At 66.9% G+C, this 46,352-nt stretch carries 42 protein-coding genes and 2 tRNA genes (1 of these 44 cut by a window edge); 14 read left to right on the top strand and 30 right to left on the bottom strand.

The window, feature by feature from the left end:
- Positions 1-177 precede the first annotated feature (177 nt).
- The 11 genes from AUL34_RS07045 to AUL34_RS06995 all read right to left on the bottom strand — a co-directional run bounded on the left by AUL34_RS07045 (position 178) and on the right by AUL34_RS06995 (position 11,582).
- Entirely contained in the window at positions 178-828 is a 651-nt protein-coding gene (locus tag AUL34_RS07045) for an rRNA adenine N-6-methyltransferase family protein (protein WP_061932613.1), read from the bottom strand.
- A gap of 4 nt (positions 829-832) precedes the next feature.
- On the bottom strand, positions 833-1,594 hold the full coding sequence (gene surE, locus AUL34_RS07040; protein ID WP_061932611.1) for a 5'/3'-nucleotidase SurE: 762 nt from the start codon (positions 1,592-1,594) through the stop codon (positions 833-835).
- Between the two features lie 4 nt (positions 1,595-1,598).
- Positions 1,599-2,882: a serine--tRNA ligase gene (gene serS / locus AUL34_RS07035; RefSeq protein WP_061932609.1), complete on the bottom strand. Its 1,284-nt coding sequence runs from the start codon at positions 2,880-2,882 to the stop codon at positions 1,599-1,601.
- Between the two features lie 40 nt (positions 2,883-2,922).
- Complete coding sequence (tatC, locus tag AUL34_RS07030; RefSeq protein ID WP_061932607.1) at positions 2,923-3,735, bottom strand: twin-arginine translocase subunit TatC; 813 nt, start codon at positions 3,733-3,735, stop codon at positions 2,923-2,925.
- The gene (gene tatB, locus AUL34_RS23075; protein WP_370539030.1) at positions 3,732-4,193 is read right to left on the bottom strand and encodes a Sec-independent protein translocase protein TatB; all 462 of its coding nucleotides are present in this window, start codon (positions 4,191-4,193) and stop codon (positions 3,732-3,734) included. The genes tatC and tatB overlap by 4 nt, the downstream gene beginning before the upstream one ends.
- Positions 4,194-4,282: 89 nt before the next feature.
- A complete protein-coding gene (locus tag AUL34_RS07020; protein ID WP_061932605.1) occupies positions 4,283-4,513 on the bottom strand; it encodes a twin-arginine translocase TatA/TatE family subunit in 231 nt (76 codons plus the stop codon).
- Positions 4,514-4,551: 38 nt separating this feature from the next.
- A complete protein-coding gene (locus AUL34_RS07015; RefSeq protein ID WP_244492476.1) occupies positions 4,552-5,670 on the bottom strand; it encodes an ABC transporter ATP-binding protein in 1,119 nt (372 codons plus the stop codon).
- A gap of 71 nt (positions 5,671-5,741) precedes the next feature.
- The gene (gene nagZ, locus AUL34_RS07010; RefSeq protein ID WP_061932601.1) at positions 5,742-6,767 is read right to left on the bottom strand and encodes a beta-N-acetylhexosaminidase; all 1,026 of its coding nucleotides are present in this window, start codon (positions 6,765-6,767) and stop codon (positions 5,742-5,744) included.
- Between the two features lie 113 nt (positions 6,768-6,880).
- Positions 6,881-8,428, bottom strand: a complete 1,548-nt coding sequence (locus tag AUL34_RS07005) for an SPOR domain-containing protein (RefSeq protein ID WP_061932599.1) — start codon at positions 8,426-8,428, stop codon at positions 6,881-6,883.
- 97 nt (positions 8,429-8,525) lie between these two features.
- The gene (gene argS / locus AUL34_RS07000) at positions 8,526-10,277 is read right to left on the bottom strand and encodes an arginine--tRNA ligase (RefSeq protein ID WP_061932597.1); all 1,752 of its coding nucleotides are present in this window, start codon (positions 10,275-10,277) and stop codon (positions 8,526-8,528) included.
- Between the two features lie 90 nt (positions 10,278-10,367).
- Positions 10,368-11,582 (bottom strand): deoxyguanosinetriphosphate triphosphohydrolase, encoded by a 1,215-nt coding sequence (locus AUL34_RS06995; protein WP_061932595.1) that lies wholly within the window; start codon positions 11,580-11,582, stop codon positions 10,368-10,370.
- 137 nt (positions 11,583-11,719) lie between these two features.
- Here AUL34_RS06995 and erpA point away from each other — a divergent pair, with 137 nt between their 5' ends.
- Entirely contained in the window at positions 11,720-12,061 is a 342-nt protein-coding gene (erpA, locus tag AUL34_RS06990; protein WP_061932593.1) for an iron-sulfur cluster insertion protein ErpA, read from the top strand.
- A gap of 59 nt (positions 12,062-12,120) precedes the next feature.
- Entirely contained in the window at positions 12,121-12,915 is a 795-nt protein-coding gene (gene xth / locus AUL34_RS06985; protein WP_061932591.1) for an exodeoxyribonuclease III, read from the top strand.
- A gap of 4 nt (positions 12,916-12,919) precedes the next feature.
- Here the strand turns inward: xth and AUL34_RS06980 are convergent, their stop codons facing one another.
- The 7 genes from AUL34_RS06980 to AUL34_RS06950 all read right to left on the bottom strand — a co-directional run bounded on the left by AUL34_RS06980 (position 12,920) and on the right by AUL34_RS06950 (position 22,222).
- Positions 12,920-13,732 carry a tetratricopeptide repeat protein gene (locus AUL34_RS06980; RefSeq protein ID WP_061932589.1) on the bottom strand — a complete coding sequence of 271 codons (813 nt, stop codon included), beginning with the start codon at positions 13,730-13,732 and terminating at the stop codon, positions 12,920-12,922.
- A 347-nt stretch (positions 13,733-14,079) separates the two neighbouring features.
- On the bottom strand, positions 14,080-15,432 hold the full coding sequence (locus tag AUL34_RS06975) for a long-chain fatty acid transporter (RefSeq protein ID WP_061932588.1): 1,353 nt from the start codon (positions 15,430-15,432) through the stop codon (positions 14,080-14,082).
- Between the two features lie 327 nt (positions 15,433-15,759).
- Positions 15,760-18,531 (bottom strand): valine--tRNA ligase, encoded by a 2,772-nt coding sequence (locus AUL34_RS06970; RefSeq protein WP_061932587.1) that lies wholly within the window; start codon positions 18,529-18,531, stop codon positions 15,760-15,762.
- Positions 18,532-18,699: 168 nt separating this feature from the next.
- Positions 18,700-19,521, bottom strand: coding sequence for a DUF2497 domain-containing protein (locus AUL34_RS06965; protein ID WP_192845706.1), 822 nt, complete (start codon positions 19,519-19,521; stop codon positions 18,700-18,702).
- A gap of 191 nt (positions 19,522-19,712) precedes the next feature.
- A complete protein-coding gene (locus tag AUL34_RS06960; protein ID WP_061932585.1) occupies positions 19,713-21,128 on the bottom strand; it encodes a TolC family outer membrane protein in 1,416 nt (471 codons plus the stop codon).
- Between the two features lie 227 nt (positions 21,129-21,355).
- Entirely contained in the window at positions 21,356-22,006 is a 651-nt protein-coding gene (locus AUL34_RS06955; protein WP_061932584.1) for a protein-L-isoaspartate O-methyltransferase, read from the bottom strand.
- Positions 22,007-22,148: 142 nt separating this feature from the next.
- Positions 22,149-22,222 (bottom strand) — tRNA-Cys (locus tag AUL34_RS06950).
- 207 nt (positions 22,223-22,429) lie between these two features.
- Here AUL34_RS06950 and AUL34_RS06945 point away from each other — a divergent pair.
- A complete protein-coding gene (locus AUL34_RS06945) occupies positions 22,430-22,813 on the top strand; it encodes a response regulator (RefSeq protein WP_061932583.1) in 384 nt (127 codons plus the stop codon).
- A gap of 371 nt (positions 22,814-23,184) precedes the next feature.
- Complete coding sequence (locus tag AUL34_RS22185; protein WP_156420820.1) at positions 23,185-23,343, top strand: DUF3563 family protein; 159 nt, start codon at positions 23,185-23,187, stop codon at positions 23,341-23,343.
- A gap of 123 nt (positions 23,344-23,466) precedes the next feature.
- Here the strand turns inward: AUL34_RS22185 and AUL34_RS06940 are convergent.
- Positions 23,467-23,541: transfer RNA gene (locus tag AUL34_RS06940), tRNA-Asn, on the bottom strand.
- A 166-nt stretch (positions 23,542-23,707) separates the two neighbouring features.
- Here AUL34_RS06940 and AUL34_RS06935 point away from each other — a divergent pair.
- Positions 23,708-24,013, top strand: a complete 306-nt coding sequence (locus AUL34_RS06935) for a hypothetical protein (RefSeq protein ID WP_370539029.1) — start codon at positions 23,708-23,710, stop codon at positions 24,011-24,013.
- Positions 24,014-24,208: 195 nt separating this feature from the next.
- Entirely contained in the window at positions 24,209-26,008 is a 1,800-nt protein-coding gene (locus tag AUL34_RS06930) for a DEAD/DEAH box helicase (protein WP_061932581.1), read from the top strand.
- 52 nt (positions 26,009-26,060) lie between these two features.
- On the opposite strand, the gene AUL34_RS06925 is transcribed toward AUL34_RS06930, so the two are convergent.
- Positions 26,061-26,459: a hypothetical protein gene (locus tag AUL34_RS06925; protein ID WP_061932579.1), complete on the bottom strand. Its 399-nt coding sequence runs from the start codon at positions 26,457-26,459 to the stop codon at positions 26,061-26,063.
- Between the two features lie 76 nt (positions 26,460-26,535).
- The gene (locus AUL34_RS06920) at positions 26,536-27,432 is read right to left on the bottom strand and encodes a rhodanese-related sulfurtransferase (protein ID WP_061932577.1); all 897 of its coding nucleotides are present in this window, start codon (positions 27,430-27,432) and stop codon (positions 26,536-26,538) included.
- Between the two features lie 66 nt (positions 27,433-27,498).
- Here AUL34_RS06920 and AUL34_RS06915 point away from each other — a divergent pair, with 66 nt between their 5' ends.
- Complete coding sequence (locus AUL34_RS06915) at positions 27,499-28,404, top strand: MBL fold metallo-hydrolase (protein WP_061932575.1); 906 nt, start codon at positions 27,499-27,501, stop codon at positions 28,402-28,404.
- A gap of 10 nt (positions 28,405-28,414) precedes the next feature.
- Here AUL34_RS06915 and AUL34_RS06910 read toward each other — a convergent pair whose 3' ends face one another.
- The 6 genes from AUL34_RS06910 to AUL34_RS06885 form a co-directional block, all read right to left on the bottom strand.
- Positions 28,415-29,260 carry a DUF1499 domain-containing protein gene (locus tag AUL34_RS06910; protein ID WP_061932573.1) on the bottom strand — a complete coding sequence of 282 codons (846 nt, stop codon included), beginning with the start codon at positions 29,258-29,260 and terminating at the stop codon, positions 28,415-28,417.
- Between the two features lie 74 nt (positions 29,261-29,334).
- Entirely contained in the window at positions 29,335-32,013 is a 2,679-nt protein-coding gene (ppdK, locus tag AUL34_RS06905) for a pyruvate, phosphate dikinase (protein ID WP_061932571.1), read from the bottom strand.
- A 140-nt stretch (positions 32,014-32,153) separates the two neighbouring features.
- The gene (locus tag AUL34_RS06900) at positions 32,154-32,897 is read right to left on the bottom strand and encodes a DsbA family protein (protein WP_061932569.1); all 744 of its coding nucleotides are present in this window, start codon (positions 32,895-32,897) and stop codon (positions 32,154-32,156) included.
- 123 nt (positions 32,898-33,020) lie between these two features.
- Positions 33,021-33,548 (bottom strand): DUF721 domain-containing protein, encoded by a 528-nt coding sequence (locus AUL34_RS06895; protein ID WP_061932567.1) that lies wholly within the window; start codon positions 33,546-33,548, stop codon positions 33,021-33,023.
- The gene (locus AUL34_RS06890; protein WP_061932565.1) at positions 33,545-34,771 is read right to left on the bottom strand and encodes an O-antigen ligase; all 1,227 of its coding nucleotides are present in this window, start codon (positions 34,769-34,771) and stop codon (positions 33,545-33,547) included. The genes AUL34_RS06895 and AUL34_RS06890 overlap by 4 nt, the downstream gene beginning before the upstream one ends.
- The gene (locus tag AUL34_RS06885) at positions 34,768-35,517 is read right to left on the bottom strand and encodes a glycosyltransferase family 25 protein (RefSeq protein WP_061932563.1); all 750 of its coding nucleotides are present in this window, start codon (positions 35,515-35,517) and stop codon (positions 34,768-34,770) included. Before AUL34_RS06885 ends, AUL34_RS06890 begins: the two co-directional genes overlap by 4 nt.
- Positions 35,518-35,560: 43 nt before the next feature.
- Between AUL34_RS06885 and mutY the strand changes: the two genes are divergently transcribed.
- Complete coding sequence (gene mutY / locus AUL34_RS06880; protein WP_061932635.1) at positions 35,561-36,676, top strand: A/G-specific adenine glycosylase; 1,116 nt, start codon at positions 35,561-35,563, stop codon at positions 36,674-36,676.
- Here mutY and AUL34_RS06875 read toward each other — a convergent pair.
- Entirely contained in the window at positions 36,652-37,788 is a 1,137-nt protein-coding gene (locus AUL34_RS06875) for a site-specific DNA-methyltransferase (protein WP_061932561.1), read from the bottom strand. The genes mutY and AUL34_RS06875 overlap by 25 nt on opposite strands.
- 158 nt (positions 37,789-37,946) lie before the next feature.
- Between AUL34_RS06875 and AUL34_RS06870 the strand changes: the two genes are divergently transcribed.
- Complete coding sequence (locus AUL34_RS06870; RefSeq protein WP_061932633.1) at positions 37,947-38,630, top strand: HAD family phosphatase; 684 nt, start codon at positions 37,947-37,949, stop codon at positions 38,628-38,630.
- A 5-nt stretch (positions 38,631-38,635) separates the two neighbouring features.
- Here the strand turns inward: AUL34_RS06870 and AUL34_RS06865 are convergent, their stop codons facing one another.
- Positions 38,636-39,193, bottom strand: coding sequence for a hypothetical protein (locus tag AUL34_RS06865; protein WP_061932560.1), 558 nt, complete (start codon positions 39,191-39,193; stop codon positions 38,636-38,638).
- A 122-nt stretch (positions 39,194-39,315) separates the two neighbouring features.
- On the opposite strand from AUL34_RS06865, the gene thrC reads away from it, so the two are divergent.
- The 4 genes from thrC to AUL34_RS06845 are packed head-to-tail and all read left to right on the top strand — an operon-like array spanning position 39,316 to position 45,585.
- Positions 39,316-40,725, top strand: a complete 1,410-nt coding sequence (gene thrC / locus AUL34_RS06860; protein ID WP_061932632.1) for a threonine synthase — start codon at positions 39,316-39,318, stop codon at positions 40,723-40,725.
- Positions 40,722-42,029, top strand: a complete 1,308-nt coding sequence (locus AUL34_RS06855) for a pitrilysin family protein (RefSeq protein ID WP_061932558.1) — start codon at positions 40,722-40,724, stop codon at positions 42,027-42,029. The genes thrC and AUL34_RS06855 overlap by 4 nt, the downstream gene beginning before the upstream one ends.
- A 14-nt stretch (positions 42,030-42,043) precedes the next feature.
- Entirely contained in the window at positions 42,044-42,652 is a 609-nt protein-coding gene (locus tag AUL34_RS06850) for a GNAT family N-acetyltransferase (RefSeq protein ID WP_061932556.1), read from the top strand.
- Between the two features lie 41 nt (positions 42,653-42,693).
- Positions 42,694-45,585, top strand: a complete 2,892-nt coding sequence (locus AUL34_RS06845; protein ID WP_061932554.1) for an EAL domain-containing protein — start codon at positions 42,694-42,696, stop codon at positions 45,583-45,585.
- A gap of 24 nt (positions 45,586-45,609) precedes the next feature.
- Here the strand turns inward: AUL34_RS06845 and AUL34_RS06840 are convergent, their stop codons facing one another.
- Positions 45,610-46,206 carry a YqgE/AlgH family protein gene (locus tag AUL34_RS06840; RefSeq protein WP_061932630.1) on the bottom strand — a complete coding sequence of 199 codons (597 nt, stop codon included), beginning with the start codon at positions 46,204-46,206 and terminating at the stop codon, positions 45,610-45,612.
- Between the two features lie 99 nt (positions 46,207-46,305).
- Between AUL34_RS06840 and AUL34_RS06835 the strand changes: the two genes are divergently transcribed.
- Positions 46,306-46,352, top strand: the 5' portion of a protein-coding gene (locus AUL34_RS06835) for a protein-disulfide reductase DsbD domain-containing protein (RefSeq protein WP_192845705.1). Its footprint extends 727 nt past the window's final position; only the first 47 of its 774 coding nucleotides appear in the window; its start codon is at positions 46,306-46,308; its stop codon lies off the right edge, out of view.

Here is a 46,352-nt window from a genome sequence, read left to right as displayed (position 1 = left end):
CAGCCTGCCGTTATCGAGACCACCGAAACGAGTGCGGCAGACCGAACGAGCCTCTGCCGGAAGAGCCGCATAACTTGCGTGCGCATTTCAGTCCCCATGCCTTCGCCAACCTTGTCGCATTAGACCGCGTTAATGTTACTCGGCGGTTAAGCGAGACGGGAAAATCGAGGCATTCCTTTACAGGATGGAGGCCTTTCCGACTTCGAGGGGTTGGAGCCGGGCTGGGAAGAGAGGTGTCAGTTCGAAGCGGCTGCCCTGCTTGTGATGCCGCACCATCTGCTGCGGGCCGTCCCCTGGTCCGATCGCCGCCACGAGCATCGCGCCGGACGCCATCTGCTCGACGAAGCTTCTCGGCAGTTCCTCGAACGAGCCGTGCACCACGATCCGATCGTAGGGTGCGCCTTCCCCATAGCCGGTCCGACCGTCTTCCTGGACGACGGTCACGTTGCTGAGCGAGCACAGCCGCAGGCGCTCGCCCGCCGCGGTGGAAAGGGTCCGGTACCGCTCCAGCGTCACGACCTGCACCGCAAGCCGCGCCAGGAGCGCCGTCACGTAGCCGCTGCCGGTTCCGATCTCGAGAACCCGGTGCTCGGGCTGGATGCGCAGCGCTGCGGCGAGACGCACGGCGGTGCGCGCGCTCGGCATGGTCTGGCCGCACGGCAGCGGGAAGCTGTGCTCCCCATAGGGGTCCGCCGTTCCCTCCGGTACGAAGACACGCCGCGGTATCGCTTCGACGGCCTCCATGAGCCGGCCGGCCACGAAGTCCTCCGAGCGAACGCGCATCAAGAGCGCCGCAAGCCCTTCCCTGTCGCCGGCCGTGTCCGTCACGACGTCAGCCTTCCGCGAAGACGGAACGCATCTCCTCGCGCAGCGCATGGTGCGTGAGGTCGAGCTGCAGGGGCGTGACGGAGATGAAACCCTCGCGCAGTGCCGCAAGGTCCGAACCGTCCATCTCGGGACCAGACTGCCGGCCGAACTTCAACCAGAAGTACGGCAGCCCTCGTCCGTCCTGACGCTCCTCGATGCCGAGCGCATAGTCGAGCTTGCCCTGCCGGGTGACCTTTGTTCCCTTCACAGCGTCGGGCTCGACGGCGGGGAAGTTGACGTTGAAGAGCGTGCCTTCCGGTGCCGAGACGGCCAGCAGCTTGCGAATGACAGCGGCGCCGTGACGCTCGGCGGTCGACCACTGGAGTTCGCGCGAGCCATCCGACCGGAACGACTGGCTGAGGGCGATCGAGCGATAGCCCAGCATCATTCCCTCGATCGCGCCCGCCACCGTGCCGGAATAGCTGACGTCGTCGCAGACGTTCTGCCCGGCGTTGACGCCCGAAAGGACGAGATCGGGCTCGTCCGGCATCAGGTGCTTGGCAGCCATGATCACGCAGTCGGTCGGCGTGCCGGTCACGGCGAAGCGCTTGTCCCCTTCTTGCCGCACCCGCAACGGCGACGACAGGGTCAGCGAATGCGACAGGCCGCTCTGATCCGTCTCGGGCGCGACGGTCCAGACATCGTCGGACAGCTGACGGGCAATCGCCTCCAGCGTCTTCAGGCCGGGCGCATGGATGCCGTCGTCGTTGGTCAGCAGGATACGCATCTGGTCACTCCCGGCCGATGATCTCGAGCCCGCCCATGTAGGGCCGCAGCGCCTCGGGGACGCGGATCTCGCCGGTTTCCGTCTGATAGTTCTCCATCACCGCGATCAGCGCGCGGCCGACGGCGGTGCCCGACCCATTCAGCGTATGGACGAAACGCGGCGCGACCTTCTCGCCGGAGGGGCGGAAGCGCGCGTTCATGCGCCGCGCCTGGAAGTCGCCGCAGACCGAACAGCTGGAGATCTCGCGGAACGCGTCCTGCCCGGGAAGCCAGACCTCGATGTCGTAGGTCTTCTGCGACGAGAAGCCCATGTCGCCGGTGCAGAGCACCACCGTGCGGAAATGAAGGCCGAGCCGCTCCAACACCGTCTCAGCCGCACGCGTCATCCGCTCATGTTCGGCGAGCGACGTCTCCGGCGTCGTGACCGAGACGAGCTCGGCCTTGTAGAACTGGTGCTGGCGCAGCATGCCGCGCGTATCGCGACCGGCCGAACCCGCCTCGGAGCGGAACGAAGGGGTCAGCGCGGTGAAGCGCAGCGGAAGCTTCGCCTCGTCGACGATCTGCTCGCGCACCAGGTTGGTCAGCGACACCTCGGCCGTCGGGATCATCCAGCGGCCGTCGGTGGTACGGAACAGATCCTCGGCGAACTTCGGGAGCTGGCCGGTGCCGAACAGGGCGTCGTCGCGCACGAGGAGCGGCGGGGAAACTTCCTCGTAGCCGAACTCGCCGGTGTGGACGTCGAGCATGAACTGTCCGAGCGCGCGCTCCAGCCGGGCGAGCTTGCCGCGGAGAACCGTGAAACGCGAGCCGGACATGCGCGCGGCCGCGTCGAAGTCCATCTGGCCGAGCGCCTCGCCGAGTTCGAAATGTTCTTTCGGCTGGAAGGCAAAGGCGGGCTTCTCGCCGGAGCGGCGCACCTCGACGTTGCCCTTCTCGTCGGCCCCGCGCGGCACGTCGGGCAACGGAACGTTCGGAAGCGTCGCCAGAAAGCCGCTCAGTTCCTCGTCGAACCGACGCTCCTCGCGCTCGCCCTCCTGGATCTTGGCTTTCAGGTCCGCAACCTCGGCCATGACGGCATCGGCTCGCGCGGCATCTCCGGAGGCCTTGGCCTTGCCAATTTCCTTGGACGCTTCGTTTCGGCGGCTCTGCCAGTCCTGCAGGATCTTCAGATGCTCGCGCCGCGCCTCGTCCAGCCGGCGGACCTCGGGCGAGGCCGTCGCTGCGCCGCGACGCTCAAGCGCCTCGTCGAGGAGTTGCGGGTTTTCGCGGATCCATTTGAGGTCGAGCATGTCTCTCCAGTCCGCGCTGAGGCGGACCGGAGCCGGAGGATCACTCCGTGGGCGCTTCCGCTTCCGCCAGGCGCTCGGCTCGCTTCTTTTCGATCAACCGTGCCGTGATGATCGAGACCTCGTAGAGAATGATCGCCGGGATCGCAAGGCCGATCTGGGACAGCGGATCGGGAGGCGTCAGCACGGCGGCGACGATGAAGGACAGGACGATCGCCCACTTGCGCTTGTCCGCCAGCCCCGCGGCCGTGACCATGCCGGCGCGCACCAGAAGCGAGCAGACGACGGGCAACTGAAACACGAGGCCGAAGGCCACGATCAGCGTCATGATCAGGGACAGGTACTCCGACACACGCGGCAGGAGCGAGATCGCGGCGTGTTCCCCGTCGCCCGACTGCTGCATGGAGAGGAAGAACCACATCACCATCGGAGTGAAGAAGAAGTAGACAAGCAGCGCGCCGAGCAGGAACAGGAGAGGTGTCGCGACCAGGAACGGAATGAACGCCGACCGTTCGTCCCTGTAGAGGCCGGGAGCGACGAACTTGTAGATCTGGATCGCGATCACGGGGAAGGCGAGAAAGAAGCCGCCGAAGGCCGCGACCTTCACCTGCGTGAAGAAGAACTCCTGCGGTGCCGTGTAGATCAGCTGCACGGCCGCGGGGTCCAGGCCGGCCCAGGCGCTCGCGATCTGGTAGGGCACGATCAGGATGTTGAAGATCTGCTTGGCGAAGAAGAAGCAGATCAGGAACATGCCGAAGAACCCGGCGATCGCCCAGATCAGGCGACGGCGCAGCTCGATGAGGTGCTCGATCAGCGGCGCGGAAGAGGCTTCGATGTCTGCTTCCGAACGCTTCACGTCGTGTCTCCAGCGCGCACCGGCGCCTCGGGTCTGGTTGTTGCCGCGGCCGGCTCAGCAACGGCAGCGGCCACAGGCGCGATATCCACGTGCGCGGCGGCCGTCGACGCAGCACCCGCCGGGTTCGACGACATCACCACGGGCGGCTCGGCCGGCGTGGCGGGCTCCCCGGCTTCCGGCACACGCGGCGCGGGGGCGGCGGTCGCCGCGCGCAGGGACGAGCGGATCTCGTCGCCGACGGCACGGATGGGGTTGAGGTTCTTGGCGATGCTCTCGCGCGGATCGAGCGAGCGCAGATCGCCGGCCGTCTTGCGCAGTTCGTCGAGTTCGGCTTCCTGCAGCGCCTCGTCGAATTGCTTGCGGAAGTCGCCCGCCATGCGCCGCATCTGAGACGTAACGCGGCCGAACGTCCGAAGCATCTTTGGCAGATCCTTCGGGCCGACGACCACGATCAGCACGATCGCGATGACGAGGAGTTCAAGTCCACCGATGTCGAACATGGCAGTGTCGAATCAGGCGCAGCGGCACGAAAGTGCCGCCGACCGCCTCAGATCCGCGACTTCTCGACGGGCGTCTCGGTCGACAGCGGCTCGCCGTCGCGATTCTCGAGCGTGCGGCGTTCCTGGACGGTCTGCGTGTCCTCGTCCGCCATGCCCTTCTTGAAATTCTTGATGCCCTTCGCGACGTCGCCCATCAGTTCCGGGATCTTGCCGCGGCCGAAAAGGAGCAGCACCACCGCCAGAACGATGAGCCAGTGCCAGATGCTGAAGCTACCCATACTAGTCTCCTGTGAGCGCGGCGCGCCCGAGATCCGGTTCAAGCCGATCCGCTGGAGTCTTCAAACACGAAAGCTTCTTGCGGATCAACGGATACGAAGACCTCATGCACACCGTCGGGAAGGTCGCCCGGCCGGATCCGTGCCCGGATCGGACGCTCGACACCATCGACCGCGAGGGACAGGAGGTCCGACCTGCCGACGAACTGCCGCGAAAGAACGCGTGCCTGAACCGCCCCTTCGGTGGACGAAACGCGCACCCCTTCCAGGCGAAGTCCGACGGTGACCGGTGTGCCATCCGATCGTGGCGAGTCTGCGACGAACCCGATCGGCCCCATCACCCTTCCCGCTTTCACGATGCCGGGCAAGGTATTGATTTCCGAGAAGAACGACGCCGTGAAGAGGTCTGCCGGATCACGGTAGAGTTCACGGCTGGTACCGCTCTGGACGAGGCGTCCGTCGCGCAGAAGCGCGATGCGATCGCCGAGCCGCATGGCCTCTTCCGCGTCGTGCGTGACGACCACGGCCGTTGCCCGGGTCTCGCGCAGGATCGCGAGGGTCTCCGACCGCATCTCGTCGCGCAACCGGCTGTCGAGGCCCGAGAACGGCTCGTCCATCAAAAGAACTTGCGGTCGCGGCACCAGAGCCCGCACCATGGCGACGCGCTGCTGCTCGCCACCGGACAAGGTGTGGGGATAGCTGTCGGCGAGCCTTCCCAGGCCGACGCGGCGGAGCGCGGCCAGCGCGATCTCGCGCTGCGCGGCTTTCGGCAGAGTCCGCAGGCCGTAACGGACATTGTCGATCAGCGTCATGTTGGGGAAGAGAGCGAAGTCCTGGAACATCAGCCCGACACCACGCGCTTCCGGCGGCACAAAGCCTCCCGGCCCCGCCATCGTCTGTCCACCGATCAGGACCTCGCCCTCGGTCTGCCGCTCGACCCCGGAAGCGATGCGCAGGAGGCTTGTCTTTCCGGATCCTGAAGGCCCGAGCAGACACAGGATCTGGCCTGCCGCGACCTTCAGATCGATGCCCGCCAGGATCGCGCGTCCGCCGGCGCGAAAGCCGATCGAGCGAAATTCGAGGTCCGCAGCGAAGCTGACGCCCGTCTTTGCGGGGCTCGAACGTTCCGCCTCGTTCCCCGCACCCTCCTCCATTCGCATCGCAGCCATCCGTCCGTCCGGTGGGGCAGAGTGCCCTCCGGCGCCGGGCCTATCCGTTCGCGTCCATCGGCTCAAGCCGTGACGGCAAGAAGTTCGGAGAACTCGGCGCGCATCGCGTCCGTCGCAACCTCCATGACGCCGCCGCGAATGATGGCGCGCGCATGCTCGGCCCGCGCGAAGCTTTCGCCGCCGAGTTCCGGCACGGCCGACGCGACGGCGCGCATCTCGATCATGTCGCCGTTGCAGTGAAGGGCGAGGTCGCAGCCCGCGGCGATGGCGGCCCGCGTGAGATCGCCCATGTCGCCCTGAAGCGCCTTCATCGACATGTCGTCGCTCATCAGGAGCCCGTCGAAGCGCAATGTCCCCCGGATGATTTCCGATATCACGCGCGGAGAGAGCGTCGCGGGCCTTTCCGGATCGAGCGCCTCGAAACGGATGTGGGCCGTCATGCCGGCGGGAAGGTCGGCGAGTTCGGCGAAGGGCAGGAAATCGTGCGATTCGAGGTCGGCGCGGCTGGCACGTACGGTCGGCAGTTCGTGATGGCTGTCGGTCTCCGCCCGGCCATGGCCGGGAATGTGCTTCATCACCGGAAGCACGCCGCCGGCGGCAAGACCCGTCGCCGCGGCGCGACCGAGCGTCGCCACGATCTCCGGCCGGTCGCCGTAGGCGCGGTCGCCGATGATCGAGTGCGACCCGGGTGCCGGCAGGTCGAGGCAGGGGATGCAGTTGGCGTTGATGCCATATTCTGCCAGGAGATCGTCCGCGAGGAGCCGCCCCTGTAGCCACGCGGCGCGGCGACCGGCCGCCTCGTCGGCGAGGTACACGCGCCCCACCTCGATCGCAGGCGGAAAGCGCGGTGCGAACGGCGGGCGCAGCCGCTGGACCCGTCCCCCCTCCTGGTCGATCAGGATGGGCACGTCGTCTCCGCCGCGCACATCCTTCAGCTCGGCAACGAGATCGCGAACCTGCGAGGGCTCGCCGATATTACGTCCGAAGAGGATGAAGCCCCAGGGCCGCTCGTCCGCGAAGAACGCTCGTTCGTCCGCGTTCAGCCGCTGGCCGATGCAGCCCGCGATCCAGGCCTTCGATCCGCTCATCGCATTCTTCCTGCCGATAAGGGAAGCATCCCGCTCCCGAGGGGGGCCGAGCGTGGGGCTCGCGGTGCGGCGCTCCCCCGCCAGGGGAACGAGCGCCGCCGCGGCCGCGAGCGTCAGCGCGTCACGAAGCAGCTTCCGCCGGCCGACTTCAGGCTCTCGCACAGCGAGCTCGCTTCGCTCTTGGAACCGGTCGCCACACGCACCCGATAGAACGTGCCCTTGCCGGGAATTTCGGCCGACTTGATGCCGAGATTGCGCCCACCGATCACGCCGGAATAGCGCTTGCCGAGGTTCGACAACGATTCTTCGGCCGCGGCCTGCGACGGCTGCGAGGCGATCTGGACGAAGAACGCATCGGCGGGAACCGGAGCTTCCACGGCGGCCACCTGCTGCTGCGGCTCGGGCTGGGGTGCCGGCTCGGGCGCCGCGGCGACAGGCGCTGGGACTTCTTCCGGAACCGGAGCCTCCGTCGACGCCGTGGTCATGTTGGCTTCGTCGGTGCCGAACGGCAGCTGCGGCGCGATGCCGGCCACAGGATCGAGCGTCGCGGCGTGGGCCTGCATCGAGGACGCGGCGGTGAGCAGGGAGGCGCCTTCCGCGGGAGCTTCACTGGCCACCAACGTGCCGTCCGGACGAACCGAAAGCGTCCGCACCTTGCGGGGCTGCAGCGTACCGTCGGAACTGTCCTTCGGTGCTGCCGCATGCTGCACGGGCTCCTCGCCGGGAAGCGGAATCTGGTCGCCGACCTCGACCCCGGGCAGCGAATCAACCGGCGCGTCCTCTTCCTCGGCGATATCGATGGGCTCTTCCATTGCCGTCTCGAGCGAGGCCTGCTTGGGCGGCGTGGTCGCCGACGAGGCGCCGGCCACCTTCTGGTAGACGGCCTTGTTCTGATTGGGGATCGTCTTGCCGCCGGGATCCACCGGCGCGATCTTGTAGGGCTCGGCATCGGCCTTGATCAGCAGCGACCCGTCGTCGCCGACGCCGCCTGCGCCGCCGCCCAGAAGGATGGTCGAAGCGCCCGCGACAGCCACGATGGCGATCACGGCCACGCCGCCCATCATCATCAGGCTGCGAACGCGCGACCGGCTCTTTACGGGATAGTCGTCGTAGGCTTCGTACTCGGCCTCGGTCTCCGCTTCGTAGTCGAGCGCGTAGTCGTCGTCGTGCTGCTGGACGCTCTGGGCGGGCGTCCCCCGCATGGCCGCGAGTTCGCTGGTGATCAGTTCGTCGAAGTCGTCGAGCGTGATCGGCTGGCGCGGTTCGAGATGAAACTCGGCATCGCGAGCCGGAGCGAAGGACTGCGTCTCCGCCGGATTGGTGTTGCGCGGGCGCGCTGGACTGCTAAGGCCGAGAAGCGCCTCGTCGATCTGCCGGTCCGCATCGCCGCTGCCACGGATGCCGCGCGGCAGCGAACCCGGGGCGGCTGCGCGCGCGCCGGCTTGCCCCTCGGGCGACACGTGGATCTGCGGTGCTGCGCCCGTCGGCTGGTAGGTGAAGTTCTCCCACTCGTTCGACTGGACCTCGACCGGCTCGAACCCGCCATAGGCGGAAACGGCGGTGCGCGGGCTGGTCATCGGCGGATCGACATGACGGGCCGCGTCGGAAGACCGGCCACCCTCGCCCGCACCGCGACCGCCGAAACCCTTCGCGTCCTTCATGACCTGACCCTACTCCGCAAGACGATCCGCACGCCTGGACCGTGCTGTCGAACGAGGTTCGCCACTAGGCCGCGAACTTGTTCAAAGCGTGGTCCGTTCAGCGCATCTCTTCGGGTGCGTGAACCCCGACAAGTCCCAGACCGGAGGCGATCACGAAGGCGACAGCCTGCACGAGCCCGAGGCGCGCAAGGCTAGTTTTCGCATCGTTAGCCTTAACGAACCGTAACTCCGGATGGTCCTTGCCGCGATTGTACTGGCCGTGGAACGCCGAGGCGAGATCGTATAGATAGAAGGCCAGGCGGTGCGGCTCTTTCGCCTGCGACGCGGCCTGGATCAGTCGCGGGTACTCCGCGAGCTTGCGGATGAGGCCGAGTTCGCCCTCGTCCGTCAGGAGACCCAGGGTCGCAGCGTCCAGCGTACCGACGGCCGAGGTGTCGATCCCCTCGCCTTCGGCCTGGCGCATGATCGAGCGGGCTCGGGCGTGTGCGTACTGCACGTAGAAGACCGGGTTGTCCTTCGACTGCTCCGTCACCTTCTGGAAGTCGAAGTCCAGCGGGGCGTCGCTCTTGCGGAACAGCATCATGAAGCGGACGGGATCGCGCCCGACCTCCGCCACGACGTCGGCAAGCGTCACGAACTCGCCAGCGCGCTTCGACATGCGAACCGGCTCGCCGTTGCGGAACAGCTTCACCAACTGGCACAGCACCACGTCGACATGGGCGGCCTCGCCCGCCACCGCCTTGGCCACCGCCTCCAGTCGCTTGACGTAGCCGCCGTGGTCGGCCCCCAGCACATAGACCATCTCGTCGAAGCCGCGTGCGAACTTGTCGGCGAAGTAGGCGACGTCGGCGGCGAAGTAGGTGTAGGTGCCGTCCGACTTGACCAGCGGCCGGTCGACGTCGTCGCCGACGTCGGTGGAGCGCAGCAGCGTCTGTTCGCGGTCCTCCCAGTCCTCGGGCAGCTGGCCCTTGGGCGGCGGCAGGGTGCCCTGGTAGACGAAGCCCTTCTCGCGCAGATCTTCGACCGCTTGGGTGATGCGGCTCGGATCGCCCTCGTGCAGCGTCTTCTCCGAGAAGAACACGTCCTGCACGATGTCGAGCGCCTTCAGGTCGTCGCGGATCGACATCATCATCGCCGAAATCGCATAGGCCTTGACGGTCGGCAGCCACTCGGCCTCGTCCTTGCCCTCGAACTCGCGGCCGTAGCGGATCGCCAGCGCAGCGCCAACGGTCTTCAGATAGTCGCCGGGATAGAGCCCGGCCGGGATCTCCCCGATCGCCTCGCCGAGCGCCTCGCGGTAGCGAAGGAAGGTCGAGCGGGCGAGCACCTCGATCTGCGCACCCGCATCGTTGATGTAGTACTCCTTCGACACGGCGTTGCCGGCGAACGCCATCACGTTGGCGATCGCATCGCCCACGACCGCGCCGCGGCAATGGCCGACGTGCAGCGGGCCGGTCGGGTTCGCCGAGACGTATTCGACGTTGACCTTGTGTCCGGTCGCCTCGCCGCGTCCATAGTCGAGGCCGCGACGGAGAAGCCCGTGCAGGTGGTCCGTCCAGAAGGCGTTCCGCAGGCGCAGGTTGATGAAGCCCGGCCCCGCCACCTCGACCGACGCGACATCCGCGTCCTCGCGCAGGGCCTCGGCGAACGCGTCGGCCAACTCGCGCGGCTTGGCGCCGAGAGGCTTTGCCAACACCATGGCGGCATTGGTGGACAGATCGCCGTGCGACGCGTCGCGCGGCGGCTCGACCCCGATGCGCGACAGGTCCGCGCCCGGCGTTCCGCGAGCCTGCAGAACCGCTTCGACCCGTTCCCGAATGCGCTGCTCGAAGTCGGCGAAGATGTTCATGGATGGATCCGAGTTGGCGCGTGTCCCGACGTGGGGGCGATGCGGCGCGCGCTGGAATGGGTGGCCCCGGGGGCCCTGCAAGCGGCGGCGCTAGCGCAAATCCGGCGTATCGTCAAACAAACGGCGATGTTCCGCGAGCGCGAAACTGTCGGTCATTCCCGAGAGGTAGTCGCCGACGTGGCGGACCAGCCGCTCGGGCGGCAGTTCGGCCGCCTTTTCCGCCCAACCGTCCGGAAGGAGGTCCGGTCGCTCGACGAAGCGATCGAACATCTGCTCGACGACGCGCTCGGCGCGCTCCATCGTTCCGAAGACAGCGGGGTTGCGGTAGACGCGTTTGAAGAGAAACGCGCGCGTCTGCGCCACCTGGCTGCGCATGCGGGGCGAGAAGTCCACCACCGTCCGCGCGGCCATGCGCACGTCCTCGACGCTGCCGATGCCGTCTTCCGCAAGACGCTCGAGCGTCGAGGCGATGACGTCCTCAACCAGTCGCGTGATGTGCCGCCGCATGATCTCGTGCCCGGTGCGCACCGGATCGAGGCCGGGATGCCGCGCACGAACCTCGCGAAGGATGTCGCCGGCGAGATCCAGCTGTTCGAGATCCTCCAGCGCGATCAGGCCCGCCCGCAGACCGTCGTCGAGATCGTGGGTGTTGTAGGCGATGTCGTCGGAGATCGCGGCGGCCTGCGCCTCGAGGCTGGCGAACCGGTCGAGCGCCAGCGGGAAACGTGCGTCGAACACCTCGATCTGCGGCGGCACGGGGTGGGTGGAGACGGCGTGGGGCCCCGTCAGCGGCCCGTTGTGCTTCACCAGGCCTTCCAACGTCTCGAAGGTGAGGTTCAGCCCGTCGAATTCCGCGTAGCGGCGCTCCAGCGACGTGACGATCCGCAGGGACTGCGCGTTGTGGTCGAACCCGCCGAACGCCTTCAGTCGCCGATCGAGAGCCCGCTCGCCGGCATGGCCGAACGGCGTGTGGCCGAAGTCATGGACGAGAGCAATCGCCTCCGTCAGATCCTCGTCTAGCCGCAGCGCGCGGGCAAAGGCCCGTGCGATCTGCGAAACCTCGATCGTATGGGTCAGGCGTGTCCGGTAATGATCGCCCTCGTAGGCCACGAAGACCTGTGTCTTGTGCTTCAGCCGCCGAAAGGCGGTGGAGTGCACGATGCGATCACGGTCGCGCTGAAACGGCGTGCGGGTGCGGCTCTCGGGCTCGGGAACCAGACGCCCCTGCGACTGCGCGGCATGCACGGCATAGGCGGCGAGCCCGTCGTGCCCCGTTCCGATGCGATGCGTCGTCCAGTCCGACATTGCGACCCACTGCCTTGCGTATCTTTCATGAGACGCGACGGGCGGCCAGATTGACCCTCCCCTTCCGCGTCCATACCTTAGGGACACGACCCCAACAACAAGAGGCCGGCGCCCTGGACAGCGGCTCCGGAGAAGCCATGAGCGACATGCTCGCCACTTCCCTCACCGTATCCGAGGCCGCGGCCCGGCGGATCAGGACGATCCTTGCCAAGAGCGAAGCCGACAATGCGCTGCGCATCTCCGTCGAAGGCGGCGGATGCTCGGGCTTTTCCTACAAGTTCGACCTCACGCACGAAACCGAAAGCGACGACTTGGTGATCGAGAAGGATGGCGCGCGCGTTCTCGTCGATCAGACGTCGCTGGCCTATCTCGACGGCTCGGTGGTGGATTTCGTCGACGATCTGATGGGACAGTCGTTCCAGATCCGCAATCCCAACGCCACCGCGTCCTGCGGCTGCGGAACGTCGTTCGCGATTTGACAGACCCGGGCCGTGAAGGGCATGGCCTCAGCCACCTTCTCACGGCCCGGACACGACCCATGCTGCTCGCCACCTGGAACATCAACGGCGTGAAAGCACGGCTCGACACGCTCCTGGCGTGGTTGGACGAGCGCAAACCCGACATCGTGGGCCTGCAGGAGATCAAGAGCGTCGATGAAGGCTTCCCCCGCGTCGAACTCGAATGGCGCGGCTGGCATGTGCAAACGCACGGCCAGAAGGGTTTCAACGGCGTCGCGCTCCTGTCTCGGGAAGCGCCGACGACGGTGGAACGCGGCCTGCCCGGAGACGATGCCGACGAACAGGCGCGCTTCATCGAGGGCACCTGGGACATCGAAGGCAAACGCCTGCGCTTCGCCTCGCTCTACCTGCCGAACGGCAATCCGATCGGCACCGAGAAGTTCACCTACAAGCTGGCCTGGATGAAACGTCTCGAGGCCCATGCGCGGCTACGTCTCGCCGAAGAAACGCCATTCGTGCTGGCGGGCGACTACAACGTCATTCCCCAGCCGGAAGACGTGAAGAACCCGGCGGCCTGGGTCGACGACGCCCTCTACCAGCCCGAGAGCCGTGAAGCCTATCGCCGGCTCCTCAACCTCGGGCTCACCGACGCGGTGCGCGCGGCAACGGATCGCAGCGAGACCTATACGTTCTGGGACTATCAGGCCGGCGCCTGGCAGAAGAACAACGGCATCCGCATCGACCATGTCGCGCTTTCGCCGGAGGCGGCGGGAGCATTGCGGTCGGTGGCGATCGACAAGCATGTCCGGGGTTGGGAAAAGCCGTCCGACCACGTTCCGGTGGTGATCGAGATCGACCCCGCAGCGTTGCGCTGATTGCCTACTTGGCAGGGCCGCCGGTGCTTTCGGCAAACGCGATCGCGGTCTTGCGATCGTCCTCGGACGAAAGCGAGAAGGCTTCCTCCTGGAGGGGGCGGATCCAGTCGCGGTCCTGCGGTGCGGCCTGCATGTAGGCGCGGGTAAGCATGGCAAGACCCCGCGCCGGCTCGGCGCGCATGGAGATCGCCTCGCCGTCGAAGATCAGGTAGCCGAGCAGCGCTTCCGCCTTGGCATATCCCTTGTGGGCAGAGAGCTTGAGCCAACGAGCCGCCTGCCGCGGGTTCGCGCGTCCGCCCTCGCCTGCCAGCAGCATGCGACCGAGCTCGAACTGGGCGCGGGCGTCGCCGAAATAGGTCGCCGCGTGCGTGTAAAGCTGACGCGCCTGAACGGCGTCGGCCTTCACCGGCGTGCCCGAGATGCCGGCGCGCACGTATTCGGCCAGCGCCAGAACTGCGCTGACGACATAGGGAGCATTGGGCGACGACGCCGTGTCGTCCTCCTGATCGCGCACGATCTGCTCGAACATCTTGAAGGCTTCGAAATCGTCTTCCGTCACCCCGTCGCCGGCGGCGTACATCTGGCCGAGCTTCCAGCGCGCGCCGGCATGCCCGAGCTTGGCGGCATGCTGAAGCGCGTCGATCGCGGCGGCGGTCTCGCCCCGCTTGTAGGCGGCAAATCCCATCGAGAAGACGTCGCGCGGACTGGACGGCGACTTGAGAACGGGGTTCGCAGCCGGATCCAGCGCCAGCGCCGGGCCGCAAGCGACCAGAACTGAAAGGATACCGGCCGCGCGGAAGGCGTTAAGACGCAACATCGCCGTGGGTCGCATCGCAGCCAAGAGCGGATCGAGAGGCCGACGCAGGACGTCCACCCGAACACGACAGTCCGTATTGATTCCGTGTCGTCTTCATGATCCGTCCCTCCGCATCGAGGTTCGGAAAAACAGCTTGCGCCATCATGCCCTGTGAATTCCGTCCCCGTGCTTCGGAGTCGTGGGTGGTCCGCCTTTATGGCGGCAGCACGGCATTCGTCCTGCGCACAGCTTATAGGCGATGCTTGCCTGCAATAGTGTTGCCGTGGCTCCACAGTTCGCGAACGCTCGGAAACGCAAACGGCGGCGCCAACCCTGGTCGACGCCGCCGTTCAAAGAACGCAAGACGGTCAGAACGTAAGCTTCAGTGACACGTTCGCGGCGTAGACCCAGTCGTTGCCGACGTCGGCGTCGAAGAGAGCGCCGTCCGAGCGCCGCTGCTCGCCGTCCGTCCAGTAGCCGATCAGGCCGCCGACGCGCAGTTCCGCCCAATCGTTGTTCTTCAGCGCGAGGCCGCCGGACAGGGTGTAGAGGTCGGTGTAGGTGGTTTCCGCGCCCGTCGAGACACCGCTGTCGTAGCCGATCGACACGCTGCCCGAGACATTCTCGTTGAAGGCCCGGCCGATGCCGATGGTCGCGGTGTAGCCGTCGTCCCAGTAGTAAGGGCTGGTGCTGGAATTGCCCGCGACCGTCGTGATGACTTCGCGGTTGCTGCTCCAGTCCGTCCAGCGGAAGGAGGCCAGCAGAAGTGTGCCTTCCGCAATGCCCGTCTGAGCATTGACGTAGAGGCTCTGGGGGCTGGTCGCCGTGTTCTGGAAGGCCGGCAGATTGCCCGCCAGCACCGTACCGCCGGTCGGCAGCGCCGCGATCAGCGATGGGGGCACGGTGATGCCCTGCTGGGCCAGAAAGGCCGCGGCGGTCGGGATCGACAGCTGGCGCCCATCGGCGAGCTGCACGAAAGCGTTGTTGCTGGCGACCAACGTACCGTTGCCGGTGATGTCGTCGTGCTCGACCTCCGAGCGGTAGAGCACCTGGGCACGCAGCGCGATCTCGGGGATCTCGAACGCCGCGCCGATGCGGAAGCCGGCCGTGAAGTCGGCGCTGGTGTCCGCCGTCAGGGCGACCGGCAGGAGAAGCTGTCCGCCCACCGAGCCGAGAGCGGCCTGCAGGCTGCCCGGCAGCGTCGCGCCGAGGTTCCGGTTGGCGAGGCTCGTGCCGTTGAAGTTGAAGTCTTCCCCGAACACACCGCCGAGCAGGCTGAAGCGCATGCCGTTCGTCGCATAGCTGACGCGGCAGGTCGCGCTGATCTCGTTGGAGTCGAACTCGAGGTCGCGAACGCGCGAACCGCCGGGGAAAGCTGCGGGCTGCGCGCCGCCCGGTAGCGACGAGTAGTCGCCTTCCGCCGCGAAGGATTCGACGTAGTTGCCGACGCAGGCGACCGTATCGTTGCCGAGCTTCAGCGCGGCGCTCGGGATCATGTAGTTGCCGGTATAGTCGCCGAAATCACCCGACACGCCGTTGACGCGGTCAAAGCCGCGCGCCGGATTGACGTAGGTGAACCCGAGCCGGGTGCTGAACGGAGTCGCGTCGTACAGCACGTCCGTGTCGGCCGTGCCACGCTGGAAACCGCCTGCCTGCGCGGCCGTCGCGCCCAGGAGAACCAGAAATGTCGTCTGCGCCAGCCGCGCCTTGAAACCGCTCATGCTTTTCCCCCGAACCAGTCTTCTTCCGAGCGCCACCCCACGCTCGCATGACGGAACCGTGTCATGCCGCTGCCGCAATGGGAATACGGGCGAGAACAAGGAGAAAGGTTGGCGAAAGACGGCTAGACGCCACCAGCTATTGAACTGGTATCGGAGGTTTGGGGCCGTAAGCTATTGATAATGACCGGAGACAAAGCGCATGTCGCCGGAGGGATAACCGCTGGTCACCGCATTGCGCGTATGCCGGGAATTCTTCCGTAAACGGAAGAAGTCCGCCACCGTTGCCGGAACGCTACAGGCTCCTGCAACGGTGGCGGTTCGCTTCGATCAGCGCAGCATCGTCAGTGCGGCTTGCAGCTTCTCGGCTTCGGCGAGATAGGCTGCGCGCTTCTCCCGCTCCTGCGCCACGACCTCGTCCGGCGCGTTCGCCACGAACTTCTCGTTCCCGAGCTTCTTGTCGATGCGCTCGACCTCGGTCTTCGCCTTGTCCGCCGCCTTCGACAGGCGGGCGATCTCCGCTGCGATGTCGATCATGCCGGCCAGCGGCAGGGCGTAGGACCGCGTATCGAGCACGAACTGCACCGACTGGGGCGGCGCGCTATCAGTGGTTTCGATACTCGACAGACGCGCAAGACGCCGCAACGCCGCGTCGTGCCGGACGAGACGCCCGCGCGTGAGTTCGTCGGCGCCCACGGCGACGAGCGGAGCTTCGGCACCGGGCGGCACGTTCATCTCGGAACGGATCGAGCGGATCTCGCCGACCAATCCCACCAGCCAGTTCAGGTCGCTCGCAGCATCCTCGTCGTGGAACACGAGAACCGGCCACTCGCCGTGGCAGAGCAGCCCATCGCGTGGCCGCTCGCCCGCCGTTGCCGCCCACAGCTCTTCCGTGAGGAAGGGCATGAACGGATGCAGCAGGGCATAGACCCGGTCGAGCACGAAACCCGTGACCCGTCGCGTCTCGGTCTTGGCCGCCTCGTCCTCGCCCAGGAAGACCGGCTTTGCGAGCTCCAGATACCAATCGCAGACCGTGTTCCAGGTGAAGCGGTAGATCGCCGCGGCCGCATCGTTGAAGCGATAGGCGCCCAGCGCGTCGTCCACCTCGGAGATCGCGGTCGCCAACTCGCTCATCAGCCAACGGTTCAGCGGCAGCGTCAGCGTTGCCGGGTCGACGACGACGTTGTGCTCGGCGCCATTCATCTCAGCGAAGCGCGTCGCGTTCCAAAGCTTCGTGCCGAAGTTCCGGTAGCCGCTGATCCGCTGCGGATCGAGCTTCACGTCCCGCCCCTGCGCCGCCAAGATCGCCAGAGTGAACCGAAGCGCGTCGGCCCCGAACTCGTCGATCAGGTCGAGCGGGTCGACGACGTTGCCCTTGGACTTCGACATCTTCGCCCCGTTCTTGTCGCGAACGAGAGCATGCATGTAGACGGTGCCGAACGGCTCCTGCCCGGTGAAATGCAGGCCCATCATCATCATCCGGGCGACCCAGAAGAAGATGATGTCGAAGCCGCTGACGAGGACGCTGGTCGGATAGTAGGTCGCCAGCTCCGGCGTCTGGTCGGGCCAGCCAAGCGTCGAGAACGGCCAGAGCGCCGACGAGAACCAGGTGTCGAGAACGTCCTCGTCGCGTCGCAGGAAGCCGTCGAAGACGGTGCCGGTCTCGGCCATCTCGCGCGCCTGCGCATCCGTCAGCGTGCCGTTGGTGACGTAGTGGGCCAGCGCCGCACCGGCGACCGCCTCCTCGTCCTCGTCCACGAACACGGTGCCATCCGGCCCGTACCAGGCGGGGATCTGGTGTCCCCACCAGAGCTGTCTTGAAATGCACCAGGGCTGGATGTTCTCCATCCAGTCGAAATAGGTTTTCTCCCAGTTGCGCGGCACGAAGGTGGTACGTCCCTCGCGAACGCTCGCAATCGCGGGCTGCGCCAGGGTCTTGGTGTCGACATACCATTGGTCGGTCAGGAACGGCTCGATCGGCACGCCGCCGCGGTCGCCATGCGGCACCATGTGGACGTGATCGTCGACCTTGGCGAGATAGCCCTCGCCGTCCATCCAGTCGACGATGAGCTTGCGCGCGGCGAAACGGTCGAGGCCCTCGAACATCGCCACGGCGCGCTCGCCATCGGCCGGGAACAGGCCCTCCAAGAACTCGGCGTTGTCGCGAATCGAGATTGTCGCGTCCGGCGCCAGAACGGAGATGCGCGCCAGCCCGTGCCGTTCACCGACCTCGAAATCGTTGAAATCGTGCGCGGGGGTGATCTTCACCGCGCCCGATCCCGCTTCCGGGTCGGCATAGTCGTCGGCCACTACGGGGATGACGCGGCCGACCAGCGGCAGGCGGACGTTCTTGCCCACCAGCCCTTCGTAGCGCTCGTCCGATCCGTTGACCGCCACGCCCGAGTCGCCGAGCATCGTTTCCGGCCGTGTGGTCGCAACGGTAATGAAGGTCTCGGGGTTGGCCGGATCGAAGTCGCGCCCCTCCACCGGGTAGCGGAAATGCCAGAGGTGGCCGCGGATCTCGCGTTGCTCGACCTCGATGTCCGAAATCGCGGTGAGGAGCTTCGGATCCCAGTTCACCAGCCGCTTGTCGCGGTAGATCAGCCCCTCGCGGTGCAGATGCACGAACACCCGCCGGACCGCTCGCGACAGGCCCTCGTCCATGGTGAAACGCTCGCGGGACCAGTCGCAGGACGCGCCGAGCCGGCGAAGCTGGCCAAGGATCGCTCCGCCCGATTCGCCCTTCCACGTCCACACTCGCTCGATGAAGGCTTCGCGCCCCATGGCGCGTCGGCCGGGCTCCCCGCGCTCGGCGAGCTGCCGCTCCACCACCATCTGCGTCGCGATGCCGGCATGGTCGAGCCCCGGCTGCCACAGGACGTTCTGCCCCAGCATCCGGCGATGCCGCACGAGGATGTCCTGCAGCGTGTTGTTCAGCGCGTGGCCGATATGCAGGGAGCCGGTGACGTTGGGCGGCGGGATGACGATGGAGAACGGATCGGCGCCTGGCTTGGCTCCGGCACCGGCGCGAAACGCGTCGGCAGCCTCCCAGCGATCGGCCACGCGTGGCTCGATCGCGGCGGCGTCGTAGGTCTTCTCCATGGGCGGACATCCAGATCGGTCGAAATCGCGTCCGGGTTTCGGGGAAGATGCCTGCGATGTCAACGAAGCCCGGTACCCACGGGAACGCAGTCGCCAGAATGCACGAAGGACGCGCCCCTTCCGGAACGCGTCCCCTCTCCTGTCAGCCTGTTCGAACGCGCGTGAACCTCAACGTTTGGCGCCGCCGCGTGCCAGACGCTCGATCTCCTCGCGGATCAGCCGCTCCACCATCTTCGGCAGATTGTCGTCGAGCCAATCGCGCAGCATCGGCTGCAGCATCTCCTGCGCCATCGCTTCCAGGGACCGCAACTCGCCCTGTCGGATCGCCTCGGCGAGCTCGTTGAACGACGCGCCGACAAGCTGGCCCGTCGCGGGCGACACGAGCGGCGGAGGCGTGTCGCCGTAGCGCGACGACGCGGCGGGACCCTCTCCCTGCGCGCGAGCGTCGGTATTGGCAGGTTCGAACGAACTGCGCTCCATCGGAGCCTCGTAGCTGGTGGTCGGGTGCGCGGCTGCGGGTGCGCGGATCGCATTCCCTTCCGCATCGCTGTGGAACGCCACCGCGTCGGTTGGACCCGCATAGGCATGCGTCTCTGGCTCGCTGCTCATCGCTTCGCTCCTCGCATTCATCAGACGATCGCCCGCGGGCGGAACCACCGGCAAGGGCGCATCGTCCCGATCGCGGTCGGTCTCGATACGCTCCCAGGTCGCGGCGAGTTCCGTCTCCAGCTCGGCAGTCAACGCGTCGTCGTCGCCGCTCTCCGCACCATGCAGCGGGACCGGCGAAGCCGGTTCGGCCGGGAAACGTAGCGGATCGGATCGAGCGGAGACAGGTTCGACGCGCGCGTCACCGAGATCGTGGATGGGAGCGCCGGCCAGGAATACCGGAATTTGCCGGGCGGCGCCAACGGCCGCTTCCCGGCTGCCGCCCGGTGCCTTCTCGTCGCCCGTTTCGATGATTCGCCGAATGGATGCCAGGATCTCGTCCATCGACGGTTCCTGCGCGATGCTGGCCTTGCTCATGAATTCCGCACCCGATCTGAACTCGCGACCGCCACCCGACGCGAATCTTCGGGTAGCGTAGCCTTTCAGTCGGGCGGCAGGAATCCCCTGCTTGTTCGCAAGGCGGCTTATAAACGAATTTTTAATCCGCCTCCGGGCGCAGGCTTCTCGACGAAACCTCAGCGCCCGTCCGGCGTACGCAGACCGAACCACTTGTCCTGGACGGCCTGATAGTGCTCCTCCGGCTCGTAGCGATCGACCGCCAGGGCCAGACGATCGGGCAGAAGGCTGCCGACCGCGGACGATAGCGTGTAGGCCGCCACGATCGTGTCGCGCTGCGCGCCCGCCAGAAGGATCTGCGCGGTGATGACGTCGGACTGCGCGTTCAGGACGTCGAGCGTGGTGCGCTGCCCCACGTTGCGTTCCTCGACGACGCCGTTCAGCGCGAGCTGTGCCGCCGACACCTGGGCGCGATAGCCCTGCACATTGGCTTCCGCGGCCTGGCGCTGAGCCCAGGCGCTGGCGACCGCCGAGCGGACCTGATCGCGGATATTGTCGACCTCGATCCGGCGCTGCGACAGCGTCTCCTTCGCCTGCCGCACGCGGGAGGAGATGAGACCGCCTTCGTAGATAGGAACCGACAGCTGGGCTCCGACCGTCCCCGAGACCTGATTCTGGGTCAGGACGTCGACGCCCGGCAGATTGTTCGGGTCCTGGTCGGACAGGGCGTAGGAGTTCTCGACCTGACCGGTGAGCGACAGCGTCGGAAGGGCCGCGCCCTCCGCCGACTTCACCTGGAAGGATGCCGCATCCACCGCGAACTTCGTCGCCTGGATCGCCGGGTGCTGCTCCTGCGATACGCTCACGGCCTGAGCGACCGACGACGGGATGGCGTTGCGATTGGGCGGCGTGCCGGCTTCGAGATTGCCCGGCGGATCGCCGACGACGTCGAGATACTGGGCCTCGCTGCTCGCCACCTGCGACAGCGCCGTGTTCAGAAGCGCGGTCGCCAGCGCCTGCTGTGCCTGCGCCTGCGCCACGTCGGTCCGCGTGCCCTCGCCCACGTCGAAGCGAGCCTGCGCCGCACGCACCTGTTCGTTCAGGAAGGCGAGGCTCTGCCGGCGGAACGCCGCCACTTCGCGGTCACGCCGCACGTTCATGAAGACCGTCACGGTATCGAGCAGCGTATCCTGCACCGTGTTGTCGAGGTTCTTCTGTGCCGCGCGGACCTGAGCCTGGGCGGCATTGACGTTGTTGGGCGTCTGGAAGCCATCGAACAGCGTCTGGTTGATCTGGATGCCGCCCGTGATCGCGCCGGTCCGGTTCCGCTCCTTCGGGAGGTTGTCACCGAAGGTGGTCCGCGAGCGGGAGGCCTGGGTGTTCACGACGCCACGGATGACCGGGCGCAGGCCTGCGCGGGCCTGTGGCACGTTTTCGTCGGTCGCGCGCAATTGCGCGCGGGCAGCGTTCAGGCTCTGGCTGTTGGCGTAGGCCTTTGCCAGAGCTTCGCGCAACGTATCGGCGCTCGCCAGATCGACACTCGTCGCCAGCAGGAGCGCAGAGAGAGAGGCCAGGATCCACGTCTTCTTGCGCAAGGTGCATTCTCCGAAATCGGACGTATGCCAAGCACGCCGGCACACGAGAGGCGCAGACGGACCTCGCCCGAACCTTATCGACAAGGACATGCACCGAACAATGTCCGTATGCCAGCCTGCTTGACCATGCCCACAGGCTTTTGCCGTCGGGGTGTGGCGCGGCTAAAACACTTGGCGAATGTAACGGGTGGCGGGCGGCAACGGAAGCCGGTCGCCGCTCCCACGGATCAGAATACGAACTCGCGCGGCTTGGCAAAGCCCGGAAGCGCCGGAATATGGCAGTTGAAGGCGAACCGATCGGAAACGATTCCGTCTTCCTTCGTGTAGAGCTTGGCCATGCCGGACGCGCCGGAGCGCTCCACCACCACGAGGCGGCCGCGATCCTTGAGCTGGTCGAGATGCACCTTCGGCAGAGCTTCCACCGAACCCTGGAACAGGATCACATCGTATGGAGCCTCGCCCGGCCAGCCGTCCTTGAGAGGACCGGTCACGACCGCGGCGTTGACGATGCCGAGCGAATCGAAGGCGGCGCCGGCTTGCGCAGCGAGCTCGGCGTTCTCCTCGAGCGCCACGATCGAACCGGCGAGATGGGCGAGCACGGCGGAGGAATATCCGGTGGCGCAACCGACATCCAAGACGACGTCCTGCGAGCCGATCTCGGCGAGTTGGATCATCTTCGCCAGCGGCGATGGCGAGATCAGGAAACGCCCGTGGCCGACCGGGATGTCGCTGTCGATGTAGGCCAGCGCCTTGCGCTCCTGCGGCACGAAGACCTCGCGAGGCACGCTCAGGAACGCGCGCAGAGTCTCGTGCGACGTCACGTCGGTCGTGCGAATCTGGTTGTCGACCATCTTCACGCGGGCGGCAGCGAAATCCATGTCATGCCTCGGATCGATTGCTTGGCCCATCCCATATTCGCCGCTCCTGTCGCTGACAAGCGCAAGCGCGCCCCCGCGTCATGCGAACGCAAGCCTAACGACGGGATCTGACGGGGAATGGGCCGACGGCCCGGTTTGGCGATGGAGGCCTCGGAGGGAATCGAACCCCCGTGCAAGGATTTGCAGTCCTCTGCGTAACCACTCCGCCACGAGGCCTCAACGACGCGCTACCTACTGATACGCAGGACGTTGCGCAAGCCCCGCGGATGCCATTTGGGACACGCGGCCATGGCTTCACGCGGAACCGCCTTTCGGCCGAGCGAGCTTCCGTGTTCCCTCACCGGTCGAACCGAACAAGACCTCGATGCGTTTGCGTCGGCGACACCGGTCGCCTCGCGATCCCCAAGCCCCTGTGACGGTCCCATGCTTCAGAACAAACAGATCCTGCTGGTCGAAGACGATTTCCTGCTCGCGCGTCCGCTTGCCGAACGTCTCGAGGATGCGGGCGCGACCGTGATCGGACCGACGGGCACGATCGAGGAGTCCATCGCCCTCATCGCGCGCATCCCGCAGATCGACGCGGCGCTCATGGACGTCAATCTGGGCGGCGAGATGAGCTACCCCGTCGCTTACGACTTGGTGCGTCGCGGCGTGCCCTTCGTGTTTCTGACGGCCTATGACACCTCGCTCGTCGCGGCGCGTTTTCGCGACGTGCCGGTGTTTGCCAAACCGGTCGAGTTCGAGCACGTGATCGAGGCGTTGCAAGCTCTCACGCAGCGTCCCGATCGTCGGCGATATCCCGCGTGAGCCCTGACGCGCTCAGAAGCGGAGATGCTGGCTCAGGAGAAGAACGTTCAAGCACCCGAGCCAGATCACACTCGAGAACAGACAGCCCAATGTGATGCCCTGTGCCGCGCTGAGCGGCCCCGTCGACTGCTTCATCATCCCCTCCCCGTATGGCGTCCTTCTTAGCGGAACGTCCGTTGGCAAGGAGTTTATGAGACACGCAGCGGTTGGCAATCCACGAAACTCAGGTCTGTCTTGGTTTTGACATAAAATCTTCGGGCGACAAAACGCGCCGTGCGCGAATCGCATAGCGGCCGTGCAGAATGTTGCATTGCACCAATCGCGGGGAAGGCGCATCTTTCTTTCAGTCAACCAACTGAAAGGACAAGACTATGAGCATCGCTCGACGTCTGCGTGAGGCTCTTCGCGCACCGAGCGCGAAGGACCGCGCCATCGCCTACCTCAACGAATCGACGTCGCACGCCGACCTCGAACGCCGTGAGCGCGAGATCGACGCGGGTCGCTTCCACGACAAGCGCTATACGTTCTGAGACGATGGTGGAACAAGGTTCGGGCTGCCTGTCGGCATCACGCCGACGCAGCCCGAATCAAAGCACCCGCGTGATACGCATGGGGGCCGATCGTACCGGCAAAGCTTTGCGGAAATTGTCTGGTGGCTCCCCGGGCCGGATTCGAACCAGCGACCGATCGATTAACAGTCGATTGCTCTACCACTGAGCTACCGGGGAAAAGTTCGCCCTGCGAACGAGGGTGCGTATACCCACGGGCTGGCGATTTGCCAAGTGGCCCTGCCGCATTCTGGAAAAAAATCTTCCGCGCCTCGCTTCGGTCGTGGTTGTCCCCGAGGGGAGGAACCATCACATCCAACCGCAACGGTGGATCAACCCGAGACCGATGGGAAGCGTGGACGATACGGCAGCGAAACGGCGCGAGTTCTTTCGACTGCGCGGACATACGGTTCATCTGTTCGGGCGCAAGTTCGGGCTTCCGGCGAACCGTCTTGCGCGCATTGGCGTGGGTGTCGCCTTCATCATCGGCGGTTGCTTCGCCTTCCTACCGATTCTCGGCGTCTGGATGCTGCCGCTGGGTCTGCTGATCCTTTCGATCGATCTCGCGTTCGTTCGCCGCTGGCGGCGCCGTGCGGATGTCCGCTGGGGCCGGCGGCGACGGCCGAGGAAGTCCGGACCGGGCGAACGCTGACCCCTCGCCTTTCCGCGAGCAAGTCACTATAGCGTATTCATTCCAACGGTGGCCCTGCATTCGCGAGCCGCCGTTCTTTCTGTTTCACGCCCGTCGGCAGCCGTCCCACTCGGCGCGAGGGCTTCTCCTCCTTCGGCATCGCTCCCGACGCGAAGGCCGTGCCCGCAAGGGCCGAACATTCCAAGGACGATCCGCTTGGCCTTTCCTCCCATTCACCCGGCCCTCGCTCGGGCTCTCGAAAGCCGTGATTACCGCGACCCGACTCCTGTGCAGATGAAGGTGGCGGAAGCCGCCTCGGCGGATCGCGATCTTCTGGTTTCCGCCCAGACCGGCTCGGGCAAGACGGTCGCCTACGGCATTGCCATGGGCGAGACGCTCCTCACCGGCCGCGACACGCTTCCCGAGGCCGGTGCGCCGCTCGGGCTCGTGATCGCGCCGACCCGGGAACTGGCCATGCAGGTCAGTTCCGAGCTCATCTGGCTGTTCGCCGAGGCGGGCGCGCGCATCGTCACCTGCGTCGGCGGTATGGACGCGCGCACCGAGCAGCGCGCACTGGCGCGCGGCGCGCATCTCGTGGTCGGCACACCCGGACGGCTCCGGGACCACCTCGAACGGGGCAACCTGCGCAGCCAGGACCTTCAGGTCGCGGTGCTCGACGAAGCGGACGAGATGCTCAATCTCGGTTTCCGTGAGGATCTCGAGTTCATCTTGGAGGCGACGCCCGCCGAGCGGCGTACCCTCTTGTTCTCTGCGACGCTGCCCAAGCCCATCGTCGCGCTGACGAAGCGGTATCAGACGAACGCGCTGCGCATCGAGGTCGCGACCCAGGCGTCCAGCCACTCGGACATCGAGTACCGCGCGATCCGCGTCGCCCCGACCGAGATCGAGCACGCGGTGGTGAACCTTTTGCGTCAGGCCGAGTCGCCGACCGCGATCGTGTTCTGCAACACGCGCGAGCAGGTGCGCCATCTCCATACCGGCCTTCTGGATCGCGGCTTCGGCGCCGTATCGCTTTCGGGCGAGCTCGGTCAGGCGGAACGCAACCAGGCGCTGCAGGCGCTTCGCGACGGCCGGTCGCGCGTGTGCGTGGCGACCGACGTTGCGGCGCGCGGCATCGACCTGCCCAATCTCGGGCTGGTGATCCATGCCGAACTCCCGAACGACGCGGAAACGCTGCAGCATCGCAGCGGACGCACCGGTCGCGCGGGACGCAAGGGCGTGTCCGTGCTGCTGGTACCTCTGTCGCGCCGTCGCAAGGCCGACCGCCTTCTGACGGACGCCAAGATCCGACCGGTCTGGGGTGCACCGCCCTCGGCCGACGAGATCCGCGCCCTCGATCGCGAGCGTCTGATGACCGATCCCCTCTTCACCGAAGAAGCGGGCGACGACGATCTGGCGACGGCCGGCGCTCTCACGGAGCGCTTCTCCCCCATGGAGATCGCCTCCGCCTTCGCACGCCTGTACCGCCAGAAGCTACCGGCACCCGAGGACATCTACGATCCCGGTCCGGGGCGCGACGACAAGTCGGGCCGCAAGTCCGCCGCGGAGCCTCGTCAGCGCCGGGACGGCGAGCGCGAAGAGGGCGGCGGCAATCGCCACGCAATGGGACCGGCCGTCTGGTTCCATCTCGACATCGGTCGTCGCAACAACGCCGATCCCAAATGGCTGCTGCCGCTGCTGTGCCGCCGTGGAAAGGTGACGCGCGACGACATCGGCGCCATCCGGATCTTCGACAAGGAGACCAAGGTCGAGATCCGTGCCGACGCGGCGGAGCGTTTCGCATCGGCAGCGCAGGGCAGCGATGACGATATCACGGTGACGCGCCTCGAAGGGGGTGCTCCCCCGGCTGGCCGGGATCGGGACGGCGGCGGCAAGGCCGGACGCCCGCCTCGTGCGCAGAAGGCGTTCGTGCGTCGCGGGGATGGCGATGCGCCGCGTCAGGGTCCGAAGAAGTTCAAGGGCAAGGGCGCTGGAAAGCCGCGTCGTCCCGAATAGGCCGATCGTTCCGGTCCGGCTGGGTTCGCCCGGCCGGACCGGAACGGCGGAGTTATCCGCAGATCGCCGCGTTCAGATGCGTCGACGACGCGGCGCCCGCCTGCCGATAGCGATACTCGACTTCCTGCACCTCGCCGCGGCGGAGGGCGGAACGCCACAGACCGCACCGCTCGTCGCGCTCGCTGTCGCGAAGGAGATGCAGATCGACCCGTTCGTCGGCGACGAACTCGAGGCTGAGCTTGCGCCCGTCGAAGACCACGCTTTCGAGGATCGAACCATCCGACTGCGGCGTCGGCAAGTGAGAGCGCATGTCCTCGATCAGCGTGTTGGCGGTCCCGGACGGACCGTAGAGTCCACTGGCATCGAGATCACGAATAAGAAGCGCTGAAGCCGTGAGGCTGACGCCCGCGAGGCCTGCCAAATGAACCTTGCGATTGCGAAACGCTTGCACGACGAATCTCCTGTTGCGGAGGCATTGCGATCGAAACGTTTCAATACGGATTTTGTTGCGATGCGGTGAAGATCGCTTAAGGATCTCGTGGCTGGTTTTCCACACCCGTCAACTGGATATGGCGCTGGCGCAATCGCAGACGCCGCTCCTCCGTCAGCCTCGGCGCACAGTGCGGGCAGGAAACGCCTTCCTCGAAGGTCGGCTCCATGCGATCGTCCGGCGAAAGTGGGCTGCCGCAGCCGAAGCATGCCGCCCAGTCCGCTGGAAGCACGGCGGCGCCGACCGCCGTGCGGTTGTCGAAGACGTAGCAGTCGCCCTGCCAGAGACTCTCGGGCTGCGGAACCGTCTCCAGGTACTTGAGGATGCCGCCCTTCAGATGGCGCACATCCTCGAACCCGTGGGCCAGGAGGTAGCTCGAAGCCTTCTCGCAGCGGATGCCGCCGGTGCAGAACATCGCGATCCGCTTGTGACGGCTCGGATCGAGGTCGCGTGCGGCAAAATCCTTGAACTGCGTGAACCTGTCGATGCCCGGATCCACCGCATGAGCGAACGTGCCGACGCGCGTCTCGTATGCGTTGCGGGTATCGAGAACGAGCGTATCGGGATCGGCGATCAGCGCATTCCAGTCCTCGGGTTCCACATAGGTCCCCACCTGCCGCGTCGGGTCGGCTTCCGGCGCGCGCATGGTGATAATCTCCGGCCGAACCCGGATGCGCAGCCGCCCGAACGGCCGTTCGGTTGCCTCTGAGAACTTCACTTCGCCGAGGCGGATCGCGACGACGCGATCGAGCCGATCCAGAACAGCATCGATCGCATCCGCGGAACCCGCAATGGTGCCGTTGACGCCCTCGGGCGCGATCAGGATCGTCCCGCAGACGCCCTCGCGCTTGCAGAGTTCCAGCAGTTCCTCGCGCAACGCCGCCGGGTCGGCGACGGACACGAAGCGGTAGAGCGCGGCAATGGTCCAGGTCATGGATGCCGCTATATCTCGAAGCTGGTCGGATGGCCAAGTCACGCCGATCCGCGAACGGAAGCCTGCATGAGCCTCGACCTCGACAAGCGATTCGACCCTCGTCACGGCGAGGCCGTCCCGGTCGAATCCGGCATCCTGCGCCTGACGGCGCCCAACGCTGGACCGATGACATTCCACGGCACCAACACCTATGTCGTGGGTCGCGAACGCCTCGTGGTCGTCGATCCGGGACCAGAGGAACCCACGCACCTCGCGACCATTCTCGCCACGATCGCCGGACGTCCCGTGGACGCGGTGCTCGTGACGCATACCCATCTCGACCATTCGGCGCTCGCCCCGCGCCTCGCGGGGATGGTGGACGCGCCCCTCGTCGCGCAGGGGCCGCACCGGATCTCGCGCCCGCTCTTCGAAGGCGAGATCAACCTCCTCGACGCGGCATCGGACTTCGCGTTCGAACCCGACATCGCGTTGGATGACGACGGCGAGCTGCGTCTTGGCGAAACGACGGTGCGGGGGATCCATACACCGGGCCATACCGGGAACCACATGGCGTTCGCGCTGGAGGATCGCGGCGTTCTGTTTTCGGGCGACCATGTGATGGCCTGGGCCACCAGCGTGGTGGCGCCGCCCGATGGTTCGATGGCCGATTTCATGCGTTCGCTCGAGCGCCTCGCCGCACGGTCCGATCGGCGATACCTGCCGGGTCACGGCGGTCCCGTCGAAAACCCGGCGACCTTCGTGCGTGCCCTTCGCACGCATCGGCGCATGCGCGAGAGCGCGATCCTGGAGAAGGTTCGCGCCGGGCTCTCGACCGTGCCCGAGATCGTGGCGGCGATCTACCACACCACCGATCGGCGGCTGCATGGAGCGGCGGGTCTCTCGGTGCTCGCCCACTTGGAAAGCTTGATGGAACGGCGGCTGGTCGTCCCCGAAGGACCGTTCGGGCTCGCCAGCCGGTTTGTCGCGGGCTGACGCGCGGGGCCTACTCTTCCGGCACGATTCCTTCGGCGGCCCGCATCGCTTCGTCGACACCGTTCAGGAAAGAGACGATGACACGCCGATTCTGCCCGAGGTCGCGGTCGAGGTCGCGCGAAGCCGAGCGCATGTCGATGAAGGTCTGTGCCCCCTCCTCCGCGATGCGAATGGTGACGTCGCTCGCGAAGCCGAAGACCGGCGCATAGGCCACCGCCTGGATCGTGTAGTCGCGCGCGTCCTTGATCGCGAACGGGTCCGGCGGCTCGGCGCCGATGCTGCCGCGCAAGGTCGGGATGGGAACGCGAACCGTGCCGCTGATGCCAAGGTCGTCGCTGTCGCGAGGCGGCGTCAGGCTGCTTTGGACATCGGTGATTTCGATGCCCTGCTGCTCCATCGTCGCGCGCGCCGCTTCGTAGACCATGGAAGCCGTCGCCTGGTAGTCGCGCCCGGGCACCAAGGCCTGGGACGTGTCGGACGTCGCCGCGACCGGTGCGAGCGAGGCGTCCCCGAGCCCCGCGGTCTCCGCGCTCGCGCCGTCCGGGAACAGCCGGTAGAGATAGGCCGCTCCACCGAACGGCAATAGCGCGACGGCGGCGACCACCAGCGCCGCGACGGCCCTTCCACCTCCGACCGCCCCCTTGCGCCACACCTTGGAGATCGCTGCCACCGCCAAAAGCAGCCCCGCCGACGCGAGGCCGCCGGCAAGAAGAAGCGTCCAGGACAGATTGTCGAGATCGAGGAGCTTCACGCGAAACAGCAATATGCCGACCGGGATCAGGATCAGCGAGAAGGCGCCGACGCTCCAGGCCCAACCGGCCGTGCGCGCCCGCGTCCTGAGGTAGTGTCCGGCCAAGTTTCGCTCCAATCCGTACTGCCCGCCCAGAATAGCCCAAGGCGGCCCGTGGCGACATAGGCCCGGCGCCCCCTTCAGTGCCGACCGCGTGTCTTGGGAGCGGCGGCGGCGCGCAGCGCGCGTTCGAAACGGATGGCGGCCTGGGCGGCGGCGAGGCGGGCGATCGGCACGCGGTACGGGGAGCACGAGACGTAGTCGAGGCCCGTGCGCTCGAAGAATGCGATGGAGTTGGGATCGCCGCCCTGCTCGCCGCAGACGCCGAGCGGCATGTCCGGCCTGGTGCGCCGCGCCTTCTCGACGCCCAATGCGATCAATTCGCCGACGCCTTCGATATCGAGGGACTGGAACGGATCGCGCTCCAGGATGCCCAATCGTTCGTAATTCGAGAGGAAGTTCGCGGCGTCGTCGCGCGAGATGCCGTAGACAGTCTGCGTCAGATCGTTGGTCCCGAAGGAGAAGAAGTCGGCGACCTCGGCGATCGTGTCGGCCTGCACGATGGCGCGCGGCAGCTCGATCATCGTGCCGACGAGGTAGTCGACGCTCTTGCCGCGCTCCTGCTGGACGAGGTCGGCGACGCGCTCGATTCGCGCCTTCACGAAATCGAGTTCACGACGCAGCCCGACGAGCGGCACCATGATCTCGGGAACGACGGCCTTGCCCTTGCGCTCTCCCGCCTCGATTGCCGCCTCGAAGATCGCGCGCGCCTGCATCTCCACGATCTCGGGGTGCGAGATGGCGAGGCGGCAGCCGCGATGACCGAGCATCGGGTTGAATTCGTGCAACGCCTCGATCCGCTCCGCCACCACGGCCGGCCGCATGCTCAGCATCACGGCGGTCTCGGCGATCTCCTGCTCGCCCTTGGGAAGGAACTCGTGGAGCGGCGGATCGAGCAGCCGGATGGTGACGGGCATGCCCGCCATGATCTCGAAGAGTTCGATGAAGTCCGACCGCTGGATCGGCAGGAGACGCTCCAGAGCAGCGCGCCGGCCGGCCTCGTCCGAAGCAAGAATCATCTCGCGCATCATCGAGATGCGCTCGCCTTCGAAGAACATGTGCTCGGTGCGGCAGAGGCCGATCCCCTCGGCGCCGAAGGCGCGCGCGGCGCGGGCCTCGGCAGGCGTTTCGGCGTTGGTCCGCACTTCCATGCGCCGGGCTCGGTCGGCGAAGGCCATGAGCGTCGCGAAATCGCCGGTCAGCGACGGACGCTTGAGCTTCGGAGAGCCGAGGATGACCTCGCCCGAGGTGCCGTCGATCGTGATCTGATCGCCCGCCCGAAGCGTGCGGCCCATGGCGGTCACGGTTCCCGCCTCGTGGTTGATGCGAATAGAACCGGCACCCGTCACGCAGGGCTTTCCGATGCCGCGCGCCACCACCGCCGCGTGGCTCGTCGTGCCGCCCCGAACGGTGAGGACACCTTCGGTGACGTGCATGCCATGCACATCTTCCGGCAGCGTCTCGTTGCGCACGAGAATCGTCTTGCGCCCTTCGGCGGCGACCGCGATGGCCCGTTCGGAGGAAAACACGATCTCGCCGCTGGCGGCGCCGGGCGAAGCCGGCATGCCCTTGGCGATGACCATCACCTCCTCGCCGCGCTCGATGGTCGGATGAAGAAGCTGGTCGAGCGACGACGGCTCGATGCGAAGGAGTGCGTCCTCCTCGGCGATCTGTCCCTCGCGCACCATCTCGACCGCGACGCGAATGGCTTCCGCGACGTTGCGCCGCGCGACGCGCGACTGGAGGAAGAAGAGCTCGCCGTCGCCGACCATGAAGTCGACCTCGGTCGCATCGCCCATATGCGCCTCGATGCGGCGCACATAGTCCGTAAGCGCCCCGAGGTCTGTGGGAAAGAGCTCCGGTTCCGCCTCGATGCGTTCGAGGTTCAGGGGCTCGCCGACCCCCGCGGGGCCAGCGCCATCGCGGTTTCCGAAGACGAACTCGCCGGTGAGCCGTGGCTGACCGGTCTTGAGATCGCGCGAGAGCGCACGCCCGGTTCCCGACTTCTCGCCGCGCTCGTTGAAGATCATCGAATGGACAGTGATCGCAACGCCCGCGTTCTCGGCGATGCCGTGCGCCAGGCGAAAGGCGCGTGCTACGGGGCCGCGCCAGCTGGCGAAACTCGCCTCGATCACTTGATAAAGCTGCTCGAGAGGGGTCTGCGGCATGGGAAGGCCGACCTCGTCCTCGACGAAGCGCAGATACACGGCGATGAGCGCGCGCCAGTCCACCAGGGAATGCGGCTCCTCGCCATCCCAGCCCGCACGATCGCGCTCGGCCTCCGCGAGTTCCTCGAAGTCGCCCGTGTCCACCGCATGGATCAGGCTGCAATAGCTCTCGATGAAACGGCGATAGGCGCGGAAGGCGAAGCCGACGTCGCCGAGTTCGCGGGCGAGGAGTTCGACGGTCCGGCTGTTGAGGCCGAGATCGAGAACGGTATCGGCCAGTCCCGGCATCACCGATCGCGCGCTGGTGCGAACAGCTAGGAGAAGCGGCTTCTGCGCCCCGTCGAGCGTGCGCCCGGTCACGCCCTCGAGCCACTCGATGGCGGCGAGGATCTCGTTGCGAAGCGCCGACGGCAGGCCTTCGCCGCTTTCCGCCTCGCGCCACGCCGACGTCGAGATCGTGAACCCTGGCGGGACCGGGAGGTCCAGCGAGGCGAGAAGCGCCAGGTTCGAGCCCTTCAGGCCAAGCGCCTCTGCCGGGTCCGCCGTGCGATCCGCAGCGCCACGCATGAACGTGAACAGTCTCTTGGCCATGGGAACCGGGCGTCGTCGCCGCTTGAAACAAATTGAACCGTCGGCGCCACACATAAGTCAAAGCGACGGCCGCGCCAATTGCTGCACTGCAAAAGTTTAGCGCCCGGCATCGGGGGATGCCGGGCGCCGGGCTGGTTGGCTCAGAGGTGCTTTTCGATGACGGCGGCCATCTCGTCGGCCGAGAGGGCGCCGGAGTACTTGTCGCCGTTGACGAAGAAGGTCGGGGTGGCGCTGACGCCGAAATCGTTCTGCCCGGCGGCCTGAACGGCGACCACCTTGCCCTGAAGATCGGTGTCCTTCAGGCAGGCCGCGAACTGGTCCTGCGTCATGCCGGCAAGCTGCGCGATCTTGAGAAGCGCCGCCGAGGCATTCTCGGCGCCGGCCCATTCCCGCTGCTGGTCGAACAGGACGTCGACCATCGCCGTGCGCTTGTCGTCGCCCGCGCAGCGCGCCAGCATGAAGGCTCCGAGCGCGCGCGGATCGAACGGGAACTCGCGCAGGATCAGCTTCGCCTTGCCCGTGTCGAGATAGTCGGCCTTGATCTTGGGATAGGTCTCCGAGTGGAAGTCGCGGCAGTGGCTGCAGGTCATCGAGGCGTACTCGACGATCGTCACCGGAGCGTCGGCCTTGCCGATGATAATGTCGGGAAGCGCCTGGGGCGCCATGAGCTTGGCGACGTCCACCGTGCCCTCGGCATTGGGCGCCGCCGCCGCGGAAGCGTTGGTCTGCGCGGCGGCTGGCGCCGTTGCGGCCGGAGCCGCCGGCTCTGTCTGCGCGAACGCTGGCGCCGCTCCGCCGAGGGCGATCCCCGCGGTCAGCAAGCCGGCGACCAGCGCACGGGCGCCTCGGGGAAGAGTCCGGGACCGGTTCGAAGGAACGAGCATGAAGAAATCAGCCTTTCGCAGGAGCCACGATTCGCGATCGCTTATGCCACGTAGTCGGGCAAATGTGGCGATCCAACGGGCGAAGCCGGGTCAGCAGTGGGGATCGGCGGCCCGCCGCGCGGTCTAGCGGCGCGGAGCCTTCCCAGCTGCAGCGTTTCGACCGATCACGCTTTCGCCAAGACGCTCCAGCGCCGCTCGCAATCGATCGCTCTCGATGCGGGCGGTGGCATCGCGAATGGTGTCTCGGTTGCCTGCGGTCAGCGGTGCCACGGCGGGCTTGCGGTTCGGCCGTGTCGTTCGGATGGCGCGCTGGACGATCTTCACTTTCGAAACGGCACGGTAGCCGAAGAAGTCGTTGACCCGCGACAGGATCGTCTGAACTTCGTGCTGAAGCCGCAGCGCGAACGCCCCCTCGCAGGCGATCACAAGGGTAGCCGGCTCGCTCGTCTCGTCGCCGTAGCCTTTTGGCCAGACAAGCTTCTCCGGCCGGCACCCCTCCTCGAGCCTCGGCCCGACGATCTCCGGCCAGGCACCGAGGAGATCCAGCGACATGCCGGCCTTGCGCGCGACGACAGGCTCGACGAGGGCGGAGACAAGATCCCCGATCGGGCGCGCCGCCCGGCGCGTCGGCTTGCCCGCGGCAGGCTTCATGAGACGCGTCCTGCCCGCACGCCGAAAGGGCTGCCACGACGCAGTTCCACTAGGATGATGCCCATGCCGGAGAAGATGACGAGAACCATCCACTCGTTCAACAGGACCCCGTGGAACAGTCCGAAGACGAACGTGAAGGCGACCAGCGCCACGCCCGCGTCCCGGACCACCGGATCGGACGCCCGCCGGAAGACCCCCGCGAGGAAGGCAGCCAGTGCGGCGCCCATCAATGCAACGCCGATCAGCCCGCTCGAGAGCGCTTCATCGAGGACGATATTGTGAAGGTGCTGGTAGCGAAGAATCTCGTTCGCGTTCGGCCCGGCTTCCGCGGCGACCAGTCTCATCCGCTCCACACCGCCGACCCCGACGAACGGATGTTCGGCGAGAACGCGCAGCGCCGACGACCACATCGCGAGCCGCGTATCCACCGAACCGACCGCAAGCCCGGTCGCCTCATAGGCCTCCAATTCGGCAACCCCGGACTCGACGCGCTCGGAAAGGAAACCGCCGACCGGCACCACCGCCAGCATGGCGACGATCAGTCCGCCAACGATCGCGATCGCCGCACGCCTGCCGTGTGCGCGAAGGCGCGGCACGGCATGGCGCAGGTCGAGAAGCCCCGTGATGGCGAACAGCAGCATGGCCGCGCGGGTGCCGCTCAGCGCGATCGGGACGGCTGCCAGATAGGTCCAGAAACGCCCGTCGGGCAGAAACGCCACGCGTCCCCCCGTCGGCAGGCGGGCGAGGATCGCAACGGCGCCGACCACGAAGGCGAAGATGGCTTCGTTCTTGCCCAGCCCGACCCGCGCCCCGGTCATCGCGTATTCGATGGGTGTCGCGACGACGAGGACGAGGAGCCCGAGCCGCGCGCCCCAGGCGAGCACCTGGGCCGGATGGCGGACGAGGCCAAGCCCCAGCGGAAGAAGCGCGCATGCAAATTCCAGCGCCGCGTAGGAGAGAACCCGATTTCCGTCGACCGGTTCGCCGCGCACGAGGCTGAGACCGATCTGCCAGACGGCCCATCCGGCCAGCGCGCCCATGAAAGCCGTCGGCGCGCCGCGAAGGCTGCGTGGGCGCGCGACGGCGAGATAAAGGCCGCAGACCGCGAAGAACAGGAACGCCACCTTGCCCGCCGAAACGAGAAGCGAAAGGCAGGCGGTGCCGAAACCGAGAAGCAGGGCGTCCCAGCGGCGGCGGCGCAGGAGGAGGGCCTTCAGCGTCATCGCGAGCGCTCCCGCGTCAGCGCGTAGACGATCCGGCGAACGAGATCGGTGGCGCGAAAGACCAGAGTTGGCAGACGGCGCCAGGGTTTCAGCTTGCGCACGCCGTACCCCGAGCCAACCTCGATCTGGCTCGACTTGGAACGCGGATTGAAGGTCACGAGGTCGCCCCAGATATCGAAGGTGCGCACATCGTTGGCCCATCCGCGCTCCAAGGCAACATCGAACGGCAAGGACATCGGACGCAGCGCCGCCGACAAGCGTGCGGCGGCGGATCGCCGCACGACATAGGCCGCCGCGCTTCCCGTCGGCCCGAAGAACGCGGCAGACAGGCGGCGGCCCGCCGGCAGCGAACGAAGGTGCCGGCGCCGCGGTCGGCGATGGTGCGCAAAGCGCACGACGTCCCAGTCGTCGCGCTCGGCGAGCGCCCGCAGAACCGGCATCATCTCGGGGCGCGGGCGCACGTCGTCCTCGAACACCACGCCGGCATCCGCCTCGCCGGCTGCGATCGCGTCGATGGCCTTGAGGTGGCTGACGTAGCAACCGTACTCGCCCGGCACGGGTCGCTTTCCGTGCCGCCGAAGGAAGGCCGGCGTATCGAGAAGGGTGCGTTCCGCCTCCGGGATCGTCTTTCCATCGACGCCCGCGATCCGTATCAGGTCGATGCCCTCGGCCGACATATCGGCACGAATGTCAGCCAGACGCTCCGGCGACCGATCGAGATTGATGACGAAGAAATCGATACGCACGATGCCGGCCCGAACGAGGGGCGACGAAGGCCCGGATGGGCGTTTGGATGAACGGGCCCCCGGGGGAAGTCAACCCGACCGGGCCGGCGGAGCTTTCGCCGCATCGCTTCTCGAATGGTACGACCGGCACGCGCGCACCCTGCCCTGGCGCACCTCTTCGCGCGACCTCGCGGCTGGCGTCCGCCCCGACCCCTACCGGGTGTGGATGTCGGAGATCATGCTGCAACAGACCACGGTCGCCGCGGTCAAGAGCTATTTCGCGGCGTTCACCGAGCGATGGCCGACCGTCGAGGATCTGGCTGCCGCCGAGGACGCGGAGGTGATGGGCGCCTGGGCAGGCCTTGGCTATTACGCGCGCGCCCGCAACCTCCTCGCATGCGCCCGGACGGTGGCCGGCGAGCGCGGCGGTCGCTTTCCGGACAACGCGGCCGAGCTGCGCTCGCTGCCGGGCGTCGGCGAATACACGTCGGCCGCCATCGCAGCGATCGCGTTCGACGAGCCGGTGGCCGTGGTGGACGGGAATATCGAGCGCATCGCCACCCGCATCGCCTGCATCGAAACGCCCCTGCCCGCGGCCCGCAAACCGATCCGCGCGCTCGTGCAGACGTTGACGCCGCGCGAGCGGCCCGGCGACTTCGCTCAAGCCATGATGGACCTCGGCGCCACGATCTGCACGCCGAGGAAACCCGCCTGCGTCCTTTGCCCGGTCAGCGACCATTGCGAGGCACGGCGGCACGGAAGGCAGGAGGAGTTTCCGGTCAAGGCGGCAAAGTCCGCCAAGCCATCGCGCGTCGGCGCCGCCTTCGTGTTGCGCCGCACGAGTGACGGCGCGGTCTGGCTTCGACGCCGGCCGGCGTCCGGGATGCTGGGTGGAATGAGCGAGCCCCCGACGACGGCGTGGAGTTCACGCGCGGACGGCGCGACGGGATCGGACGCGGCGCCCATCGCGGGCGATTGGCGCTTGGCCGGCTTCGTGCGCCACGGCTTCACCCATTTCGACCTCGACTTGGAAGTCTGGTTAGCTGAAACGACGGTCGACCCCGCCATCGAGGGCTGGTGGGCCACGCCGGCAACGCTGCCGGGCGAGGCCCTGCCGACCTTGATGCGGAAGGTGCTGGAGCGCGCCGAAGCCGGTCAGGCGGAAGCGTCTGCCATCTGATGCCTGACGATCTGGCGCAGTTCGTCGATCACGCGCAGCCGCCCGTTTTCGCGAACATGCCAGAACGTCCAGCCGTTGCAGGCGTCGAGCCCCTGCACCTTGGCGCCGATCCGGTGAATCGAGGCCGCCTCGCCCCCGACTGCGATCGTGCCGTCGGCGCGCACGCTCGCCTGCCAGCGTCCCTTGGCGTCGGTGAGCTCGGTGCCGGGAGCCACGAGCCCCGCCTCGACCAGGCTGGCGAAGGGCACGCGCGGCTCGGCGCGCTTGCCGGCCGCCATGCGCAAGGTCTCCGCGTCCAGCGGTTCGACCGATAGGATCCGGTCGGCCGCCGCCTCGATGTAGTCGTCCTGCCGCTCGATGCCGACGAAGTTGCGGCCGAGCCGCTTGGCGACCGCACCCGTCGTGCCCGTTCCGAAGAACGGGTCGAGAATGGTGTCCCCCGGCTTCGTCGAGGACAGGATCACCCGGGCCAGCAACGCCTCGGGCTTCTGCGTCGGATGGACCTTTTGCCCGTCGTCGCCCTTCAGCCTCTCGCCGCCCGAGCAGATGGGGAAGAGCCAGTCGGACCGCATCTGCGTGTCGTCGTTGGCGGCCTTCATCGCATCGTAGTTGAACGTATAGGCCTTCGCGTCGGCGTTCCTGGAGGCCCAGATCATCGTCTCGTGGGCATTCTGGAACCGCCGGCCGCGGAAGTTCGGCATCGGGTTGGTCTTGCGCCACACGACGTCGTTGAGGATCCAGAACCCGAGATCCTGCATGATCGCGCCGACGCGGAAGATGTTGTGGTAGGAGCCGATCACCCAGATCGTGCCGTTCGGCTTCAGCAGGCGGCGGGCTGCGATCAGCCAGGCGCGCGTGAAGGCGTCATAGGCCGCGAAGCTCTCGAACTGATCCCAGGCATCGTCCACCGCGTCGACCTTCGACTGGTCGGGCCGGTGCAGGTCGCCGCCGAGCTGCAGGTTGTAGGGCGGGTCGGCGAAGATCGCGTCGACCGACTTCTCCGGAAGCGCCGCCATGCGGGAAACGCAGTCGCCCTTGATGATGGTGTTTAACCATTCCGGCGTGGCGGCGTTGGCGACGGGAAGACGGTGCAAGGTCTGCAGTTTCGACATCGGGCCACCTGAACTCGCTACTCGGATACGGCCGTCATGGTTACCGAACGAGCTTAATGATCCATGAACCCGGCGCGGATGGCCACGACGGCAAGCTCGTGCTACCCGGTCGCCGTTTCTCCCGTTTCTCCCGTTTTCCTCTGCCGGAGGGCAGTTTCATGCCTCTTTCCCTCGTGCTGTTCGACTGCGACGGCGTCCTCGTCGATTCCGAGATCATCTCCGCCAAGGTCGATTCGAAGATGTTGAAGGAGGTCGGCTACGACATCTCGCCGACCGAGATCGCCGAGCGCTTCGCCGGACTGACGCAGGATCGCATCGCCGAACTTCTCCAGGAGGAAGCCGGCATCCGGCTGCCGGAGGACTACAACGCCCGCCAGAAGACCGCGCTGGACGAGCGTCTGGCCGCCGAGGTCGAGGCGATCGCCGGCGTCCACGAGATGCTGGACCGCATCGACCTGCCGCGCGCCATCTGCTCGAACTCTTCGACCGAAAGGCTGAAGCTGATGCTGGAGCGCGTGAAGCTCTGGGACCGGTTCCGGCCATACGTCTTCGCGGCGCGCGAGGTCGGCGTGGGAAAGACGAAGCCGGCGCCGGACGTTTATCTCCATGGATGCCGGGAGTTCGACGCCGCCCCCGGCCAGACGGTCGTGCTGGAGGACTCGGTCCACGGTGTGGCGGCGGGCGTGGCGGCGGGCTGCCGCGTGGTCGGCTTTGTGGGCGGCGCGCATAGCTACCCTGGCCATGCCGACGCGCTGAGCGACGCAGGCGCCGAAACCGTTATCCGGCGCCTGTCGGAGTTTCCGGCCGTCGTCGAGGCCTTCGCGGAATGGGAGCGGGCCTGACCCGCTCAGGACCCGGGGCGGCTCGCGCCGCCCTGCGGCCCTTCGTCGAACCCGGCATAGACGACCAGCGAGCGCCCTTTCGGCATCGCGATGCGGATCGACCGGTCGACGTAGCGGAATTCCTTCGGCCCTCCCGCCGGATCCGTCGAGACCGACTGCTGGCCGAGCTGACTGTAGACGAGCTTCCCCGAGTCGAGGATCGCGACGCGCAGCGGCAGCTGGGCGGACCCGGACTTCGCGGCGAGGCCCGGAACCAGGCGCCCGGCGACGCCGACCTCCATATAGAGCTCACCATCGCGCACGCGGCACGAGCGCGTGGTGGAGACGATCGAGGCGATGTACTGGAGGTTGTCCCCTTCGCCCTTGCGGAGGATCGCCGTCCCCTCGCGAAGGCTGACCTGCGGGCAGTAGTCGGGAACCGTGCCCTCGTTCGAGGCCTGCCGCGCCGGAGCCGGCGCCACCGAGTTGCCGCCGCCGCCAGACGTGCTGCAGGCGCCGAGTGCGAGGGTCGCCAGGGCGATGCCGGCGACGTTGCGTGCGAAGGTCTGCTTGGACATATGCATGCGGCGGTTCTTCCCATACCGTGTCGAGCCGTTCTATATCAGGCCCCTACGCGGGTTTCGACCAGGCGGGCTGCGAAATCGCGCTGCCTAGGGGTCGCCGAACCGAAGGGTTGGGAGTGATCGTGAGATATGTCAGTTCGCGGGGCGAAGCCCCGATCCTCGGGTTTGCCGACGTTCTCCTCGCGGGCCTCGCCACCGATGGCGGCCTCTACGTTCCCGAAACCTGGCCTCAGATTTCCCCAGAAACGATCGCCTCCTTCGCCGGCCGGCCCTATGCCGAGGTGGCGCTCGAAATCCTCAAGCCGTTCGTCGGCGACGAGATCGCCCCGGATGCGCTGGAGCGCATGGTGCGCGAGGCCTATGCCACGTTCCGGCATCCGGCCGTCGCGCCGCTCGTCCAGATCGGCGACCGGCACTTCGTGCTCGAACTCTTCCACGGCCCGACGCTCGCCTTCAAGGACGTGGCGATGCAGCTCCTCGCGCGGCTGATGGACCATGTCCTCGCGCAGCGCGGGCAGCGGGCGACCGTGGTCGGCGCGACCTCGGGCGACACGGGCGGCGCGGCCATCGCCGCATTCTCCGGCAGCGACCGCACGGACATGTTCATCCTGTTCCCGAAGGGCCGCGTCTCGCCGGTCCAGCAGCGCCAGATGACGACGTCGGGGTCCGGCACCGTCCATGCCGTGGCGGTCGAGGGCACGTTCGACGACTGCCAGGCCCTCGTGAAGGCGATGTTCAACGACGCCGCTTTCCGCCACGAGAGCGCGCTGTCGGGCGTCAACTCCATCAACTGGGCCCGCATCATGGCCCAGATCGTCTACTACTTCACCGCCGCAGCCAGCGTCGGCGCGCCGCAGCGCCCGGTTTCCTTCACCGTGCCAACCGGCAATTTCGGCGACATCTTCGCGGGCTTCGCCGCCAAGCGCATGGGACTGCCGGTCGAGCGCCTGATCGTCGCCACCAACGAGAACGACATCCTCGAGCGCACGCTGCGCACGGGGCGTTACGAAATGGAAGGCGTCCACGCCACCATGTCGCCGTCGATGGACATCGAGATCTCGTCGAACTTCGAGCGCCTCCTGTTCGAGGCGAGCGGTCGCGACGCCGTCGTGATCCGACGCCTGATGCAGCAGCTGCAGCAGTCCCGAGCCTTCACGCTGCCGGACGACATCCTCACCGCCATCCGCGCCGAGTTCGATGCCGGGCGCACCGGCGAAGGCGAGACGGCGGAGACGATCCGCGACCAGCTGGCGACGACCGCCTATCTCCTCGATCCGCACACGGCGGTGGCCGTCTCGGTCGCCGAGAAGCACATCGGGGACACGGCGATGATCTCGCTGGGCACCGCCCATCCCGCCAAGTTCCCGGCTGCCGTCAAGGCGGCCTGCGGCACCGAGCCGGCCCTGCCCCCGAGCCATGCCGACCTGATGACGAAGGGCGAGCGCTTCGACGTGCTGCCCAACGACCTTGCCGCACTCCAAAGCTATATCCGGGAGCGCAGCCGCGCCGTGCGCCTCGGGGCCGCTGCATGAGCGTTGAGATCACCCGCCTTCCCAACGGGCTGACGATCGCCACCGAGACAATGCCCACGCTGGAGAGCGCAGCCCTCGGCGTCTGGGTCAAGGCCGGAGCACGCGACGAGGCGGAGGGCGAACACGGGATAGCCCATCTCCTCGAGCACATGGCCTTCAAGGGCACCAACCGCCGCAGCGCGCGACGGATCGCCGAAGAGATCGAGGACGTCGGCGGCGAACTGAACGCCTCGACCAGCGTCGAGACCACCGCCTACTACGCACGCGTGATGAAGGACGATGTCCCACTCGCGATCGACATCCTCACCGATATTCTCATCGACTCCCGGTTCGACGAGGAGGAACTCGCGCGCGAACAGCACGTGATCCTGCAGGAGATCGGCGCGGCCGAAGACACGCCGGACGACATCGTCTTCGACCATTTTCAGAGCGCAGCCTACCGCGACCAGATCCTCGGCCGACCGATCCTCGGCACGCGTGAGAGCGTCAGCGGCTTCACGCCCGAGCAGATTCGCGACTATCTGAAGCGGCATTATTCGCCGGACCAGATGGTGGTATCGGCCGCCGGCGCCGTGTCGCACGACGACGTCGTCCGGCGCGTCGAGGCCGCCTTCGGCACGACGCCGCCGGCGGCGAAGGGCGCCCACAGTCGCGAGGCGGCCGTCTACACCGGCGGCGAGTTCCGCGAGGAGCGGGACCTCGCCGACGCGCAGATGGTGCTCGGCTTTCCCGGCCGTCCCTACTACCAGCGCGACTTCTACGCCGCGCAGGTGCTGTCGATCATCCTGGGCGGCGGCATGTCCTCACGCCTGTTTCAGGAGATCCGGGAGACGCGTGGCCTGTGCTACGCCATTTCCGCCTTCCACTGGAGCTTCTCGGACACCGGCATCTTCGGGGTCCATGCCGCAACCGGCGAAGATGAAATGGCGGAACTGGCACCTGTCATCGTCTCCGAACTCATGCGTGCGACCGACGGCATCACCGACAAGGAAGTGAGCCGCGCCCGCGCGCAGATGCGCTCCAGCCTGCTGATGAGCCAGGAAAGCCCGGCATCACGTGCTGGCCAGATCGCCCGCCAGCTGATGTTCAAGGGCTCCGTGCTCGAGAATACCGAACTGCTCGATCGACTTGCCGCGATCGACGCGACCCGGCTGACCGATCTGGCGGCCAAGACATTTCTCGGCATGACGCCCACGCTGGCAGCCATCGGGCCGATCTCGCGCCTTCCCGCGGTGAGCGAAATTGTGTCCGGCGCCGCGTCGTCGGCCGAGACACCGCCGGTCCGCAAGCTGGTCTCGATCTAGGCGACCGACCAGCCATGGCCTTCCTCGACTGGGTTCAGCCCGCGACCCAGCCTGTCCTGACGGGACCGCGCATTCTCCTGCGCGCGCCGCGAAGCTCGGACTACGAGGCATGGCAGAACCTGCGCGGTCGCAGCCGGGCGTTTCTCACGCCCTGGGAGCCAAACTGGACCGACGACGAGCTCGGCCGCACGTCCTACCGCCTTCGCCTGCGTCGCTACCGACTGGATGCGCGCCAAAGGACCGGCTACACCTACTTCGTCTTCGACCGGGAAGGATCGGTGCTCATGGGAGGGCTCACTCTCGGTCGCATCCAACGAGGGGTCGCCCAGACCGGAACGTTGGGCTACTGGATGGGTCAATCCTTCGCCGGACAGGGCGTGATGTCGCAGGCGGTGAACGTCGTGTCGAGCTTCGCCTTCGACGTGCTTCGGCTCCACCGCCTCGAAGCCGCCTGCCTGCCGCGAAACGCCGCCTCGATCCGGCTTCTGGAGAAATCGGGGTTCACGCGGGAGGGCTACCTGCGGCAGTACCTCAAAATCGCCGGTGTCTGGGAGGATCACCTGCTTTACTCGCTTCTCGCCGAGGATCGGGCGCCGGGCCGCGCCCCGCCTTCGGCAACCTGACCGCCCGCCGATCCTCGCGAACAAAGGCCCGCACGCGCTCGATGCCGCATCCCTTCCGCCTCGCACGCCAAATCCTGTGCCTCCTGGCCATCCTCATCGGATGCCTGGCGGCAGGGCCGAGCCATGCGCTCTCCCCGGTCTCGATCGGGCGCGAGGACATCGCCATCGACCTCGAGCCGGCGGTGGAGATCTTTCGCGACCGGGGCAAGAACTTCCAGGTCTCCACGGTGCCCGGCGCCGACGGCATCGTCCGCCGTATCGAGGTCGAATCGACGGCGGCGAACCCGTCGGGGGACTGGGCGGTCTATGCGCTCGCCAACAACACCGACGAGCAGATCGACCGAATCGTCGTCGCGCCGCACTTCCGGCTCGCGAACTCCGGGTTCCTGTGGCCCGACCTCGGCTCCCAGCGGATCGCCGCGATCACGCCGTCGGAAGGCTTCGCGCTGGATCGGCAGGAAAGCCCGGAAGCGGACGTCTTTCTCGTCACGCTCGATCCCGGCGCGATCATCACCTTCGTCGCCGAGCTGTCTTCGGACCGTCTGCCCGAAATCCGGCTGTGGGAGCCGAACGCCTACAAGGACACGGTGAACGCCTTCACGCTCTACCGCGGGATCGTGCTGGGCATCGCCGGCCTTCTCGCCGTGTTCCTGACCATCCTCTTCGTGGTGAAGGGCTCGCCGATGTTCCCGGCGACCGCCGCCCTCGCCTGGGCCGTGCTCGCCTATATCTGCATCGACTTCGACTTCTGGCAGAAGCTCGTGCCCATCGTTCCGGGGCAGGAACGGATCTGGCGGGCCGGCACGGAAGTCGCCCTCGCCTTCACGCTCGTTGTCTTCCTCTACGCCTATCTCAACCTCAATCGCTGGCACGGCATCCTGTCCGCCTTCACGGCGCTGTGGCTGGCGGGTCTCGGCGCGCTCGGCGTCCTGGCCGCCTTCGATCCCCCCATGGCAGCCGGCATCGCGCGCATGTCGATGACCGCCGCCGCGGGCATCGGGCTCGTGCTCATCCTCTACCTCTCAGCCATGCGCTTCGATCGCGCCATCATGCTGATCCCGACGTGGCTTCTGATCGTGGTCTGGATAGCGGCGGGATGGCTCACCGTCACGGGGCGGATCGACAACGACATCATCCAGCCGGCGCTCGGCGGCGGCCTCGTCCTGATCGTGCTGCTGATCGGCTTCACGGTGATGCAGCACGCGTTTGCCGGCGGCTCCTTCGCCGGCGGCCTCCTGTCCGACATGGAGCGACGCTCTCTGGCGCTTGCGGGCACGGGCGATGCGATCTGGGACTGGGACGTGTCGCGCGACCGCATCTTCGCCGGTTCCGACACGGAGGGCCTGGACGGCATGCCCGTCGCCGCCATGAACGGCCCGGCGAGGGACTGGCTCCCGATTCTCCACCCCGACGACCGTGACAGGTTCAAGATCACGCTGGACACGATCCTCGAGCATCGGCGCGGCCGCATCGCACAGGATTTTCGTGTGCGCGGCGAGGACGGGCACTACCACTGGATGAGCCTGCAGGCGCGGCCGGTCCTCGGGAGCAACGGCGAGGTCGTACGCTGCGTCGGCACGTTGAAGGACGTGACCGAGCGCAAGAAGGCCGAGGAACGCCTTCTGCACGATGCGCTGCACGACCAGCTCACGGGCCTGCCGAACCGCGAGCTCTTCATCGACCGGCTCGACTCGATCTCGTGCCTCGCGGCCACCCGTCCCGACGTGCGCCCGACGCTGTTCATGGTCGACATCGACCGCTTCAAACAAGTCAACGACGAGTTCGGCATTGCCACCGGCGACACCATTCTCCTGACCGTGGGCCGTCGCCTCAAGCGCGTTCTCAAGCCGCAGGACTCGCTCGCGCGCCTGTCGAGCGACCAGTTCGGCGTGATCCTCATGTCCGAAAGCGACGCCGCCGCCGTCGGAGCCTTCGCGGAAACGCTTCGCGACGCCGTGCGCGCGCCGATCACCTTCGCCAACCAGGACATCATCCTGACGGCGTCGATCGGCCTGACCGGCTGGACCGAGGGCGCCGGAGCCGACGAGGTCCTGCGCGAGGCGGAGCTTGCGATGTACCAGGCCAAGCGCCTGGGGGGCGACCGGATCGAGCCGTTCCGCTCGGCCTTCAAGACCTACAGTTCGGGCCGCGTCGAACTCGAGTCCGACCTGCGGCGCGCCTTCGGTCGCAACGAGCTGTCGCTCGTCTTCCAGCCGATCATCAAGCTATCGACGGGCGAGATCGCCGGTTTCGAAGCGCTGATGCGCTGGAACCATGCCAAGCGCGGCTTCGTCTCGCCGACCGAGTTCATTCCGCTCGCCGAAAGCACCGGGCTCATCGTCCAGCTCGGACAGTTCGCCTTGGACGAGGCAGCCCGTCGGCTGGCCGACTGGCAGCGTCTACCCGGCCAGTCCAAGCTCTTCTGCTCGGTGAACATCTCCAGCCGACAGCTGATCCGGCAGGACCTCCTCAACGACGTGCGCCAGATCCTGAAGCGCTACCATCTGGTTCCCGAAACCCTGAAGCTCGAGCTGACCGAGTCCCTGGTCATGGACAACCCGGAGCGGTCGGCGAAGCTTCTGGAACGGTTGAAGGAGATGGGCGTCGGCTTGTCGCTGGACGACTTCGGCACCGGCTACTCGTCGCTGTCCTACCTGATGCGCTTTCCCTTCGACACGCTGAAGATCGACCAGTCCTTCCTGCGCGGGGATCAGGTTCCGCAGCGCTCGATCCTTGTCCACTCGATCGTCACGATGGCGCACGAACTCGGGCTGGCGGTGGTGGCCGAAGGCGTCGACAACGACACCGACGCAGCCCAGCTTCGGAAGCTGAACTGTGAGTACGCGCAGAGCTTCATGTATGGCCAGCCGCTCACGGCCGAGGAGGCCCGTCGCCGGCTTCAGGAGCGCGGCGGCAAGCGCGGAACGGCCTGAGGAAGGCCCCCGCCGCCTGACCGATCAGGCGTGGCCCGCCTCCGCCGCCAGGAATGCGGGGTCGACGCCCAGGATCGCCAGGGCGCGCGAATACTTCGGCTCCAGCTCGTTGGCAAAAACGATGTCGAGATCGGCCGCGCAGGTCAGCCACCCGTTCGCGGCGATCTCGGACTCGAGCTGACCCGCGCTCCAACCGGCATAGCCGAGAACCATGATCGCACTCGACGGCCCCTCGCCCCGCGACATCGCCTTGAGAATGTCGAGGGTGGGCGTGAGCGAAATGCCGTCGTCCACCTCGACGGTGGATTCCGAATCGTAATCGTCGGAATGAAGAACGAAGCCACGCCCCTGCTCGACCGGACCGCCGTTGCACACCGAGACCTCCCGGCCCTTCTGCGGAAGGCGGATCTCGTCGGCGTCGTCGACGATCTCGAGTTGCTTCAGAAGCGTGGCGAAGGTCAGGGGCTGGCCCTTGTTGATGATGAACCCCATGGCCCCGTTGGGGGAATGGGCGCACACGTAGACCACGCTGCGGGCAAAGCGCTCATCGTGCATGCCCGGCATCGCGATCAGGAATTGCCCTTCCAGCGAGGGCGTGTCGTCGTCGGATCGGCTACGCATGTTTTTCAGGTCCATGAGGGGAAGATAGACATGTCACAGCGGATTTGCACGTGGGGCGGCGTCGAAGGATTTGGCTGTCTTGCAATGCGGATGACCGCGTTGGCGGCAACCGTCCTGGTGGCCCTGTCCTCGCCTGCGATCGCGGC

The sequence above is a fragment of the Aureimonas sp. AU22 genome (assembly GCF_001463745.1).
Taxonomy (GTDB): domain Bacteria; phylum Pseudomonadota; class Alphaproteobacteria; order Rhizobiales; family Rhizobiaceae; genus Aureimonas.
The sequence above is the reverse complement of the archived record's forward strand: the minus strand, read 5'-3'. Positions and strand labels throughout refer to the sequence as shown.

What these genes read in the sequence shown, in the direction of transcription:
- erpA (WP_061932593.1), top strand. Translation starts at nt 11,720, where the DNA reads ATGAGCGACATGCTCGCCACTTCCCTCACCGTATCCGAGGCCGCGGCC.
- AUL34_RS06890 (WP_061932565.1), bottom strand. Translation starts at nt 34,771, where the DNA reads ATGACGCTGAAGGCCCTCCTCCTGCGCCGCCGCCGCTGGGACGCCCTG.
- AUL34_RS06995 (WP_061932595.1), bottom strand. Translation starts at nt 11,582, where the DNA reads ATGTCGGACTGGACGACGCATCGCATCGGAACGGGGCACGACGGGCTC.
- AUL34_RS06865 (WP_061932560.1), bottom strand. Translation starts at nt 39,193, where the DNA reads ATGCATATGTCCAAGCAGACCTTCGCACGCAACGTCGCCGGCATCGCC.
- AUL34_RS06850 (WP_061932556.1), top strand. Translation starts at nt 42,044, where the DNA reads ATGGCCTTCCTCGACTGGGTTCAGCCCGCGACCCAGCCTGTCCTGACG.
- AUL34_RS06875 (WP_061932561.1), bottom strand. Translation starts at nt 37,788, where the DNA reads ATGTCGAAACTGCAGACCTTGCACCGTCTTCCCGTCGCCAACGCCGCC.
- AUL34_RS06855 (WP_061932558.1), top strand. Translation starts at nt 40,722, where the DNA reads ATGAGCGTTGAGATCACCCGCCTTCCCAACGGGCTGACGATCGCCACC.
- AUL34_RS07015 (WP_244492476.1), bottom strand. Translation starts at nt 5,670, where the DNA reads ATGCGAATGGAGGAGGGTGCGGGGAACGAGGCGGAACGTTCGAGCCCC.
- AUL34_RS07005 (WP_061932599.1), bottom strand. Translation starts at nt 8,428, where the DNA reads ATGAAGGACGCGAAGGGTTTCGGCGGTCGCGGTGCGGGCGAGGGTGGC.
- serS (WP_061932609.1), bottom strand. Translation starts at nt 2,882, where the DNA reads ATGCTCGACCTCAAATGGATCCGCGAAAACCCGCAACTCCTCGACGAG.
- AUL34_RS06980 (WP_061932589.1), bottom strand. Translation starts at nt 13,732, where the DNA reads ATGTTGCGTCTTAACGCCTTCCGCGCGGCCGGTATCCTTTCAGTTCTG.
- AUL34_RS06870 (WP_061932633.1), top strand. Translation starts at nt 37,947, where the DNA reads ATGCCTCTTTCCCTCGTGCTGTTCGACTGCGACGGCGTCCTCGTCGAT.
- AUL34_RS06945 (WP_061932583.1), top strand. Translation starts at nt 22,430, where the DNA reads ATGCTTCAGAACAAACAGATCCTGCTGGTCGAAGACGATTTCCTGCTC.
- AUL34_RS06970 (WP_061932587.1), bottom strand. Translation starts at nt 18,531, where the DNA reads ATGGAGAAGACCTACGACGCCGCCGCGATCGAGCCACGCGTGGCCGAT.
- nagZ (WP_061932601.1), bottom strand. Translation starts at nt 6,767, where the DNA reads ATGAGCGGATCGAAGGCCTGGATCGCGGGCTGCATCGGCCAGCGGCTG.
- AUL34_RS06895 (WP_061932567.1), bottom strand. Translation starts at nt 33,548, where the DNA reads ATGAAGCCTGCCGCGGGCAAGCCGACGCGCCGGGCGGCGCGCCCGATC.
- AUL34_RS06915 (WP_061932575.1), top strand. Translation starts at nt 27,499, where the DNA reads ATGAGCCTCGACCTCGACAAGCGATTCGACCCTCGTCACGGCGAGGCC.
- AUL34_RS06900 (WP_061932569.1), bottom strand. Translation starts at nt 32,897, where the DNA reads ATGCTCGTTCCTTCGAACCGGTCCCGGACTCTTCCCCGAGGCGCCCGT.
- AUL34_RS06965 (WP_192845706.1), bottom strand. Translation starts at nt 19,521, where the DNA reads ATGGACGAGATCCTGGCATCCATTCGGCGAATCATCGAAACGGGCGAC.
- AUL34_RS22185 (WP_156420820.1), top strand. Translation starts at nt 23,185, where the DNA reads ATGAGCATCGCTCGACGTCTGCGTGAGGCTCTTCGCGCACCGAGCGCG.
- surE (WP_061932611.1), bottom strand. Translation starts at nt 1,594, where the DNA reads ATGCGTATCCTGCTGACCAACGACGACGGCATCCATGCGCCCGGCCTG.
- xth (WP_061932591.1), top strand. Translation starts at nt 12,121, where the DNA reads ATGCTGCTCGCCACCTGGAACATCAACGGCGTGAAAGCACGGCTCGAC.
- argS (WP_061932597.1), bottom strand. Translation starts at nt 10,277, where the DNA reads ATGAACATCTTCGCCGACTTCGAGCAGCGCATTCGGGAACGGGTCGAA.
- AUL34_RS06975 (WP_061932588.1), bottom strand. Translation starts at nt 15,432, where the DNA reads ATGAGCGGTTTCAAGGCGCGGCTGGCGCAGACGACATTTCTGGTTCTC.
- AUL34_RS07020 (WP_061932605.1), bottom strand. Translation starts at nt 4,513, where the DNA reads ATGGGTAGCTTCAGCATCTGGCACTGGCTCATCGTTCTGGCGGTGGTG.
- AUL34_RS06920 (WP_061932577.1), bottom strand. Translation starts at nt 27,432, where the DNA reads ATGACCTGGACCATTGCCGCGCTCTACCGCTTCGTGTCCGTCGCCGAC.
- AUL34_RS06955 (WP_061932584.1), bottom strand. Translation starts at nt 22,006, where the DNA reads ATGGATTTCGCTGCCGCCCGCGTGAAGATGGTCGACAACCAGATTCGC.
- AUL34_RS06935 (WP_370539029.1), top strand. Translation starts at nt 23,708, where the DNA reads ATGGGAAGCGTGGACGATACGGCAGCGAAACGGCGCGAGTTCTTTCGA.
- ppdK (WP_061932571.1), bottom strand. Translation starts at nt 32,013, where the DNA reads ATGGCCAAGAGACTGTTCACGTTCATGCGTGGCGCTGCGGATCGCACG.
- AUL34_RS06840 (WP_061932630.1), bottom strand. Translation starts at nt 46,206, where the DNA reads ATGCGTAGCCGATCCGACGACGACACGCCCTCGCTGGAAGGGCAATTC.
- AUL34_RS06845 (WP_061932554.1), top strand. Translation starts at nt 42,694, where the DNA reads ATGCCGCATCCCTTCCGCCTCGCACGCCAAATCCTGTGCCTCCTGGCC.